The organism is Nocardiopsis valliformis DSM 45023 (assembly GCF_000340985.1).
Lineage (GTDB): Bacteria > Actinomycetota > Actinomycetes > Streptosporangiales > Streptosporangiaceae > Nocardiopsis > Nocardiopsis exhalans.
The window spans coordinates 171533-228857 of record NZ_ANAZ01000014.1; the positions used below are offsets into that span (position 1 = coordinate 171533).

54 protein-coding genes and 1 riboswitch (2 of these 55 cut by a window edge) are annotated in these 57325 nt (G+C 69.8%); of the genes, 26 read left to right on the top strand and 28 right to left on the bottom strand.

The genetic code is table 11. The features are described 5' to 3' along the window. Nucleotides 1-112 carry the final stretch of a 30S ribosomal protein S4 gene (gene rpsD / locus D457_RS0115990; RefSeq protein WP_017581680.1) on the top strand. The gene continues 500 nt to the left of window position 1, outside the view, so the window shows 112 of its 612 coding nt (coding positions 501-612); the start codon falls outside the window, past its left edge; its stop codon occupies nt 110-112. A gap of 219 nt (nt 113-331) precedes the next feature. On the opposite strand, the gene D457_RS0115995 is transcribed toward rpsD, so the two are convergent. Beyond that, on the bottom strand, nt 332-589 hold the full coding sequence (locus D457_RS0115995; protein ID WP_017581681.1) for a sulfurtransferase TusA family protein: 258 nt from the start codon (nt 587-589) through the stop codon (nt 332-334). Nucleotides 590-993: 404 nt separating this feature from the next. Between D457_RS0115995 and ctaC the strand changes: the two genes are divergently transcribed. The 4 genes from ctaC (at nt 994) to D457_RS0116015 (ending at nt 5689) form a co-directional block, all read left to right on the top strand. Then, a complete protein-coding gene (gene ctaC, locus D457_RS0116000) occupies nt 994-1956 on the top strand; it encodes an aa3-type cytochrome oxidase subunit II (protein ID WP_449406551.1) in 963 nt (320 codons plus the stop codon). Next, nucleotides 1957-3630 carry an aa3-type cytochrome oxidase subunit I gene (ctaD, locus tag D457_RS0116005; protein WP_017581683.1) on the top strand — a complete coding sequence of 558 codons (1674 nt, stop codon included), beginning with the start codon at nt 1957-1959 and terminating at the stop codon, nt 3628-3630. A 12-nt stretch (nt 3631-3642) separates the two neighbouring features. Further along, complete coding sequence (locus D457_RS0116010) at nt 3643-4068, top strand: cytochrome c oxidase subunit 4 (protein WP_017581684.1); 426 nt, start codon at nt 3643-3645, stop codon at nt 4066-4068. 259 nt (nt 4069-4327) lie between these two features. Further along, a complete protein-coding gene (locus D457_RS0116015; RefSeq protein ID WP_017581685.1) occupies nt 4328-5689 on the top strand; it encodes a L,D-transpeptidase in 1362 nt (453 codons plus the stop codon). Here the strand turns inward: D457_RS0116015 and D457_RS0116020 are convergent. The 5 genes from D457_RS0116020 to D457_RS0116040 all read right to left on the bottom strand — a co-directional run bounded on the left by D457_RS0116020 (nt 5686) and on the right by D457_RS0116040 (nt 11379). Beyond that, a complete protein-coding gene (locus tag D457_RS0116020) occupies nt 5686-6819 on the bottom strand; it encodes a glycosyltransferase family 4 protein (protein ID WP_017581686.1) in 1134 nt (377 codons plus the stop codon). The genes D457_RS0116015 and D457_RS0116020 overlap by 4 nt on opposite strands. Before the next feature lie 91 nt (nt 6820-6910). Beyond that, the gene (locus D457_RS0116025; RefSeq protein ID WP_017581687.1) at nt 6911-7948 is read right to left on the bottom strand and encodes a C40 family peptidase; all 1038 of its coding nucleotides are present in this window, start codon (nt 7946-7948) and stop codon (nt 6911-6913) included. 360 nt (nt 7949-8308) lie between these two features. Next, the gene (locus D457_RS0116030) at nt 8309-9313 is read right to left on the bottom strand and encodes a C40 family peptidase (protein WP_083926776.1); all 1005 of its coding nucleotides are present in this window, start codon (nt 9311-9313) and stop codon (nt 8309-8311) included. A 393-nt stretch (nt 9314-9706) separates the two neighbouring features. Further along, nucleotides 9707-11101: an NYN domain-containing protein gene (locus D457_RS0116035; RefSeq protein WP_017581689.1), complete on the bottom strand. Its 1395-nt coding sequence runs from the start codon at nt 11099-11101 to the stop codon at nt 9707-9709. Further along, nucleotides 11098-11379, bottom strand: coding sequence for a hypothetical protein (locus D457_RS0116040; protein ID WP_017581690.1), 282 nt, complete (start codon nt 11377-11379; stop codon nt 11098-11100). The genes D457_RS0116035 and D457_RS0116040 overlap by 4 nt, the downstream gene beginning before the upstream one ends. A gap of 133 nt (nt 11380-11512) precedes the next feature. Here D457_RS0116040 and D457_RS0116045 point away from each other — a divergent pair, with 133 nt between their 5' ends. The 3 genes from D457_RS0116045 to D457_RS0116055 are packed head-to-tail and all read left to right on the top strand — an operon-like array spanning nt 11513 to nt 14308. Beyond that, nucleotides 11513-13237, top strand: coding sequence for a DEDD exonuclease domain-containing protein (locus D457_RS0116045; protein ID WP_026116697.1), 1725 nt, complete (start codon nt 11513-11515; stop codon nt 13235-13237). Continuing rightward, entirely contained in the window at nt 13215-13979 is a 765-nt protein-coding gene (locus D457_RS0116050; RefSeq protein WP_017581692.1) for a rhomboid family intramembrane serine protease, read from the top strand. Before D457_RS0116045 ends, D457_RS0116050 begins: the two co-directional genes overlap by 23 nt. A gap of 53 nt (nt 13980-14032) precedes the next feature. Next, complete coding sequence (locus D457_RS0116055; protein ID WP_017581693.1) at nt 14033-14308, top strand: Lrp/AsnC family transcriptional regulator; 276 nt, start codon at nt 14033-14035, stop codon at nt 14306-14308. Between the two features lie 67 nt (nt 14309-14375). On the opposite strand, the gene trpD is transcribed toward D457_RS0116055, so the two are convergent. The 3 genes from trpD to D457_RS0116070 all read right to left on the bottom strand — a co-directional run bounded on the left by trpD (nt 14376) and on the right by D457_RS0116070 (nt 16185). Continuing rightward, nucleotides 14376-15497: an anthranilate phosphoribosyltransferase gene (gene trpD, locus D457_RS0116060; RefSeq protein WP_017581694.1), complete on the bottom strand. Its 1122-nt coding sequence runs from the start codon at nt 15495-15497 to the stop codon at nt 14376-14378. A gap of 71 nt (nt 15498-15568) precedes the next feature. Continuing rightward, on the bottom strand, nt 15569-15706 hold the full coding sequence (locus D457_RS36475) for a hypothetical protein (RefSeq protein WP_169542742.1): 138 nt from the start codon (nt 15704-15706) through the stop codon (nt 15569-15571). A 41-nt stretch (nt 15707-15747) separates the two neighbouring features. Further along, nucleotides 15748-16185, bottom strand: a complete 438-nt coding sequence (locus D457_RS0116070) for a hypothetical protein (RefSeq protein ID WP_017581696.1) — start codon at nt 16183-16185, stop codon at nt 15748-15750. A 534-nt stretch (nt 16186-16719) separates the two neighbouring features. On the opposite strand from D457_RS0116070, the gene ctaE reads away from it, so the two are divergent. From ctaE to qcrB, 4 genes are read left to right on the top strand one after another with little or no spacing between them, the layout of a single operon-like run. Continuing rightward, nucleotides 16720-17295 (top strand): aa3-type cytochrome oxidase subunit III, encoded by a 576-nt coding sequence (gene ctaE / locus D457_RS0116075; RefSeq protein WP_376769921.1) that lies wholly within the window; start codon nt 16720-16722, stop codon nt 17293-17295. Between the two features lie 17 nt (nt 17296-17312). Beyond that, on the top strand, nt 17313-18254 hold the full coding sequence (gene qcrC, locus D457_RS0116080; protein ID WP_449406552.1) for a cytochrome bc1 complex diheme cytochrome c subunit: 942 nt from the start codon (nt 17313-17315) through the stop codon (nt 18252-18254). Then, a complete protein-coding gene (gene qcrA, locus D457_RS0116085) occupies nt 18247-19383 on the top strand; it encodes a cytochrome bc1 complex Rieske iron-sulfur subunit (protein WP_017581699.1) in 1137 nt (378 codons plus the stop codon). The genes qcrC and qcrA overlap by 8 nt, the downstream gene beginning before the upstream one ends. A gap of 3 nt (nt 19384-19386) precedes the next feature. After that, nucleotides 19387-21042 (top strand): cytochrome bc1 complex cytochrome b subunit, encoded by a 1656-nt coding sequence (qcrB, locus tag D457_RS0116090; RefSeq protein WP_017581700.1) that lies wholly within the window; start codon nt 19387-19389, stop codon nt 21040-21042. 423 nt (nt 21043-21465) lie between these two features. Here qcrB and D457_RS0116100 read toward each other — a convergent pair whose 3' ends face one another. Next, a complete protein-coding gene (locus tag D457_RS0116100) occupies nt 21466-23274 on the bottom strand; it encodes an AMP-dependent synthetase/ligase (RefSeq protein ID WP_017581701.1) in 1809 nt (602 codons plus the stop codon). Between the two features lie 626 nt (nt 23275-23900). On the opposite strand from D457_RS0116100, the gene D457_RS0116105 reads away from it, so the two are divergent. Then, complete coding sequence (locus tag D457_RS0116105; protein ID WP_017581702.1) at nt 23901-24386, top strand: hypothetical protein; 486 nt, start codon at nt 23901-23903, stop codon at nt 24384-24386. A gap of 166 nt (nt 24387-24552) precedes the next feature. Next, nucleotides 24553-25500: an ROK family glucokinase gene (locus tag D457_RS0116110; protein WP_017581703.1), complete on the top strand. Its 948-nt coding sequence runs from the start codon at nt 24553-24555 to the stop codon at nt 25498-25500. A gap of 118 nt (nt 25501-25618) precedes the next feature. On the opposite strand, the gene D457_RS0116115 is transcribed toward D457_RS0116110, so the two are convergent. Continuing rightward, nucleotides 25619-26497 (bottom strand): lysophospholipid acyltransferase family protein, encoded by an 879-nt coding sequence (locus D457_RS0116115; RefSeq protein WP_017581704.1) that lies wholly within the window; start codon nt 26495-26497, stop codon nt 25619-25621. A 429-nt stretch (nt 26498-26926) separates the two neighbouring features. On the opposite strand from D457_RS0116115, the gene D457_RS0116120 reads away from it, so the two are divergent. The 3 genes from D457_RS0116120 to macS are packed head-to-tail and all read left to right on the top strand — an operon-like array spanning nt 26927 to nt 29814. Then, complete coding sequence (locus tag D457_RS0116120; RefSeq protein ID WP_017581705.1) at nt 26927-27724, top strand: alpha/beta hydrolase; 798 nt, start codon at nt 26927-26929, stop codon at nt 27722-27724. Beyond that, nucleotides 27721-28647 (top strand): hypothetical protein, encoded by a 927-nt coding sequence (locus D457_RS0116125; protein WP_017581706.1) that lies wholly within the window; start codon nt 27721-27723, stop codon nt 28645-28647. The genes D457_RS0116120 and D457_RS0116125 overlap by 4 nt, the downstream gene beginning before the upstream one ends. Before the next feature lie 3 nt (nt 28648-28650). Further along, nucleotides 28651-29814 (top strand): MacS family sensor histidine kinase, encoded by a 1164-nt coding sequence (gene macS, locus D457_RS0116130; RefSeq protein ID WP_083926778.1) that lies wholly within the window; start codon nt 28651-28653, stop codon nt 29812-29814. A gap of 73 nt (nt 29815-29887) precedes the next feature. Here the strand turns inward: macS and D457_RS0116135 are convergent, their stop codons facing one another. Both D457_RS0116135 and D457_RS0116140 read right to left on the bottom strand, forming a co-directional pair. Beyond that, nucleotides 29888-30436, bottom strand: coding sequence for a helix-hairpin-helix domain-containing protein (locus D457_RS0116135; RefSeq protein WP_017581708.1), 549 nt, complete (start codon nt 30434-30436; stop codon nt 29888-29890). 70 nt (nt 30437-30506) lie between these two features. After that, nucleotides 30507-31145, bottom strand: a complete 639-nt coding sequence (locus tag D457_RS0116140) for a molybdopterin-dependent oxidoreductase (protein ID WP_017581709.1) — start codon at nt 31143-31145, stop codon at nt 30507-30509. A gap of 391 nt (nt 31146-31536) precedes the next feature. On the opposite strand from D457_RS0116140, the gene aroF reads away from it, so the two are divergent. Further along, a complete protein-coding gene (gene aroF / locus D457_RS0116145; RefSeq protein WP_017581710.1) occupies nt 31537-32583 on the top strand; it encodes a 3-deoxy-7-phosphoheptulonate synthase in 1047 nt (348 codons plus the stop codon). A gap of 93 nt (nt 32584-32676) precedes the next feature. Here the strand turns inward: aroF and thiI are convergent, their stop codons facing one another. From thiI to D457_RS0116180, 7 genes are all read right to left on the bottom strand, one after another. Further along, the gene (gene thiI, locus D457_RS0116150; protein ID WP_017581711.1) at nt 32677-33975 is read right to left on the bottom strand and encodes a tRNA uracil 4-sulfurtransferase ThiI; all 1299 of its coding nucleotides are present in this window, start codon (nt 33973-33975) and stop codon (nt 32677-32679) included. Nucleotides 33976-34151: 176 nt separating this feature from the next. Continuing rightward, a complete protein-coding gene (locus tag D457_RS0116155; protein ID WP_017581712.1) occupies nt 34152-35177 on the bottom strand; it encodes a 6-phosphofructokinase in 1026 nt (341 codons plus the stop codon). A gap of 218 nt (nt 35178-35395) precedes the next feature. Continuing rightward, nucleotides 35396-36049, bottom strand: a complete 654-nt coding sequence (locus tag D457_RS0116160) for a response regulator (RefSeq protein ID WP_017581713.1) — start codon at nt 36047-36049, stop codon at nt 35396-35398. Between the two features lie 89 nt (nt 36050-36138). Beyond that, nucleotides 36139-38157 (bottom strand): Stk1 family PASTA domain-containing Ser/Thr kinase, encoded by a 2019-nt coding sequence (gene pknB / locus D457_RS0116165; protein ID WP_026116699.1) that lies wholly within the window; start codon nt 38155-38157, stop codon nt 36139-36141. Nucleotides 38158-38512: 355 nt separating this feature from the next. Continuing rightward, complete coding sequence (locus D457_RS0116170) at nt 38513-39334, bottom strand: thiazole synthase (RefSeq protein WP_017581715.1); 822 nt, start codon at nt 39332-39334, stop codon at nt 38513-38515. A gap of 5 nt (nt 39335-39339) precedes the next feature. Continuing rightward, nucleotides 39340-39552 (bottom strand): sulfur carrier protein ThiS, encoded by a 213-nt coding sequence (gene thiS, locus D457_RS0116175; protein ID WP_017581716.1) that lies wholly within the window; start codon nt 39550-39552, stop codon nt 39340-39342. Between the two features lie 17 nt (nt 39553-39569). Next, nucleotides 39570-40799 carry an FAD-dependent oxidoreductase gene (locus D457_RS0116180; protein ID WP_083926779.1) on the bottom strand — a complete coding sequence of 410 codons (1230 nt, stop codon included), beginning with the start codon at nt 40797-40799 and terminating at the stop codon, nt 39570-39572. Next, a riboswitch (TPP riboswitch) is annotated at nt 40798-40908 on the bottom strand. It overlaps the preceding gene by 2 nt. A 120-nt stretch (nt 40909-41028) precedes the next feature. On the opposite strand from D457_RS0116180, the gene D457_RS0116185 reads away from it, so the two are divergent. Together D457_RS0116185 and thiE are read left to right on the top strand one after the other, a co-directional pair. Then, nucleotides 41029-41388: an Rv2175c family DNA-binding protein gene (locus D457_RS0116185; RefSeq protein ID WP_026116701.1), complete on the top strand. Its 360-nt coding sequence runs from the start codon at nt 41029-41031 to the stop codon at nt 41386-41388. A gap of 81 nt (nt 41389-41469) precedes the next feature. Next, nucleotides 41470-42141, top strand: coding sequence for a thiamine phosphate synthase (gene thiE, locus D457_RS0116190; RefSeq protein WP_017581719.1), 672 nt, complete (start codon nt 41470-41472; stop codon nt 42139-42141). Nucleotides 42142-42280: 139 nt separating this feature from the next. Here the strand turns inward: thiE and D457_RS0116195 are convergent, their stop codons facing one another. The 6 genes from D457_RS0116195 to D457_RS0116220 all read right to left on the bottom strand — a co-directional run bounded on the left by D457_RS0116195 (nt 42281) and on the right by D457_RS0116220 (nt 48541). Then, entirely contained in the window at nt 42281-43450 is a 1170-nt protein-coding gene (locus D457_RS0116195) for a thiolase family protein (protein ID WP_017581720.1), read from the bottom strand. Between the two features lie 110 nt (nt 43451-43560). Further along, nucleotides 43561-43752 (bottom strand): ABC transporter permease, encoded by a 192-nt coding sequence (locus D457_RS0116200; RefSeq protein ID WP_017581721.1) that lies wholly within the window; start codon nt 43750-43752, stop codon nt 43561-43563. Between the two features lie 57 nt (nt 43753-43809). Beyond that, nucleotides 43810-44814, bottom strand: a complete 1005-nt coding sequence (locus D457_RS0116205; RefSeq protein WP_026116702.1) for a zinc-binding dehydrogenase — start codon at nt 44812-44814, stop codon at nt 43810-43812. A 172-nt stretch (nt 44815-44986) separates the two neighbouring features. Beyond that, nucleotides 44987-45880 (bottom strand): SDR family oxidoreductase, encoded by an 894-nt coding sequence (locus tag D457_RS0116210; protein WP_017581723.1) that lies wholly within the window; start codon nt 45878-45880, stop codon nt 44987-44989. A 68-nt stretch (nt 45881-45948) separates the two neighbouring features. Beyond that, nucleotides 45949-47289 (bottom strand): DUF418 domain-containing protein, encoded by a 1341-nt coding sequence (locus tag D457_RS0116215; RefSeq protein ID WP_017581724.1) that lies wholly within the window; start codon nt 47287-47289, stop codon nt 45949-45951. 166 nt (nt 47290-47455) lie between these two features. Further along, entirely contained in the window at nt 47456-48541 is a 1086-nt protein-coding gene (locus D457_RS0116220; RefSeq protein WP_026116703.1) for a polyprenyl synthetase family protein, read from the bottom strand. 255 nt (nt 48542-48796) lie between these two features. Between D457_RS0116220 and metF the strand changes: the two genes are divergently transcribed. Continuing rightward, nucleotides 48797-49726 carry a methylenetetrahydrofolate reductase [NAD(P)H] gene (metF, locus tag D457_RS0116225; RefSeq protein WP_026116704.1) on the top strand — a complete coding sequence of 310 codons (930 nt, stop codon included), beginning with the start codon at nt 48797-48799 and terminating at the stop codon, nt 49724-49726. On the opposite strand, the gene D457_RS34815 is transcribed toward metF, so the two are convergent. Both D457_RS34815 and bldD read right to left on the bottom strand, forming a co-directional pair. Beyond that, nucleotides 49644-50252 (bottom strand): GNAT family N-acetyltransferase, encoded by a 609-nt coding sequence (locus D457_RS34815; RefSeq protein ID WP_083926780.1) that lies wholly within the window; start codon nt 50250-50252, stop codon nt 49644-49646. The genes metF and D457_RS34815 overlap by 83 nt on opposite strands. A 298-nt stretch (nt 50253-50550) precedes the next feature. Further along, nucleotides 50551-51045 (bottom strand): transcriptional regulator BldD, encoded by a 495-nt coding sequence (gene bldD, locus D457_RS0116235; RefSeq protein ID WP_013154123.1) that lies wholly within the window; start codon nt 51043-51045, stop codon nt 50551-50553. A 502-nt stretch (nt 51046-51547) separates the two neighbouring features. On the opposite strand from bldD, the gene pyrR reads away from it, so the two are divergent. The 5 genes from pyrR to carB all read left to right on the top strand — a co-directional run. Beyond that, nucleotides 51548-52339 (top strand): bifunctional pyr operon transcriptional regulator/uracil phosphoribosyltransferase PyrR, encoded by a 792-nt coding sequence (pyrR, locus tag D457_RS32690; RefSeq protein ID WP_017581728.1) that lies wholly within the window; start codon nt 51548-51550, stop codon nt 52337-52339. Continuing rightward, nucleotides 52339-53247 (top strand): aspartate carbamoyltransferase catalytic subunit, encoded by a 909-nt coding sequence (locus D457_RS0116245; protein ID WP_017581729.1) that lies wholly within the window; start codon nt 52339-52341, stop codon nt 53245-53247. Before pyrR ends, D457_RS0116245 begins: the two co-directional genes overlap by 1 nt. A 75-nt stretch (nt 53248-53322) precedes the next feature. Beyond that, on the top strand, nt 53323-54624 hold the full coding sequence (locus tag D457_RS0116250) for a dihydroorotase (protein ID WP_017581730.1): 1302 nt from the start codon (nt 53323-53325) through the stop codon (nt 54622-54624). 56 nt (nt 54625-54680) lie between these two features. Further along, the gene (gene carA / locus D457_RS0116255; RefSeq protein WP_017581731.1) at nt 54681-55823 is read left to right on the top strand and encodes a glutamine-hydrolyzing carbamoyl-phosphate synthase small subunit; all 1143 of its coding nucleotides are present in this window, start codon (nt 54681-54683) and stop codon (nt 55821-55823) included. 15 nt (nt 55824-55838) lie between these two features. Then, nucleotides 55839-57325: the 5' portion of a carbamoyl-phosphate synthase large subunit gene (gene carB, locus D457_RS0116260; protein ID WP_017581732.1), read on the top strand. It continues 1822 nt past the right edge of the window; only the first 1487 of its 3309 coding nucleotides appear in the window; its start codon is at nt 55839-55841; its stop codon lies beyond the right edge, outside the window.

A 57325-nucleotide genomic window follows, 5' to 3' on the forward strand; every position in this document is an offset into this window, starting at 1 on the left:
CCTCGCCGTCAGCCACAAGGACCTGCGCGTCGCGGTCATCGACCGCCCCAAGCGCGAGCAGATCCCGGTGCCCTTCGACGAGCAGCTCGTCGTCGAGTTCTACGCTCGCTAAGCACCTCCCGCGCAGCGGCTCCACCCCAGGTGGTGCCGTGCCCGCGGGCCAGGCCGCGCGGACCCCGTGTCCGCGCGGCCTTCGCTTTGCCCGGCGCCTCCCCGAGGCGGCGGGCGGGGAAACGCGTGCTTCGCGCCACTCCCAGAAAACCGGCTGGCGCGAATCGTTATCGCAACGGAACCGAAAATCCGGATCGTGCCCCGAAAGGCTCGCCGGGGGTCAGTACATCCTCCGAATGTGAAACTCGCTACCTCGTGCCAAGGGTCGCTCGGCGACGAACTCGTGCATCTTCATCCGGCACCAGGACGGTAGGTCCGCGCTCGCCGCGGGATCGTCCGCGGTGACCGCGATGACCGCTCCGATGGGCACTTCGTGCAATCGGGCGGCCAGCATGATGATCGGAATCGGGCACTTGCGGCCCACCGCCTCCACGGTGACCAGAGGCTGTTGCGAAGTCGGTCGCTCGGGCACGTCCACCCCCGTTGGTTGTCGTCCTGTGTCCCAATCTTGACCCGGTGCGCGCCAAAAGGCGCACCCGGTTAAGGGTGTCGTAAACCCAGCGATACGCTCGCCTTAGTCTCGTGCCGCGACCGTGCACACCACCACCTCGGGTGGGGATGTGCACGGGCGTGAACGAAGGCCCGGGGGAGCGCCGGGCCGCGCCTCGTAGCCAGCCGGGAGGACATCCCTCGCGGGCGACCTGGCCCGGCTCTGTGAGACCACCGCGCGTTCCGTCAGAGGGCGCGCCTGGCAACACGCTGACCAGGCAAGCCCATGAACGGCACGCTGGGCGGTTCGCGATAATGTTTCCCCCTGACAAGCTTTGGATACTTAGGCCGCCCGTGGAGGATCCACGGGCTTCACCGCTGGGAAGGCAATCCGTGAGTCCGACCCGCCAAAAAAATCGGCGCTCAACTCTGCGCCGATGGGCACCACGCGGCGCCGCGCTCGCCGTGCTGGGGCTGGCCGCGACCGGCTGCGCGTCGAACGATCTCACTCGTTTGGGCATGCCGGAGCCGATCACCGAGCAGGCCGAGCGTGTTCTCTCGCTCTGGCAGGGCTCGTGGGTGGCGGCTTTCGCGGTCGGCATTCTCGTGTGGGGACTGTTCATCTGGACAATCCTCTTCCACCGCAAGCGCTCTGAGCAGTTGCCGCCGCAGGTGCGGTACAACATGCCCATCGAAGCGCTGTACACCGTTCTGCCGATCGTCGTCATCTCGGTGCTCTTCTTCTTCACCGCGCGAGACCAGGCTTACCTGCTCGACACAGAAGAGCCCGCGGACGTCCATGTAGAGGTCGTGGCCTTCCAATGGGCCTGGCAGTTCAACTACATGGACGACACCAAGGAGAACGGCGGGGAGGTGCTCTTCTCCGAGGTCGGTATCCCCAACCCGGACGGCACCGCTGACCCCGAGACCCAGACGACCCTCGTTCTTCCCGAGGGCGCCATCGTTCACTTCGACCTCTACTCGCCCGACGTGATCCACTCGTTCTGGATCCCGGCGTTCGGCTTCAAGATGGACGTCGTCCCGGGCCGTGACAACGCCTTCCAGGCGAACGTCAAGGAGGGCACCGCGGGCGACTACGTCGGCCGTTGCGCCGAGCTGTGCGGTGTGGACCACACTCGCATGCTCTTCAACGTCGAGGTCCTGCCGCAGGACGAGTACGACGCCTGGGCCGCTGAGCAGCAGTCCAATGCCGAGGAAGCCGCCGAGACCTCTGAGGCTGAGGCCGCCGCGGCTGCCGAGGCCGCTGAGGCTGAGGCCGCGGAGGACGCCGGCGCCGACACCGACGCTGAGGACGAGGACGCAGAGGCGACCGAGTCCGAGGAGAATGACGAGTAGATGACCACGACGGCAACCGAACCCCGCACTGACGGTCAGACACCGTCAAGCAAAGGGTCGATCATCGTCAGTTGGATGACGTCGACCGACCACAAGGTCATCGGGTACATGTACCTGATCACCTCCTTCGCCTTCTTTCTCTTCGGCGGCGTGCTGGCGCTCCTGATGCGGCTGGAGCTGTTCTCGCCGGGCATGCAGTTCATGTCCAACGAGCAGTTCAACCAGCTGTTCACGATGCACGGCACGATCATGCTGCTGATGTTCGCGACCCCGCTGTTCGTCGGGTTCTCGAACATCCTCATGCCGTTGCAGATCGGCGCCCCCGATGTGGCCTTCCCCAGGATCAACCTGTTCGGCTACTATCTGTTCCTGTTCGGCAGCCTGATCGCCATCAGCGGGTTCCTGACCCCGGGTGGCGCGGCCAGCTTCGGCTGGTTCGCCTACACGCCGCTGTCCGACGCGGTCCGCTCGCCGGGCTTGGGCGGTGATCTGTGGATCCTGGGCCTGATCGTCTCCGGTCTGGGCACGATCCTCGGTGCGGTCAACTTCATCACCACCGGTCTGTGCATGCGCGCGCCCGGTATGACGATGTTCCGCATGCCGATCTTCACCTGGAACACCCTGCTCACCAGTGTCCTGGTGCTCATCGCGTTCCCGGTTCTGACCGCGGCCCTGATCGCCCTGGGCGCGGACCGCATGGTCGGTACCCAGGTCTTCAACGCCGAGCACGGCGGTGCCATCCTCTGGCAGCACCTGTTCTGGTTCTTCGGTCACCCCGAGGTGTACATCATCGCGCTGCCGTTCTTCGGTATCGCGACGGAGATCCTGCCGGTGTTCAGCCGCAAGCCGATCTTCGGTTACAAGAGTCTGGTGGCGGCCACCATCGCCATCGCCGGTCTGTCCGTGACCGTGTGGGCCCACCACATGTTCCCGACCGGCGCGGTACTCCTGCCGTTCTTCTCGTTTATGACGTTCCTCATCGCGGTCCCCACCGGTGTGAAGTTCTTCAACTGGATCGGGACGATGTGGCGTGGACAGCTCACGTTTGAGACGCCGATGCTGTTCACGATCGGCTTCCTGGTCACCTTCCTCTTCGGTGGTCTGACCGGTGTGCTGCTGGCTTCGCCGCCCATCGACTTCCACGTCACCGACTCCTACTTCGTGGTGGCGCACTTCCACTACGTGGTGTTCGGCACCGTGGTGTTCGCGATGTTCGCGGGCTTCTACTTCTGGTGGCCCAAGTTCACCGGCAAGATGCTCAACGAGAAGCTGGGCAAGGCCCACTTCTGGCTGCTCTTCCTGGGCTTCCACGGCACTTTCCTGGTCCAGCACTGGCTGGGTGCCATGGGCTTCCCGCGTCGTTACGCGGACTACCTGCCCGGGGACGGCTTCACGGAGCTCAACCAGATCTCCTCGATCTCGTCGTTCGTGCTCGCGGCCTCGACGCTCATCTTCTTCTGGAACATGTACATCACCGCGAAGAACGCGCCGATGGTCAACGTCGACGACCCGTGGGGCTACGGCTGCTCGCTGGAGTGGGCGACCTCCTGCCCGCCGCCGCGACACAACTTCACGTCGCTGCCCCGGATCCGGTCCGAGCGTCCGGCCTTCGACCTCAACCACCCGCACGCCGCGGCACCCGGTGCCGTCGCGGCCGGTGCCGAGAAGAAGTAGGGGGTAGCGCACATGAAGATGCAGGCCTACCTGTTCATGGGCATCTCGACCTTCTTCGGTCTGGCTGCCGCACTGTACATTTACTGGTCGTACCAGGACACCGGTGCGATCGAGTGGACGGGCACCACCGCCCTGGTCGTCTCGATCGGCTTCGGCTGGATGATCGGTTACTGGCTCTGGCAGTCGGCTCGCCACAGTGAGCACCACCACGGCCTTCCGGCCGAGGAGCGGCTCGACGGCGAGATCGCCGAGAACGCCGGTGAGTACGGCTTCTTCAGCCCGCACAGCTGGTGGCCGCTGTTCGTCGCGATGGCCGTCGCCTTCACGGCGGTCGGCGTGGCGATCGGCTGGTGGATGGTGTTCATCGGTTTCCTCGCGATCATGCTCACCTCGCTGGGCTGGGTCTTCGAGTACTACCGCAAGGAGTTCCAGCACTGACGTGCGCACCCCGCGAGCTGATCACTCCTCGAGAGTGAATCGCTACGCAGGGTAGGATGTGAGCGTCACCGCCCCGGTGGCCGGAGGTTGTCCCCAGGACGACCCCGGGCACCGGGGTATTCTTTTTCGGTGGCCCCCACGTGACTGCTGCTCTCTGCGCAGTTCACGCCGCATCCAGGCCCTGACGGCGTCACGCCGGCGCGCACCCGCTCCGCGCACGCCCGGGCCCCGTCGAGAACGGACGCTGGAGGTCCTTGGTGTGAAGCGACGAACCACCCAACCCCGACTGGCCGTGACAGCCGCCGCCCTGGTCCTCCTCGCGGCGGGGTGCACCTCCGGCGGGGACGAGCCCGGCGGCACCTCTGCCCCGGGGGGATCGGGGCAGGAGCAGGAACAGGAGCAGGGGCCGCAGGTGGAGATCACCCCCGCACCCGGCGCCACCGGGGTCGCGCCCAACACCCCGGTCCGGGTCGAGTCCGCGGACGGGACCATCACCGACGTGCGGATCGAACAGGCCGCCGCCGACGGCACCGCTGACGGCACCGCGGAGGGCGAGACTGGGGCCGAAGCCGAGGGCCGGGGTTCCGAGAGCTCAGCTGACGAGGAGGACCCCTTCGCGGTCACCGGCACGCTCAGCGAGGCCGGGGACGCCTGGATCAGCGACTGGAACCTGCTGCCCGGGGCCGCCGTCACGGTCACCGTCACCGCGGCCGACGCCGACGGTGAGGAGACCGAGACCGTCTCGGAGTTCACCACTCTGGAGGCCGTACCCGGGCAGCGCCTCGAACTCGCCTCCAACTTCCCCAGCAGCGGCGACGTGGTCGGGGTCGGCATGCCCGTGATCATCAACTTCGACCTGCCCGTCACCCACAAGGCGCAGGTGGAGAACTCCATCGAGGTCACGGCTGAGGAGGAGACCGAAGGGGCCTGGAACTGGGTCACCGACGAGATGGCGGTCTTCCGGCCCAAGGAGTACTGGGACCCCTACCAGGAGATCACCGTGGACCTGCGGCTGGCCGGGGTCGAGGCCGCCGACGGCGTCTACGGGGTGGCTAACCACCGCATCGAGTTCGAGGTCGGCCGCGAGCTCATCTCCACGATGCACGTGCCCGACCACGAGATGAACGTGACCGTCGACGGTGAGGCCGTCCGCTCCATCCCGGTTAGCAACGGGGCCGCGGAAGAGCGCTTCGACACCACCACCTCCGGCACCCACCTGACCATGGAGAAGTACGAGTCGTTGGTGATGGACTCCGCGACCGTGGGTATCCCGGAGGGGGAGCCGGGCTACTACCGGCTGGACGTGGACTGGGCGGTCCGCACCTCCAACAGCGGCGAGTTCACCCACGCCGCCCCCTGGAACTCCGGCAACATCGGCAGCGCCAACACCTCCAACGGCTGCACCAACATGTCCGTGGAGGACGCCCGCTGGTTCCACGACCAGTCGCTCATGGGGGACATCCTGGAAACCACCGGGACCGATCGCGAGCTGGAGTGGGACAACGGCTGGGGCTACTACCAGCGCTCCTGGGACGAGTGGCTGTCCCACAGCGTGACCGGGGAACCGCAGAGGACCGACGGAACCGGCACCCCCGGCTCGGTCCACGGCGAGGGCCTCTAAACGCCGCTGAGAAGGCCGTCCAGCCGCTCCAGGGTGCAGTCCCAGGACCACTCATCCGAAACCCATTTCCGGCCGCGTGCGCCCATCAGGGCGGCGCGGTCGGGGTCCTTCAGCAGCCGGATGAGCGCGCGGGCGGTCGGCCCGGGCACCGAGCCGTCGACCACGTGCCCGGTCTCGCCCTCCAGGACCGCGTCGGGGGCGCCGCCCGAGGCCCCGGCGACCACCGGCAGCCCGGTGGCGGAGGCCTCCAGGTAGACCATGCCCAGCCCTTCCACGTCCAGACCGCCCCGCCGGGTGCGGCAGGGCATGGCGAAGACGTCCCCGGCGTCGTAGTGGGCGGGGAGCTCTGCGGCCGGAACCGGCCCGGTGAAGCGCACCGAGTCCAGGCCCAGCGCGGCCGAGCGGAGTTTCGCCGCGTAGGGGCCGTCGCCGACGAACAGCAGGACGGCGTCGGGCACGTCGGCCAGCACCCGGGGCCAGGCCCGGACGAGGGTGTCCTGGCCCTTGCGGGGCACCATGCGGGACACGCACACGACCACGGGCCGCGAGCCCAGGCCCAGGCGTTCGCGGACCTCCTCGCCGCCGCAGCCGGGCCGGAAGCGTTCGGTGTCCACTCCGGGGGCCAAGCGGCGCATCCGGGCGGCGGCCGCGGGGGAGAGCGAGCGGGTCAGCCGCCGCCGGGTGTACTCGCCCAGGTAGGTGACGGTGTCGACGGTGTCACCGATGCGCCGCAGTGCCGAACTCGCGCCCGGCACCACGGTCCAGCCTGTCTCGTGCCCGTGGGTGAGCGCCACCTGGCGGCGCACCCGGGGCCGCAGTCCGGCGGCGACCAGCCCCAGGGGCGCGGCCGCCCCGTAGAGCACCGAGTCACAGTCCTCCAGCTCGGCGATGACCCGGGCCCGGCGGGCCACCCGTGGCGTGGGCAGCAGCACCTGGGCCGCGTCGCGCACGATCGGGAACGGTTGGAGCAGGTCGAAGTCCGGTTCGGCGCGGTGGTCCGCGGCGGCGGGGGAGGAGCAGTAGACCAGGACCGACCCCTGGGGGCGGCGCCGGGCCAGCTCGTGCACGAAGGACTCGATGCCGCCCGCGCGCGGAGGGAAGTCGTTGGTGATGATCAGGGTTCGCGACACCCCAGCGAGTCTAGGGGCTGGGCAGGCGGAAGGGCCTCGGGAAACCGGGTGGTTTCGCGAGGCCCTGATCGCTCGGTGCCGCTAGGGGAGCCTAGGGGCGCACGGCGGTGACGAAGTTGGAACGGTAGTAGTCGCTCAGCTGGACCGTGCCGATGGGCCGGGCTGAGGTCGAGGCGTGGACCATTACGCCGTTGCCCGCGTACAGGCCCACGTGGCTCGGGCTGGCGCCGTAGAAGAACAGCAGGTCACCGGGCTGCTTGTTCTCCCAGCTGACCCGCTGGCCCGCGTTGACCTGGTCGAAGGTGGTACGCGGCAGGGCCACGCCGGCCTGGGCCCAGGCGGCCTGGGTCAGACCGGAGCAGTCGTAGCCGTTCGGGCCGGTGCCGCCCCAGATGTAGGGCTTGCCGACCTGGGCGTAGGCGAAGTCCAGCACGGTCTGGGCGTTGCCGGTGGCCGGGCCGGTGTAGCTGGCTCCTCCGCCGCCTCCGCCGCCACCACCGCTGCTCGCGCTCTCTTCGGTGCTGACGTTCTCGGTGGCGGCCGCCTGCTCCTCGGCGGTCAGCTCCGAGAGCAGCTCCTCCTGCTCCTCGATGGCCTCTTCGGCCGCCTCGGTGGCCTCCTCCGCCTCCTCCAGGGCGTCGGCGGCGGCCTCCTCGGTGGCCTCGGCCTCGGTGCGCAGGCTCTCCAGGTGCTCGAGCTCCTCCACGTACTGGGCGAGGTTCTCCTGGTGCTGCTCCGAGAGGTAGGTGAGGTCGGCCTGGTGCTCCAGGGCCGCCTCGGGGCCGGTGGCGCCGATCAGCTGGGCGGGGGAGGTCAGGTCCACGCCGGTGTAGGTGGTGTTGGCCAGGGCGCGCACACCGCCGCTGAGGGATTCGACCTTGTTCTCGGCGGTCTCGATGTCGCCGAGGATGCCCTCGAGCTTCTCCTCGGCTGCCTCGTAGGTCTCCTTGGCCTCGTTGTAGGTCGCGTTGAGTTCGATGAACTCCTCTTCGAGGCGTTCGATCTCCTCCTGGACGTCACTCGCGGTGGGCTCGGCGTGGGCCACGGCGGCGGGGAGGAGGAAGACTCCGAGAGCGAGGGAGGAGATGACCGCGGTTCGGCGCCGGCGGTCGCCACGGGATGCAGACACTGAAACACCTTTCTCCCCTTGTCCCAGGCCATGCGGGATCAAGGGACTGCACCGGGTGGGGTCCTGGGGGCCAGAGCGGGTGGCCGAAACGGTGTGGGGGTGTGCCCGACCCGGGCGCGGTTGTCACCACCGGGGGGTGGTGAAAAGGGAGCAACCACGCTCGGCGATGAACACTAGTGCATTCCTTGGGGCGCACTCAACTGTTTCGTGATGTTCCCTTGAATGAACAGACCTGTCCGAAAAGCTCTCCGCTGACCCTAAAGGCGGTCCGGTCCGGGCACACGCAGGAGCCGGGCGCACGCGCGAGGCCGCCGCCCCGGAGGGGACGGCGGCCTCGGAAACCGCTGCGGTACCGGTCGCCTAGGGGCGCACGGCGAACTGGAACTGACCGCCCCAGTAGGCGGCCAGACCGACCACCTCGAGGTTGCGTCCGCTGCTCGGCGCGTGCACCATCTGGCCGTTCCCGGCGTAGAGCCCGTTGTGGCCCAGGTCGCCGAAGAAGAACAGGATGTCGCCCGGCTGGACGGCGCTCATGTCGTAGATGCGGGTGCCCACGTCGGCCTGGCCGTAGGTGGTGCGCGGCAGGTCGACGCCGGCGGCGCGCCACGACGCCTGGACCAGTCCGGAGCAGTCGTAGCCGTTGGGGCCGGTGCCGCCCCACACGTAGGGCAGGCCCACCTTGGAGTAGGCGAAGTCCAGGGCGGCGGAGGCGCCGCCGCTGCCGACCGGCGCGTCGGGGGTCTGGCCGCTGCTGTCGTCGCCGCCCTCGGCGGAGGCGTCGGAGTCGGGGAACTGGGACAGGATCTCCTGCTGCTCCTCGATGGCCTCCTCGACCTCCTCCTTGGCCTCCTCGGCCTCGTCCTTGGCCTCCTCGGCCTCCTCGAGGGCCTTCTCGGCCTCGTCCTTGAGCGCGAACAGGCGCTCGGCGGATTCGCCGAAGTCGTCGAGCTGGGACTGCTGGTTCTCCGACAGGTAGTTCAGGTCGGCGTTCTGCTCCAGCAGGGCCTCGGGGCCGTCGGAGGTCAGGACGTTGGCGGTGGAGTTGAGCTCACCGCCCTGGTAGGTGGCGTTAGCGAACTGCTGGACCTTCTCGCGCAGCTCGTCGTAGCGCTCCTGCTCGTCGCCGACCTGGCCGTCGAGCTCGTCGAAGGCGGCCTTGGCCGCCTCGTAGTCCTCTTCGGCCTGGTTGAAGTTCTCAACCGCGGTGGCGGCCTCCTGGTTGAGCTCCTCAATGCGGTCCTCGACCTCGTCCTGGGTCGGCTCCGCGTGTGCGATACCGGGGGCGATGAAGGTACCGGCGGCAACCACGCCTAGGCCGGTCGTAGCGATTCGGCGAGCCGTACGCCGACCACCGGGATTCTTCATGGCGGTCCACGCTCCTTGAAATTGAGAAGTCCGCAAAGGGGTGCTTGGGAGACGAAAAAGCTGGGGGGAACCCGTGTGTGGGCACGGGTCTGACGAGAGTGTGCGGGTCTGCCGTCGGGGTGGGTAGGCACAAGGGTGGCCTTCTATCCAACGGAGCACTCACGTTCCGGGAAGAACCTAGCGGACCCGCCTGCCCAGCTCAACCACGACATGAAACGAAAAACGTCCGTCTCGCTGGTCACCGGGGTCCTGGAGACGGGTTTTTCGGCGGTCGCTACCGGCTGTGAACTGGGGGTTGGGCGCGGTCGTGGCGGTTCGCGGGGGCGGGTCCGGCGCGCTGGTTCGCGTGGTGGGTCTCTCAGTCGAAAACGGCGCACCGGCCCCGGCCCGTGCTCAGCTGTACGACTCCAGACGGCGCAGGAAGATGGGGGAGGGGACCGCGCGGGCGCCCACCCGCCGGACCGCTGAGACGATCTCCTTGTCCGAGGTGACCACCGCGATCGGCCGCCCGGGCGGTTCGGCCCGCACCAGCCGCACGATCAGCGTGTCCGCGGTCTCCCCGGGGGCGCTGAACAGCAGCCGCACCCTGCGGCTGGGCACCACCGGGGGCGCCTCCACGTCGGCGCCGTCGAACACACAGGTGATCTCCGCTTTGGTCCGGCTGGCCAGCCCTTCCAACGAGTTGAGCAGCCGGTTGCGCTGGTCGGCCAGCGGTAGGGTCCCATACCCGGTTTTGGTGACGTTGTAGCCGTCCACCAGCAGGTGCACCCGGGGCACCGTCAGCAGGTGCTCCAGCAGCCCGGGGGCGTCGTCGGGCAGTCCGCCCAGCGACACCCGGCGCTGCTCCTCCTGGGCCGCGGCGACCAGGTCGGCCGGGCTGTCCAGGGAGGCGGGCAGCGCCAGCTCACGGCGCAGGCCGTGCGAGGCGTCCACCAGCACGTCCAGGAGCACGCGCAGCCGGGCCTCGTCGGCGTTGCGTCCGGTCCGGACCGCCCGGCGGGCGTTCTCCACCTGGGCCTCGGCGTCAGCCAGTCTGGATCGCAGCCGGCGGTTCTCCACCTCCAGGGCGCTGACCTGGCTCTCGGTCTCGCTGCGGTGGTCGGCGGTCTCGCTCAACGCCTGCCGGGCCTCGGCGGTCGCCTTCTTGGCCCGCTGACGCTCGGTGTGCACCTTGCGGCGCAGCTCGGCGATCTCCGCTCGCTGTTCCCCGATCTGCCCGCGCAGCCGCTCCAGCTCAGCCTGGTGGCCGCGTTGGCTCTCCTCCAGCCGCCGACGGACGTCGTCGAGGGCCTCGGCGGCCTCGTCCGCCTCCTTGGCGCTGGTCTGCCGCTCCAGCTCCTCGTGGACGCCCTCGATGATCTCCGGCCAGCCCTTGGGCCGCAGCAGATAGGCGCTCGCCGCCACCGCCACGGGGTCGGCAGCGGGAGGGACCACCCCGGCGCGCATGCCCTCGGCCAGCTCGGGCCAGACCTGCTCCACCCTGGCGGCGACCATCCCTCGGAAGCCGTGGTCGTTCTCCAGCTGGGCGGCGATCTGCGGACCGGCCAGCCGCGCCCTGCGGCGGGGTTCGAACTTCGCGACTCTGCGCAGTAGCGGGGGAAGGTCGGACGGGCGCATCCCGCCCAGCACGTCGGAGCCGTACTCGACGACCCGGGCGCGCACCGGCTCTGGCAGGGGGCGGCGCAGGCGCTCCCCGCCCTCCTCAGGGGGTACCGGACCGGCGGTGCCGTTTCCACCGGTCGGATCGGTGCCGTCGGCCTCGCCGCCCGTGTCCGGGCGGGCGCTCATGCCCGACCCGTCGCGCTCTCCGCCGAAGAGCCGGAGACCGACCGGTCGGCGTCGGGACGGGAAACGATCTCTACGCTGTCGGTGGCGCCGCACCAGCGGCACTTCACCCGCTCGACCGTCTCGGAGAGCACCGTGCGCTCCTCGACCGCACCGGCCCCGGAGAGCTCCTGGTGCACGAAGTCCTGGGAGCGCACCGTCCGGGTCACGTCGAACCGGGTGAGGTTCCCGCACCCGGTGCATCGCCAACGCTCACTGTCACCCGGCATCGCGATCCCCACGGTGTTCCTCCTTGTATCGTGCTTCGTCACGGGCGGCGGGCTCTGCCGCTCCGTCACCCACATCTTTCCATGTCGGACGGGCCGGACCGTAGCCCGGCGGTGTTTGGTCGTGGGGCCCGACTACCCTGACCGCGTGGTTCGACAGTCCGCGGCGCCCGTCGGCGTCCAAACCAGCATCGGGGACTTGGGCACACCGCTGACCGGGGTGTCCTTCGTCGTCGTCGACCTGGAGACCACCGGCACCAGCGCCTCAAAGTCCCAGATCACCGAGATCGGCGCGGTTCGGGTACGCGAAGGCCGGGTCGTGGACGAGTTCACCACCCTGGTCAACCCCGGCGTGCTCATCCCGGCCGCCATCACCCTGCTGACCGGCATCACGCAGTCGATGGTGGCCACCGCCCCGCCGATCACCGAGGCCCTGCCCGGGCTGCTGGATTTCCTGGCCGCCGAACCCGACACCGTGCTGGTGGCGCACAACGCGCCCTTCGACACCGGCTTCCTCAAGGCTGCCTGCGAACGGGAGGGCACGCAGTGGCCCGACTACCCGGTCGTGGACACCCTGCGCCTGGCCCGGGCGGTCCTGGTCCGGCCCGAGGTGCACAACCACCGGCTAGGCACCCTGGCCACGTTCTTCGGGACGCCCACCACACCCAACCACCGCGCGCTCGACGACGCCCGCGCCACCGTGGACGTGCTCAACGGGCTCCTGGCACGGCTGGCGCCCATGGGGGTGACCAGCCTGGAGGAGCTGCGGGCGGTTAGCAAACCCCCCACCCGCGCCCAGCGGGCCAAGCGGCACCTGGCCGAGGACCTGCCCGAGCGCCCCGGCGTGTACGTGTTCACCGACGCCCAAGGGCAGAGCCTGTACGTGGGCAAGAGCAACAACCTGCGCCGCCGGGTCGCCACCTACTTCACCGCCGCGGAGTCCCGCCGCCGCATCAGGGAGATGGCCGGGCTGGTGGCTGGGGTCACCCCCATCGTGTGCACCACCGACCTGGAGGCCTCGGTCCGCGAGCTGCGCATCATCGCCGAACGCAAACCGCCGTTCAACCGCCGCTCGCGCCACCCCGAACGCGCCGCCTGGGTCAAGCTCACCACCGACGCCTACCCGCGCCTGTCCGTGGTGCGTGTGATCAAGGATGACGGCGCGCCCTACCTGGGCCCCTACAACTCGCCCAGGGCGGCGGAGGAGGCCAAGGAGGCGCTTCTGCACGCCCTCCCGCTGCGCCAGTGCACGCACACCTTCAGCCCCGGGAAACCGGTGGCCCCCTGTGTCCTGGCTCAGCTGGGCCGTTGCGGCGCCCCCTGCGACGGCACGGAGTCGCTCACCGATTACACGGGGCACGCCGACGCCGCCCGCGCCGCCATGACCGGCGACCCGGCCGTGGTCGTGGACGCCCTCACCGGCCGGATCCGCGAGTTCGCCGCCGACCTGCGCTACGAGGAGGCGGCGGCCCTGCGCGACCGGCTCACCGCCTTCCTGCGCGGTGCCCGACGCGCGCAGCGGCTCACCGCGATCGCCGTCGTCCCGCACCTGGTCGCCTCCCGCCCCGGCGCCACCGGTTGGGAGACGATCGTGGTCCGCCACGGCCGCCTGGCGGCCAGCGCCGTCCTCGAACCGGGCACCGAACCCGCCGCCTTCCTGAGCTCCCTCACCGCCACCGCCGAGCGCGTTCCCGCCGGGTTCGGTCCGGTCCCCAACGCCACGGCGGGGGAGACCGAACTAGTCCTGGACTGGCTCGTGTCCCCCGGGACCCGCCTGGTCGAGATCGACGGCGAGTGGACATGCCCGCTGCGGAGCGCCGAAGCGCATACCGAGATGACACACTGGGCCCATGGCCGCGCTTCCGCTCAATGACGACTACCCCGTCCGTCGCGCACCCGTCATCGCCTTCGGGCTGATCGCGGTCAACGTACTCGTCTACCTGGTCTCGCCCCAGGCGGCCACCGCCGTCTGGTACCCGGTGGACATGGTCGGGCGCTTCTGCGCGATCGACGACTACTTCATGCGCTGGGGCGCGATCCCCGACGAGATGCTGGGCCGCACCGACCTGGCCGGACCGCTGATGCCCGAGTGCGGCGGAATCGAGAGCAAGTCCGTCTGGTTCTCCGTGCTCAGCTCGATGTTCCTACACGCCGGACCCATGCACCTGCTCGGCAACATGGTCTACCTGTTCGTGTTCGGTCCGGTCGTGGAGGACCGCATCGGCAAGCTCCGCTTCCTGGGCCTGTACCTGGGCACCGGGGTCGTGGCCGCCTACGGCTTCGCGCTGGTGGACGCGGACGGCACCGTCCCCATGGTCGGCGCCTCGGGCGCGATCTCGGGCGTGCTCGGCGCGTACCTGGTCGTGCAGTTCCGCAGCAGGGTCACCACGCTGGTGTTCGGGGTCATCCCGATGCGTCTGCCCGGGTGGGCCGTGGTGGGCAGCTACTTCGCGCTTCAGTATCTTCTCTACGTCACATCCTCGACCGCCCCGGGCGCCGGATCCAACGTGGCCTACGCGGCACACGTCTACGGGTTCGTCGCCGGAGTGATCGCGGGACTGGTGGTCTACCGGCTGCGATGGCGCTCCGGGACGCGGCTCTCCGACGTCTACTAGCGCTCCCCGGCCCGGCGGGCACCGTTTCCGCACCGAACCGCCCAGGAGGCACAGTGATCACCGCGATCGTCATGATCAAGGCCGACGTCCACCGCATCCCCGAGGTCGCCGAGGCCATCGCCGAGATCGACGGGGTCAGCGAGGTCTACTCCGTCACCGGCGGGGTCGACCTCATCGCCATGGTGCGGGTGCGCCGCCACGAGGACCTCGCCGACGTGATCCCGGGCCGGGTCAACAAGGTCCCCGGTGTGACCTCCTCCGACACTCACATCTCCTTCCAGACCTACTCCAAGCACGACCTGGAGTCGGCCTTCGCCATCGGCTGGTAACCAGGAGACACGAGAGGGGCACGGTGACCGGTCACCGTGCCCCTCTCGTGTGCGTTCCAGGACTACCTCAGAGCGTCTTGGCCAAGCCCTGGCTGGTCTCCACCCACGAGGCCAGCAGGCGCTCGGCGGCGCCGCTGTCCACCGCCGCGGCGGCCCGCTCGTAGCCGGCGCGCACCGCCCCGGTCAGGTCCTCGCCCACCCCGTCCACCGCGGCCAGCGCTGCGCCGGCGTTCAGCAGCACCGCGTCGCGCACTGGCCCGGGCCGCCCCGCGACCAGGTCCCGCACCGCCTGGGCGTTGAACTCCACGTCACCGCCGCGCAGCGCGTCCGGGGTCGAACGCTCGATCCCCAGATCGGCCGGGTCCAGCCGCTCGCGCCGCGCCTGACCGTCGGAAACCACCCAGACCGTGGAGGTGGTGGCCGTGGTCAGCTCGTCCAGGCCGTCGTCGCCGCGGAAGACCAGGGCGGCGGAGCCGCGGCGGGCGAACACCCCGGCGATCACCTCGCACATGCGCTCGTCGAACACCCCGATCGCCGAGGCGGTCGGCTGGGCGGGGTTGGTCAGCGGACCGAGGAAGTTGAACACGGTCGGCACCGCCAGCTCACGGCGGGGCTTGGCGGCGAAGCGCAGCGAGGGGTGGAACAGCGGGGCGAAGCAGAAGGTGATGCCCGCCTCCCGCGCCACCCGTACGGTCAGTTCCGGCGGCAGGTCCAGGACCACGCCGAGCCGCTCCAGCACGTCGGCGGTACCGCAGGAGGAGGACGCCGCACGGTTGCCGTGCTTGACCACGCGCGCGCCCGCGGCGGAGGCGACGATTGCCGCCATGGTGGACACGTTCACGGTGTGGGCCCGGTCGCCGCCGGTGCCGACGATGTCCAGGGTCGGACCGTCGACGCTGATCCGCACCGCGTTGTCGAGCATGCCCTGGGCCAGGCCGGACACCTCGGAGACGCTCTCGCCCTTGGCCCGCAGGGCGATCGCGAAGCCCGCGATCTGGGCGTCGGTCGCCGAACCCGACATGATCTCGTTCATCGCCCACCCGGTGTCGGCGGTGCTGAGGGTGGTCCCGCCCAGCAGGGCGGTGATCAGGTTGGACCAGGTCCGCTCCGCGACGGCGGAGGTTTCCCGGTTGTCGGTATCGACCGCGTTGTTCTCGGCCGGGGCGGCCGAGGAGGCGGGGACGTTCATGTGGAACTCCTGACTGAAGGGCGTGGGGAAGGGCGCCGGGGGCGGGCACCCCTGTCGGGTGCCCGCCTCTCTCAGCGGCCCTGGGCGAAGAGGAGGGCGAAGTCGGCGCGGCCGCGCCATCGCCCGATGTCAGCGCCGTGGTTGAGAGCTCCGCCCACCACGAGTCGACGGCGCATGTCCCTCTCGCCGTTGTCCCCTTCAGCCGTCAATCGGCCGTGTTCGTCACGCCTCCGGTCACCACCCACTGGGTTCACCCGCTGAGCGCGGCGGCGCGCTGGCGCATGAGTTCGGCCAGCGACTCGGCGAGCGCGACGGGGTCGATTGGGTGGCTCACCACCTGCTCGGCCTGCGACCAGGTCGCCAGCCAGCCGTCGTCGCGCCGGCCCACCAGTAGGAGCACCGGCGGGCAGCGGAAGATCTCGTCCTTGACCTGGCGGCACAGGCCCATCCCGCCGGTGGGCGCGGCCTCACCGTCGAAGACGGCCACGTCGATCCGTTCGGCCGGGTCCTTGGACTCCAGCTTGCGCAGGACGCCGGGCGCGGTCGCGCACTCGACGAACTCGACCTTGGGAACATCGGCGGCGGGGCGCCGGCCGATGGCCAGCCGCACCTGCTCACGGGTGTCCGCCTTGTCGCTGTAGACCAGTACGCGCATCCTGGCATCCGTGTCCGTACCGCTGATCACCATCGCGCAACCGTCCCATCGCGTCTGTCCGCGGCCGCTGCCGTGGGGGGTGCGGCCGTGGCGTTCGTTGGCTGTATGCCTATGACTGTATTGCCTCGGGGTCACCCGGCCCAGATGGGAGCCGGGGGACCGGTGAAGGGGCTGAGACCTTCGACACCACAGGATGCCAGGGCCGTGCGGCGCTTCGCTAACCCGCCCCGGGCACGGCGTTGTCCAACGGTAACCGTTTCGATACCTCGGCGTTGGCTGGGAGAGGTTGAAGCGACTTCTGGCGGGGTACGGAACGCCTCAGCCGCCCCGGTTCGAGCTTTTCGGCGCGTCTGAGCGCGTCAGACGCGGACCCAGGGCACGCGAGCGGTTACAGTAACGCCCGAGTCACGATGAGAGAGCCGAGCCGGGCCCCGACGGCGGCCGATACCGGGACCGATCCGTCTCCTTACGGGGGGTCGAGTACGGACCTTCGCGAGAAGCCGTAATAATGCTCCCGTGGCGACAGCAACCGCGAACCCAAAAACAGCAACCGCATCAGCGCATGGTGTGGCAAAGCGTCCTGACCTGGTGAGTGTTGGCACCATCGTGTGGCTGGCCAACGAACTCATGTTCTTCGCTGCGCTGTTCGCGATGTACTTCACCATCCGATCGGTGACCAACGGGAACCCCGAGCTCGGCGAGTGGGCGGACGTCCACCTCAACGTGCCGTGGGCGACCACGATCACCGTTGTCCTGGTGGCTTCCAGCTTCACCGCGCAGTTCGGCGTCTGGGCCGCTGAGCGCGGCGACGTCAAGAAGCTGCGCATGTGGTTCTACATCACGTTCTTCATGGGCCTGTTCTTCATCCTTGGACAGGCGTATGAGTACTACGAGCTCATCTTCCACGAGGGCCTGACTCTGCAGTCGAGCGCCTACGGGTCGATGTTCTACCTGACCACGGGCTTCCACGGACTCCACGTCATCGGTGGTTTGATCGCGTTCCTCATCATGCTGGGACGCACGTACGCCGCGAAGCGCTTCACTCACCAGCAGGCGACCAGTGCGATCGTCGTGTCCTACTACTGGCACTTCGTCGACGTCGTCTGGGTCGCTTTGTTCATCACCATCTACTTCATCCAGTAACCCGAAACGGGGAAACCGTGAAATGGATTACCGCGCGGCGACGGCATCCCCTGGCGGGGTATGTCGTCGTCATCCTCGCGCTAGCCCTGTTCGGGGTGGGGTACGCCGCACTGGCCCCCACCGCCGACCAGGCGCAGGCGCAGACCCTTGCCGCTGAGGCGCCGTCCGCGGACGACGTGGACATCGCCCAGGGCAAGACCATCTTCGACCAGACGTGTGCTTCGTGCCACGGGCTGGACGGCGCTGGGTCCGAGACCGGTCCCGACCTGCGTGAGGTCGGATCGGCCGCAATCAACTTCCAGGTCAGCACCGGGCGTATGCCCTCCATGGACCCGGACAGCCAGATGCCGCGCAAGCCGATGGTCATGTCCGAGCAGGACCTGGCCGACCTGATCGCGTACTACGACGCGGAGATCAGGGACAACGGTGCCGGCGCCGACGTGCCTTACGAGGTGCCCGGTTCCGCTCCGCAGCGTGCCGACTTCGTCGACGAGGACCTCGACGCGGAGGAGGTCGACGCCCTCTACGAGGAGGCCGTTGCCGCCTACGAGTCCGAGTACGACGCCTACATCGAAGGTGCCGACGACGTCGACATGGGCATGAAGCTCTACCTGACCAACTGTGCGCACTGCCACAGCTGGTCCGGTGGTGGCGGCGCCCTCACCGACGGCCGCTGGGCCCCCGAGATCCATGAGTCGACTCCGCGAGAGATCTACGAGGCCATGGTCAGCGGACCCGGCGCCATGCCGATGTTCAGCGACGGCGCTATCACCGCCGCCGAGAAGCAGGAACTGATCTCCTACGTCAAGACGCTCCAGGCCGAACCCAACGCCGGCGGCATCTTCGACCTGCAGCGGGTCGGTCAGGTCGCCGAGGGTTTCATCAACTGGACCGTCGGTCTCTCCCTGATCATCGCCTGCGCGATCTGGATCACCGCGAAGCAGCGTGCCCATGACTGAGAACAGCAACAACGACAACAAGGCGGGTGACGACGCCACCGAGCGCGTCGTCGGCACCCCGACGGACACCGCGGACGTGGTGACCGAAACCGCCGCCGAGGCGGAGAGTGAGCACAACGGGCCGTACCTGGCTTCGGAGACTCACCACCACCCGGAGGAGCAGCAGCGCCGGGGCGAGAAGATGGCCGCGGCATGGTTCATCGTCGCCATGCTGGCGGGGATCGGGTTCATCGCCTCGTACTTCGTCTTCCCGCCCAACGCGGCGGGGGAGCCCGCGATCGCCGATCCGCAGATCAGCCAGTACTCGAACATGCTGCTGGGTGGCACGCTCACCCTCGCGATGTTCGGTATCGGTGCCGGTATGACGGTGTGGGCGCGCAACATCATGCCGCACTACGAGGTGGCCTCGTCCTACGACGACCTTCCCTCCAGCCCGGAGGAGAAGAGCTCGTTCAGCGAGTTCTTCATGAAGAGCGCGGACGAGAGCGGCTTCACCAAGCGTCCGCTGATGCGCCGCACGCTCATCGCGGCCATGCTGCCGCTGGGCATCGCGCCGATCGTCCTGCTGCGTGACACCGGCCCCGTGCCGGGCGACCTGATGAAGAGCACCCCGTGGGTGGACGGCATGCGCATGCATGTCGAGGGGACCCACCGGGAGATCAGGCTCGAGGACCTGGAGAACGACCCGTACGGGATGATCTCCGCCCTGCCCGCGGTGAACGACGACCGCTACCCGCACGGCATCAGCCTGAACGACCAGGCCAAGTCCGTCATCCTGCTCATCAAGATGCCGGAGGACGACTGGAAGCCCGGGATGGACCAGCCCGTCCGTGAGGGCAGCGACGAGACCCACATGAACTGGACCCACCAGGGCATCGTGGCGTACTCGAAGATCTGCACGCACGTGGGTTGCCCGGCCGCGCTCTACGAGCGCACCACGCACCGCATCCTGTGCCCGTGCCACCAGTCCACGTTCGACGCGGCCGACGCTGCGAAGGTGGTCTTCGGTCCCGCGCACCGGCCCCTGCCCCAGCTGCCGATCGGTGTGGACGATGAGGGTTACCTCGTCGCCAGGGGTGACTTCAACGAGCCGGCCGGGCCGACGTTCTGGGAATACAGGAAGGACTAGTCGATGAGTAAGACCACGCAAGCCCCCAAGGCGCTGCGCGGCGTCGGAAACTTCATCGACGACCGCTTCCACCTGGCCAAGGGCGGTGAGAAGAACCTTCGCAAGGTCTTCCCGAACCACTGGTCGTTCATGCTGGGCGAGATCGCGCTGTACTCGTTCATCATCCTGCTCGTCACCGGTGTCTTCCTCACGCTGTGGTTCAAGCCGAGCATGGCGGAGATCGTCTACGACGGCTCCTACGAGCGCCTCCAGGGCGTTCCTATGAGTGAGGCCTACGCCTCCACCCTGTTCATCGACTTCGATGTCCGTGGTGGCTTCCTCATGCGCCAGATCCACCACTGGGCCGCGCTGATCTTCGTGGCCGCGCTCGTGGTGCACATGCTCCGGGTGTTCTTCACCGGTGCGTTCCGCAAGCCGCGTGAGATCAACTGGCTCATCGGTGTCGCCATCTTCACCCTGGCCATGGTCGAGGGCCTCTTCGGCTACTCGCTGCCGGACGACCTGCCCTCGGGCATGGGTGTCCGCATCCTCCAGGGCGTCATGCTGGCGCTTCCGCTGGTGGGCTCGTACATATCGATGTTCCTCTTCGGCGGGGAGTTCCCCGGCGAGGACATCATCACGCGGCTCTATATGCTGCACATCCTGCTGATCCCGGCCCTGTTGCTGGCACTGATCGTGGCCCACTTCATGATCCTGTGGCACCAGAAGCACACGCAGTATCCAGGACCGGGACGAACAGACAAGACCGTGGTCGGGACACCCATGTTCCCGGCGTTCGCGGTCAAGGCCGGCGGGTTCTTCTTCTTCACGTTCGCCGTGATCGCCGGTCTGAGCGCGTTCGTGCAGATCAACCCGATCCACCTGTTCGGCCCGTTCACGCCGACGTCCATCACCTCCGGCCTCCAGCCGGACTGGTACATGGGCTTCATGGAGGGTTCGCTGCGAATCTTCCCGAACACCCTGGACTTCACGCTGCCGATCGGCGACGGGTACCCGATCATCACGGCGGTCCTGGTCCCGGGCCTGGTCGTTCCCGGCCTGATCTTCGGTGCTCTGGCCGCCTGGCCGTTCATCGAGCAGTGGATCACCGGTGACAAGCGCGCCCACAACGTCGCCGACCGTCCGCGCAACGCCCCGGTCCGCACCGGTCTGGGCGTTGCCGGCATCGTCTTCTACGGCGTGCTCTGGATGGCTGGGGCGAACGACGTCCTGTCGGAGACCTTCTCGATCGACCTGTACCTGACCACGTACATCTTCCGTACGCTGGCCATCTTCGGTCCGATCATCGGCTTCATCATCACCAAGCGCATCTGCCTGGGCCTTCAGCGCCGTGACCGGGAGACCCTGGAGCACGGTTACGAGAGCGGCACCATCCAGCAGCTGCCCAGCGGTGAGTTCATCGAGGTCCACAAGGAGAGCTCCGACGAGACCACGCACGTGCTGGCGAGCAAGCCGGTCATCACCTCGACCGCTCTGGAAGAGGACGAGACCGACGAGAAGGGCGTGGAGAACCCCGAGACCCGCAAGGGCATGGGCAAGCTCCGCAGGGCCCTGGCTCACTGGTACACGAAGGACAACGTGTCCTTCGAGGGGGTGGAGGCCCACACCGGCCACCACCTGCACCACTCCGCTGACCACGGGGACGACAAGGCTCACTAGAGCCCGCCTGTCGTGACGACGGACCCGGCCGCACAGCGCGGCCGGGTCCGTCGTGTGTCTGGCGGTGGTGCCCGTCCGAGGGCTGCGCTGCTCGGGCACAACACTCAGAGCCACGCTGCGGGGTCCGTGTCCCGACACGTGCACCTGCGGGCGTCCCGTCCGGCCCCGCCTCCTGAGAGCGCCCTCAGAGGCAGTGCCCCGGTCCACATGTCCGGGGTGTGCGTGCTGGCCGCAGGTCCGGAGAGCGCTCTCACAAGGGGCCCGGGAGCGCGGAGAGCGGACGGTGGGCACGGGCCGGGTACGGAGAAGGGGGCCGACCGCCCGTAGGCGATCGGCCCCCTCAGCTTTCAGGAGCGACAGAACCTGCTTGCTGAAACCCGATCTGCTGAAACCTGATTCGCTGAAACCCTGGCCGCTGAAACCCTAGCCGCCGTAGATGTCGTCGATCTCCTTGCTCCACTGCTTGCTGACGACATGGCGCTTGACCTTCAGGGAGGCGGTCATCTGACCGCCCTCCTCGGTGAAGTCGCTCGGCAGGATCTTGAACTTCTTGATGCCCTCGGCCTTGGAGACGGCCTTGTTGGCCTCGTCCACGGCGCCCTGGATGGTGGCCTGGAGGTCGGGGTCCTCGGTCAGGTCCGCGATCTCGCCGGTCTTGTTGTTCGACTCCTTCCAGAGGTCGAACGACTCGGGGTCGATCGTGACCAGGGCCGCGATGAACTTGCGGTTGTCACCGACGACCATGCACTGGCTGACCAGGGCGTGGGCACGGATGCGGTCCTCGAGGACGGCCGGGGCGACGTTCTTGCCGCCCGCGGTCACGATGATCTCCTTCTTGCGACCGGTGATGCTGAGGAAGCCGTCGTCGTCCAGCGAGCCGAGGTCACCGGTGCGGTAGAAGCCGTCCTCGAAGGCCTCCTTGGTGGCCTTCTCGTTCTGCCAGTAGCCGACCAGGATGTGGTCGCCCTTGAGCAGGATCTCGCCGTCGTCGGCGATGCGCACGGTGGTGCCGGGCAGCGGCTGGCCGACGGTGCCGATCTTGTTGAAGCCGGGGCTGTTGACCGTGCTCGGGGCGGTGGTCTCGGTCAGACCGTAGCCCTCGATGATGGTCAGGCCCACGCCGCGGAAGAAGTGGCCGAGGCGGTCGCCCAGGGCCGAGCCGCCCGAGACCGCGTACTTGGCCTCACCGCCGAGGCGGGCCATGATCTTCCCGTAGACCAGCTTCTTGAACAGGCCGTGCTTGAGCTTCAGGGTGAACGGGACGTTCCCCGTGCTCAGCGCCTTGCTGTAGGCGATGGCGGTATCGGCGGCGGCGTTGAAGATCTTGCCCTTGCCCTCGCCCTCGGCCTTCTGCTGGGCCTTGGTGAAGACCTTCTCGAACACGCGGGGGACCGCGAGCAGGAAGGTGGGCTTGAAGACGGAGAACTGGTCGATCAGGTCCGGGCCGGTGCTGGGGTAGTGGCCCAGGACGGCCTTGCCCTCGATGACCATGACCTGGACGAAACGCGCGAAGACGTGCGCCAGAGGCAGGAAGAGCAGGGTGGAGGGGGTGCCCTCGTGGCCCAGGATGACGGGCTTGGCCGGGCCCTCCAGCGCGGAGTGCGCGATGAAGAGGAAGTTGCGGTGGGTGAGCTCGCAACCCTTGGGGCGGCCGGTGGTGCCGGAGGTGTAGATGAGAGTGGCGAGGTCGTCGGCCTTGACCGCGGTGCGGCGCTTGTCGAGGTCCTCGTCGGAGACGCCGCTCCCGGTGGCGCTCAGGGCCTCCAGGTCACCGCCGTCGAACTTCCAGATGTTGGCCAGCTCGGGGGCCTCGGCCCGGACGGACTCGACGCGCTCGGCGTGGGCCGCGGTCTCGACGAAAGCGGCCTTGGCCCCGGAGTCGGAGAGGATCCACTGGACCTGCTCGGCGGAGGAGGTCTCGTAGATCGGTACGGTCACGGCGCCGATGGACCAGATCGCGTAGTCGACCGCGGTCCACTCGTAGCGGGTACGCGACATGAGCGCGACACGGTCGCCCTGCCCGATGCCCGCGTTGATGAGGGCCTTGGCGTATCCGACGATGTCGCCGTGCAGCTGTGCGACGGTCACGTCGCGCCACTGGCCGGACCCTGGCTCCTCCTGACGACGGGCGGCGACGGCGTTCGGCTCGCTGGCCGCGCGCGCAAAGAGCGTGTCGGTCAGCCGCGCGTCGTCGGAGATCTCAGCCTTCGCGGGAGAGCTGTATTCGCGCACGTGATGCTCCTGGACGTGTACGGGTTCTTGATGTTGGGGACGTGACGACCGTAACAACAGGAGCCTACTCGTGAGTAGAACAGGTTGCCGTTCGGTATCCAACGGTGATCCGAGCTTGACGCGCGGGTGAAGGTCAACGCGCTGTTCAGCCGGGTGCGCACCGTCGGTCTCGTGCGGGCGGTCCGGGACGTCCCCCTGTGCTGTTGTACGCGTGATCATGCCCGCTGAGAGGTCGGTCGACTCTCGTAGGGCCTTCCGGGAGTGCGCAGGTCAAGCAGGTGATCCCGGTTACTTCTCGCGCGCAGTCGAGACTATCGCCTGCCGGGTGTTTTGTGCACATCTGGTTAAATTCACGTCGTTTCCGCCCCAAGTGGCCTCAACTCCTGTGGGGCGACGAGTATCCTTTTCCGCTCCGCGGACGCGCCGGTGCCCGGGGCCGTCCCTGACCGCATCTCCGCCTCGTGTCCGCGTCGCATCCGGCCGGTCCTCGACCCGCCTCCGGTTCGCCCCGACCGGACCCCACTTCTTCCCTGGTTCGTCCCTGAACCTGCCCTGAGACGCCCTCTCTTGCCCGGTTCGGGCGGTTAACGTGAGGCCAGAGGACCACTGACAGGAGGCTCACGAACATGACCGACGACAACAGCACCGGGCGCTCGGAACGGCCGAACAACGGGCGTTCGGACCAGCCCGACCTGATCGACGACGCGCTGCGCCTGGTCGACAGCCTCCAGCGCAAGCTGCTGGTCGCCGGGGTCAAGCGCGGTGTCAGCGCGGTCACCAGCCCCCCGCCCAAGAAGGGCGACGTGTGGGAGGAGGCCATCCGGGCCGAGACCCAGCAGGAGCGCCCCCCGCTGGAGGAGTTCGTCGAGATCGTGCGCAAGAGCGCGCCCGAGGTCGCCGGACACCTCGGCCGGGCTGGACTGTCCCTCGCCAGCGCCGTGGGAAAGACCTGGGGCGTGATGGAGCGCTCCTTCGAGCAGGGCCGGGAGGAGGCCGCCCGGGCACGGGAGGAGCGGGAACAGCGCGAGTGGGCCGACCGTGAGCGTGACGAGCGGGCCCGCCGCGACTCCCCGGCCGACTCCGGAGAGGACGCCCGGGGCGGTGCGGAGTAGCAGGTCACACCGGGGGAGTAGGGCGAACCGGCGGGTATGCGCCGGTGGGGTGTTCGCGGCCGCCTGAGCCTGGTTTAATCGAATGGTTTACACCATTTGAAAACCCTCTGCCATGAACCTTGAGACTTATGTCAGAGTTCGGGCGTAAGTAGAAGGAGCTGCCCCCATGCTGACCATTGGCGTAGACATCGGCGGAACCAAGGTCGCCGCCGGTGTCGTCGACCACGACGGGCAGATCCTGGACAAGGTCAAGTACCCGACCCCGACCAACGACCCCCGTCAGCTGGCCGAGGTCGTCGGTCGGGCGGTGGCGGAGCTGCGCTCCCGCAAGCCCGACGGTGAGATCGGCGCGGTGGGCGTGGGCGTGGCCGGGTTCGTCGACGAGGACCGGGCCACCGTCCAGGTCGCGGTCAACCTCGGCCTGCGCGACGAGCCGCTCAAGGAGCGCGTGCAGCAGCACGTGGACCTGCCCGTGGTCATCGAGAACGACGCCAACGCGGCGGCCTGGGCCGAGGCCCGTTTCGGTGCGGGGCAGGGCAGCGACCACATCGTCTGCGTCACCCTGGGCACCGGGATCGGCGGCGGCCTCGTGCTCGGCGGGGCCCTGCACCGGGGCCGCTACGGGGTGGCGGCCGAGGTCGGCCACTACCGGATGGTCCCGCACGGCCGCCGTTGCGCCTGCGGCAACCACGGCTGTTGGGAGCAGTACGCCAGCGGTCGCGCCCTGGTGGCCGAGGGGCAGGACCTGGCCCGCACCGACCCCCAGCGGGGAGAGCGGCTGCTCAAGCTCGCCGACGGCGTCGTGGAGCAGATCAGCGGCCGGATCATCACCCAGGCCGCGATGGAGGGCGACCCGGCGGCGCTGGAGTGCTTCCGGATCGTGGGGGACTGGGCCGGTCTGGGCTTGGCCGACTTGGCCGCGATCCTGGACCCGGAGTGCTTCGTCCTGGGCGGCGGGGTCTCCGACGCGGGCGACATCATCCTCGACCCGGTGCGCGCCTCCTTCGCCCGGCACGTCTCCGGTCGCCCGGGCCGCCGCCTGGCCGAGGTGCGGGTGGCCGAGCTCGGCGGCGAGGCGGGTATCGCCGGCGCGGGTGACCTCGCCCGGTACTGACCGACCGCACCCGGTGTGGCCCCGCACCCGGTGCGGCATGGCACCTGATATGACACAACGCTGAAGGGGCGGTCACCGGATTCCGGTGACCGCCCCTTCGCTGCCCAGGACTCAGGCGCTACTCGGCGCCGCCCGCGGTGTCGTCCCCGGGGGAGTCCTTCTCCGCCTTCTGCTCTGCCTTCTTCTGCGCCTTCGCCGCGCGCTTGGCCTCCTTCTGGGCCTCCTTGCGCGCCTTGCGGTCAGCCTTCTTGTCCGCGCGCTTGCTCCGGCGCTCATCCTTGGCGCTGGCCTGCTGCTCGCGCTTGGCCTCCTTCTCCTCGGCCTCGATCTCAGCCTTGACCGCCTGCGCGTAACGGTCCACGTACTCCTGGCCGGAGAGCTCCATGAGGGAGTACATGATCTCGTCGGTGATGGCGCGAAGGACTCGCTGGTCCTTCTCCATGCCGTAGTAACGGGAGAAGTCGAGCGGCTTGCCGAAGACCACCTTGGGGCGCACGCCCAGTTTGGGAACGGTGCGGCCGGGGGGCATGATCTTCTCGAGATTGATCATCGCCATGGGCACCACCGGGGCCTTGGCCTCCAGCGCCAGCCGGGCCACGCCGGTCCGTCCCCGGTACAGCTTGCCGTCGGGGGAGCGGGTGCCCTCAGGGTAGATTCCCAGCAGCTCGCCGCGCTTGAGCACGCGCAGCCCGGTACGCAGGGCCGCCTCGCTCGCCTTGCCGCCGGAACGGTCGATCGGGATCTGCCCCACGCCGGTGAAGAAGGCCTTGCTGAGGAACCCCTTCACGCCGGTGCCGGTGAAGTACTCGGCCTTGGCGAGGAAGATGATCTTGCGCGGCAGCGGCAGCGGCCCGAAGAAGTGGTCGGAGAACGACAGGTGGTTGCTGACCATGATGGCCGGACCACGCCGCGGCACGTTCTCCACGCCCTCCGCGCGAGGTTGCCACAACACGGCCAGAATCGGCCCCAGGATCGCCTTGACCACCCAGTAGAACATTGCTTCAGATCACCCCTGCACACGCGGGGAGCACTGAGGCAGGGTCTGCCGCGTCTCACTGTCCCGCTCGGCCGTCATTGTCCGGAACGCTCCCACCGCGGATGCGGGGAGGCTGACAAGCGTCATCTTCCCACCACGTGCGGGTAACCGCCAAAAGCAGCCAGAACGGACCGGGTTGTCCGTCGCCGGGGAAGAGGGAGCCGCGCCGCGGGGGCACTGTCGAGGATACTCACCACAGGTGACGCCCCCGTCTCCCGACCCGGGCCGCGGGGTCGCCGGATGCGCGGGAACACGCCGGGCCCCCACGGAGTTCGGGCAGGGGAACGCTAACGTTCTTGCGATGACAAACGCTCACCCGAGCGACTAGCCTCACGGCTGGGGCCGCGATCCCATCGGAGCCCTCCGCCGTACGATCCCGGGAGCAGACCTGTGAGACCGACCAACGCCATCCCCTTGATCCCGGGTGCGGACCCCTTCAGCCACTCGGGTTCAGGCGTCGGTGTCCTGCTCTGCCACGGTTTCACCGGTTCGCCGTACTCGATGCGCCCCTGGGCCGAGTACCTGGCCGAGGCCGGGCTGACCGTCGAACTGCCCCGACTGCCCGGGCACGGCACCACCTGGCAGGACATGGCGACCACCACCACCGACGACTGGTACGCGGAGGTGGAGCGGGCGCTGCTCGACCTCGCGGAGCGGTGTGACGAGGTATTCGTCATGGGGCTGTCCATGGGCGGTGCGCTCACCCTGCTCCTGGCCCAGGAGTACCCCGACATCGTCCAGGGCGTGGTTCTGGTCAACCCCTCCCTCGTGGTGGAGGACCACCGCCTCCCCGTCATCGCGCCGATCCGCCGCCTGGCCGCCCGGATCCTGCCCACCACGCCCGGTCTGGAGAGCGACATCGCCCTCGAACAGGCCGGGGAGGGCGGGTACGACCGGGTGCCCACCGCCGCGGCCGCGACACTCCCGAAGCTGTGGCGCACGGTTCAGGGCGGCATGTCTGGTTTGCGAGCGCCGGTTCTGGCCTACCGGAGCCCCCAGGACCACGTGGTGGGACCGGACAGTCTGCGTATGCTCGCTAAGAGAGCGGTCAACACCCGGCTGACGATCCACCTGCTTCACGACAGCTACCACGTGGCGACCCTCGACCATGACGCCGCCACCATCTTCGAAGGAAGCCTCGCGTTCGTGCGCGAGCGCAGCAGAAGCGGGGAAGGAGCCGACCGATGACACAACGTCGGGGCAACGGCCTGCTCGCCGACGCCTACGTTCCCCTGATCCTGCTCGCACCCTCACACGCCGACCTCATGCTGGAAGCGCTCCGGCGCAGTGGGATCGCCGCCTACGCGGTCCCTCTGGAAGAGGACGTCCTGGAGCCCACCGGCGGCCAGGCCGAGGACCCGCCCACCGACCACCTGTACGTCGACGCCGAGGAACGCGGCGCCGCCGAACAGGTGCTCGGCTCCGAACTGCCCGACCTCGGCGGCCGCGAACGCGAGACCGGACCCGACCTGCTGGCACCGCGCGGTGAGGGCAGGGCCGAGGCCGAGGGCGAGGAGGGCCAGGAGGCGTCGGCCGCGCACGAGGGCAGCGACCCCCCGGTCGGCGGCGACCTGCTGGACGGGCCGCCCGCCAACGTGGACCCCGACGCGCCCCCGGCTAGGAGCAGCGACGAGGAGGACGTCTGGAAGGACCTCGTCTCCCGCTTCTACGACGACTCCGAGGGCACCAGCGAGCAGCGCGGCCGGGTCGCCTGGCCCGACGCGGAGAACCTCAGCGCCCCCGACGAACAACAGACGCGGCTCGGCGACATCCTCGCCAACCTCCCCCGCGACCGGGACTCTGACGAGGACGACGAGCAGGCCCGCGAGGAGGACCGACGCCGGGCCGAGGCGGAGCTGGAGGGGCACTACGAACCCCCGCCCCCGCCGCCCCTGCTCCAGGGCGACCGGGTGGGCATCGCCGCCTGGTTCGGTCTCCTCGGCGGTCCCGCGCTGCTGTTCGGCGCCGCCTTTCTGGGCATCTCACTGCCCAACTGGATCATGTTCCTGGCCGTCGCTGCTTTCCTGACCAGCTTCGTCGTGCTCATCCTGCGTATGACCGACTCCCGCCCGCCCGGCGACAACGGGCCGGACAACGGGGCGGTGGTCTGAGCCCTGGGCTTCGACGTCCCCCTCTGGCGCGCCTTCGCCCTCTACCGCGCCGTCGCCCTGGTCTACGCCCTGGTACTGGTCGTCCAGTACCACGAGTACCTGGCCAGGTCCTGGCTGGCCTGGGCGGTGCTGGTCGTCATGTCCGGCTGGACCGTGCTGACGACCTATGCCTACGCCCGCCCGGCCTGGCGCACCTGGCGGTTGCTCACCGCCGACCTCGTGGTTGCCTTCGGCTGCCTGTTCGCCACCGGTCTGGCCGCGACCCCCTTCTACCTCACCCAGGCGCCGCCGCTGAGCTCCTACTGGTTCGCCGGGGCCGCGCTGTCGGCGAGCGTCATCTGGGGCCGCCGGGGCGCCGCCACGGTCGCCCTCGCCTACGGGTTCGCCGACATCACCCTGCGCGTGCTCATGGACGCCGACGTCACCGCCGCCACCGTTCGGGGCGTGGTGCTGCTCCTGCTGGCCTGCCTGGCCGTGGGCTACATGGCCCGGGTCGCCGAGCAGGCTGAGGAGCGCTTCGCCCAGGCGGTGACCCTGGAGGCGCGCATCCGCGAACGCGAGCAGCTGGCCCGCTCCATCCACGACTCGGTGCTCCAGGTGCTCGCCCTGGTCCGCCGCCGCGGGGACGAGATCGGCGGAGAGGCAGCCGAACTGGGCCGGATGGCCGGTGAACAAGAGGTGCGGTTGCGCTCCCTGATCACCGACGGCCTGAACTCGGCCGGGACGGGCTCCTCGGCGCCGGGCGGGGCGTCCGCGCCGGGCACTGCCATGGACCTCAGGGACGCGCTGCGCCGCCTGGAGTCGGTCCGGTTCTCGGTCTCGGCACCCGCCACCCCGGTGCTCCTGCCCGGGTACGCGGTGGCCGAGCTGGCCGCCGCGGTGGCGGCGGCCCTGGACAACGTGGACCGGCACTGCCCGCCGCAGACGCGGGCGTGGGTTCTGGTGGAGGACGAGGAGCAAGCCGTCACTGTGACCGTGCGCGACGACGGTCCCGGCATCCCGCCGGGCCGACTGGATCGGGCCCGCGCGGACGGGCGTCTGGGCGTCGCCCAGTCCGTCCTGGGCCGGGTCCGCGACCTAGGCGGCAGCACCGAGCTGTACTCGGAACCGGGAGAGGGAACCGAGATCGAGATGATCGTCCCTCGGGACCGCCCCCTTCAGCCGTGATCTTGCTACCAGAAGCGCTGAGCCACTGAAACCCAAGGCGCCGAACTCGCTCCTGGTAGCAAGATCACGGGGCTCAGGCGGGGGTGCTGAACTTCAGGCCCGCCTCGGCGAAGGCTTCGTCGAGTACCCGGACCGCCTTGGGGCCCACCCCGTGCAGCGCCAGCAACTCCGGGCGCGTCATCGAGGACACCTCGGCGAGGGTGGTGAACCCGGCCTGGACCAGCGCCTGTGTGGCCGGTCTGCCGATCCCCCTGGGCAGGTCGCCGACCTTTCCCGGAACCGCGTGCTCGGCGGCGACGGCCCGCTCTGCCAGTTCCCTGGGGGCGTGCACCAGCCAGGCGCGGCGCACCCAGCGGTTGAGCGGCTGTCCGTCGACGTTGGCGAGGGGGACCCGCACCTCGACGGGCGAGGCGCCGTGGGTGCGCAGCTCGGCTGTGCGGTGGGCGGCCAGCAGTTCGTTGGCCTCGGCCGTGGGCAGGACCAGGCTCACCAGTCCCGGGCCGTCCACCCAGGCGAACCGCACCCCCTGGACGAAGAACTCGCTCCCCAGCGGCCCGGAGTGTTTCTCGGTGGTCTCGGGGTGTGAGAGCGCTGCCTTACGCAGCTGGGCTCTGGTCGTCATGCCACCACCTTAGACACCCGCACCGACACTTTCACCGGGGTGGCGCTCCTCGGCCGGGGCGGTGCTCCGTTCACTGGAGCGGCGGCCCGGCGCCGGGTTCCTCCTGGTGGGAGAAGCGCTCCTCACCCCAGGGGTCGGCCCGGTTATGGTAGCCACGCTCCTCCCAGAACCCGCGCCGGTCGCCGACCATGTACTCCACCGACCGCAGCCACTTGACGCTCTTCCACCCGTACAGGTGCGGTACCACGAGGCGCAGTGGGAAGCCGTGTTCGGGGGCGAGCGGGAGGCCGTCGCGGTGGGTAGCGAGCAGGACGCCGTCGTCGAGGAAGTCGTCCAGGCGCATGTTGGCGCTGTAGCCGTACTCGCCCCAGGCCATCACATGGGTGACTTCGGGGGAGGGCGGTACCAGCCGTACGAGGTCGGCCGCGCGGACCCCTCCCCAGGGAACGTCGGGGACGCTGAAGCGCATCACGCAGTGGAAGTCCCGCACTACGTCCGTACGGGGGAGCCCGCCGAACTCCTCCCAGGTCCACCGGTAGGTCCCCAGGGACTCGGTGGCGCCGAACACGCGGAAGTCCCACCGCTCGGGCCTGAAGGTGGGGACCCGGCCGTAGTGCAGCGGCCTGTGCTCGTACCGGACCGCCTGCCCGGGAGGCAGCCGTAGCCGCTGTCTCCCGCCCGTGCCCGCGGCCTCCTCGCCTTCAGACAACCCGACCCCCGCTCGCTTTCTACGACTTCGGCCCTTCACATCCGTTCCCCCGGACCCTGGTGCGTTCCCTGCTCCTTGGGTGGGGACGCCGACGTCCTGACATCCTGTCAGGCGCCGAAGAGAGCTAGGTCACTCCCCCCGCCTGTGCGAGGAGTCGCTGACTGTGCGCTATAGTCGCAGCCATGCAGCGAAACTTTTGGCGCTTTTATGGCTACCGGCCCCACTCCCCGGTCGCCTGTAAAGCGCTGCGCTGACACAGACGACTTCCCAGGAGCCCCGGGCCGGTAACGGTCCGGGGCTCCTTTGTTTTCGCCCCGGGTCGGACCACCCCCCGGCACCGGCGCGACATCCGCGCGGCTCAGCCATCCAACCCACGAAACAGGGAAACCACATGGTCATCGTTATGGCGCCGGGCGCCACCGCCGACAACATCGACGCGCTCGTCGAGCTGGTCACCTCCGCCGGAGGCGAGGCCTACGTGACGCGCGGTGTGAGCCGCACGATCATCGGCCTGGTCGGCGACGTCGAGCGCTTCCAGGACCTCGGCCTGGCCGCCAAGCCCGGTGTCAGCGACGTCCTGCGCATCTCGGCCCCGTACAAGCTGGTCAGCCGGGAGAACCACGACAGCCGCACCGTGGTCAGCGTGCGCGGCGTCCCGATCGGCGGCGACAACATGACCGTCATCGCCGGTCCCTGCGCGGTCGAGACCCCCGAGCAGACCCTCGAGGCCGCCCGGATGGCCAAGGCCGCCGGCGCCGCCCTCCTGCGCGGTGGCGCGTACAAGCCCCGCACCTCCCCGTACGCCTTCCAGGGACTGGGCGAGGAAGGCCTGAAGATCCTCGCCGACGTGCGTGAGAAGACCGGCCTTCCCATCGTCACCGAGGTCGTGGACGCCGCTGACGTCGATCTGGTCGCCTCCTACGCGGACATGCTCCAGGTGGGCACCCGCAACATGCAGAACTTCGCCCTGCTCCAGGCGGTCGGCGACGCGGGCAAGCCCGTCCTGCTCAAGCGCGGCATGAGCGCGACCATCGAGGAGTGGTTGATGGCCGCCGAGTACATCGCCCAGCGCGGCAACCTCGACATCGTCCTGTGCGAGCGCGGCATCCGCACCTTCGAGAAGGCCACCCGCAACACCCTGGACATCAGCGCCGTCCCGGTGGCGCAGAACCTGACCCACCTGCCGGTGATCGTGGACCCGTCGCACTCCGGTGGCAAGCGCGACCTGGTGCTGCCGCTCTCCCGCGCGGCCATCGCGATCGGCGCCGACGGCGTGATTGTCGACGTGCACCCGAGCCCGGAGACCGCCCTGTGCGACGGTCCCCAGGCGCTGCTGGAGGAGGACCTGGCCGAGTTGCGCGACCTGTCCGCCACTCTGGCCACCTTGAGCGGCCGCACCCTCACCCCGGCGCCCGAGCGTGAGTTCGCCGCCCTGTGACGTGCCGGTCTGACGGCTGAGACAAAGGTGCCCCGGACGCTCGCGAGCGTCCGGGGCACCTTGCGTAGGCGCGGCCTCTGTTACCGAGCTGCGTTACTGAGCCGGGGCCGGGGCGGCGGCCTTGGCGGCGCTGGGAGCGACCCGGGAGGGCGAGGCCTCGCCCAGGAAGCTGGGCTTGTGCAGCTGGGCCGTGGTGACCAGCTGCTCGGCCAGCTCCTCGGCGTCCAGGCGCTTCTCGATCTGGCGCAGGTCCGGGATCTTGGCCGCGGTCTCCACCTGGCGCGGGGTCAGCATCGTGCAGCAGTCCTCGTCGGGCAGCTCCGAGATGGCCAGCGTCCCGATCCTGCGGGCCTGGTCCATGATCTCGGTCTTGTCCATGCCGATGAGCGGCCGCAGGATCGGCAGATCCACGGCGTCGTCCAGGGCGGTGATGTTGGTCATCGTCTGACTGGACACCTGGCCCAGGGCATCGCCGGTGATCAGGCACTCGGCCTTGAGGTCGTCGGCCAGGGCCTCGGCGGTCTTGAGCATTAGACGGCGCTGGGCGACGATCTGGAGCCGCTCGATACCGGAGCTCTTCAGCTGCTGCTGGGCCTTGCCGAAGGGCACCACGAACAGTCGCGAACCCACCTGGTAGCGGTCCAGCTGGCGGACCAGGCTGTAGGCCTTGTAGATGGACTCGGGGCCGGTGAAGGGCATCCCGGAGAAGTGCAGGAAGTCGACCTTCAGGCCGCGCCGGATCATCCGGTGGGCGGCGACGGGGGAGTCGATACCGCCGGACATCAGCACCAGGCCGCGACCGCTCATTCCGGCGGGCAGACCGCCCTGACCGGGGATGCCGTCGGTGAAGACGAACGCCTCGTCCTTGTCGACCTCGACGTACAGGGTGTTGTCGGGGCGCTTGAGGTTCACCTTGTAGCCGTGCGCCTCGATGATCTTGGACCCGAGGAACCCGGCCAGCTTGCCGGAGTCCATCTCGAAGCGCTTGTCGCGGCGGCGGGCGCGCACCGCGAAGGTGCCCTCGCGGCCGGCCATCGAGCGCACGCCGATGTCCACGATGGCGTCCAGGTCCTTGGCCACCCGGCGTACCAGGTGCACCCAGACCACGCCCATGACGTTGGCCATGCGGTCGGCGATCTCGGCGACCTCGAGGTCGGAGGCGCCGGGCTTGCGCACGATGATCACACCGGCTCCGCGCTGGGAGAGGCGGATCTCGCCCAGGTCGCGCACGGAGTTCCGGATGTTGTTGTGCAGGCGGCGCTCGAACAGCTTGCGGTTGGAGCCCTTGAGAACGATCTCGCCGAGCTTCATGAGTACGCAGAGCTCGCCGAGCCCGGCGTCGGCTCCGACCTCGGTTACGGGGAGCGGCGCGGACTCCAGCGACGCGGACATGGTGCTACCTCCGGAGGGTGATGCCTGGGTTTCGCGAAAGGACGATGCCTTCCAGTATCGAACAATCCCCGGACCGCTCGGTCCATTCCCGGTCCCGCCCGTCCCGAGGTGAGACCCCGGACACGGCCGCGGCCCCTCCCCGGGCGGGAAGGGGCCGCGACAGAGGGCGGGAGTGGCTAGCCGAAGAAGACCTCGGCCTCCTCGTAGCGCTCCGCGGGAACGGTCTTGAGGGTGTCGGTGGCCTCGGCCAGGTCCACCCGCACGACGTCGGTGCCCTGCAGGCCGACCATCTTGCCGAAGGACTTGTCGTGCACGGCCTCGATGGCGTTCACGCCCAGGCGGGTGGCGAGCACCCGGTCGAAGGCGGTGGGGGTGCCGCCGCGCTGGACGTGGCCCAGCACGACCGAGCGGGACTCCTTGCCGGTGCGCTTCTCGATCTCCTCGGCCAGGGTCTGGCCGATACCGCCCAGGCGCACGTGGCCGAAGGAGTCCTTCTCGCCGGTGGCCAGTTCCAGCTGCCCCGCCTTGGGGTGGGCGCCCTCGGCGACCACGAGGATGGGGGCGTACTGGGTCTCGAAGCGGCTCTCGACGTGCTTGACGACCTCGTCCATGTCGAACGGGCGCTCGGGGATGAGGATGACGTTGGCGCCCGCGGCCATGCCCGAGTGCAGGGCGATCCACCCGGCGTGGCGGCCCATGACCTCCACGACGAGGGCGCGGTGGTGCGACTCCGCCGTGGTGTGCAGGCGGTCGATCGCCTCCATGGCGATGTTGACCGCGGTGTCGAACCCGAACGTGTAGTCCGTGGCGTTGAGGTCGTTGTCGATGGTCTTGGGCACGCCCACGACGTTGACGCCGCGGTCGTGCAGCTGGCGGGCCACACCCAGGGTGTCCTCGCCGCCGATGGCGATCAGGGCGTCCACGCCCAGCCCGGCCATGTTGTCCTTGACCCGCTCGACACCGCCCTCGATCTTCATCAGGTTGGTGCGGGAGGAGCCCAGGATCGTGCCGCCGCGCGGGAGGATGCCGCGCACGGCGCTGATGTCCAGGGGCATGGTGTCGCCCTCCAGGGGGCCGCGCCAGCCGTCCCGGAAGCCGATGAACTCGTACCCGTAGTCCTTGATGCCCTTCCGGACCACGGCGCGGATGACCGCGTTCAGACCAGGGCAGTCTCCACCGCCGGTCAGCACCCCGACTCGCATACGACTTCTCCTCGACGTTGTGGGTGTTCACGGCGCAAGGCGCCATATGGTCTAGACCATAGTGGGCCCGGGCTCCCCGGGCCAACCCCTGCGCAAAGAAGCTTTCCGAAACTCCGGACTTTCTGACACCCGGCTTTCCGTAACACCCGTAGAGGCGAAACCAAGGCCACCACACCGCGGCTGTGTCCGGCAGTGCCGAAGGGGAGATCCCGCCGGGGTCATTCGTCCAAGCCCCGGTCGATGGCGTAGCGGACCAGTTCCACCCGGTTGTGCAGATGCAGTTTGGTGAGGGTGTTCTGGACGTGGTTCTGGACCGTGCGGTGGGAGATAGTGAGGCGGCGCGCGATCTGCTTGTACGCCAGCCCTTTGGCGACCAGCCGCAGCACCTCGGTCTCGCGCGGGGTCAGCACCGGCGCGTCATCGGAAGGCTTCTCCTGGGCCGACAGCCGCCGGTACTCGCCGAGCACCAGACCGGCCAGCCCGGGCGTGTAGACCGCTTCCCCGGTGTGGACCCGCCGGACGGCGTCCAGGAGCTCCTCGCGCCCGGCGGACTTCACGAGGTAGCCGGTGGCACCGGCCTTGACCGCGGCCAACACGTCGTCGCTCTCTCCGCTGGCCGACAGCACCAGGACCCGAGGGGGTTCGGCCAGCGCCACCAGGGCCGCGGTCAGTTCCACGCCGTTGGTGTCGGGCAGGTGCAGGTCCACCACGGCCAGGGTGGGCCGCACCGCGGGGGCGATCCGCAGCGCCTTGGCGCCGTCGCCCGCCGTCCCCACCACCGTGAGGCCTGCCTCGGTCAGGTCACGCGCCACCGCTTCACGCCACATCGGGTGGTCGTCCACCACCAGTACCCGGATCTCGTCGCCGCTCATGCCGCTGACGATAGCGCGCGACCCCCCTTCCGCACAGGGGAAGAGGGGCCGCGGTTGCTCAGGTCCGCTTTGCGCGGCTGACCGCCGGATCAGTTGTTGCCGCGGCCGTTGCCGTTCCCGCGTCTGTCATCGTCATCGTCGTCGTCGAGGTCGCCCAGGCCGATGCCGCCAGGGGTGGCGGTGATCTTGATCTTGGTGCCCTCTGGGGCGGTGCCGGTGTGCGACTGGTGGCCGATCCTGCGGCCGCCGAAGATCCGTTCGACCTCGACCTCGAATCCGGCGTCCTCCAGGGCGTCGCGGGCGTCGCGGATGGAATCACCGATCACGTCGGGGATCTCGACCTCGGGCGGACCGCTGGACACGGTCAGGGTGACGGTGGCGCCGGGACCGACGTTGGTACCGGTGTCCGGGCTCTGGCTGATCACCGTGCCCTCGTCGATGCTCTCGCTCTCCTCCTCGACCACCTCGACCGTCAGGCCCAGGTCGTTGAGGGTCTCCTCTGCGTCCTCCCGGGTCTCCCCGGCCAGGCTGGGCACCGGGATGCCGCTGCTGACGGTGAGCGTCACCGTGCCCTCGCGGTCGGCCTCCGCACCCGCTTCGGGGCTGGTGGCGAGCACCTCACCCGGGGCGTTGTCCGGGGAGTCCTGCTTCTCCTGGACGATGTTGCCCTCGTCGAAACCGAGGTCCTCCAGGGCCTTGACCGCGTTGGCGAAGTCGTCGCCCACCAGGTTGGGCATGGACACCTCCTGCGGCCCCTTGGACAGGAACACCGTCACCTCGTCGCCGGGAGATAGGCGTTCGCCGACCTCGGGGTCGGTCTTGCCGACCTGACCGGCGTCGGCCTCGTCGCTGTAGACAGTCTCGTCGGACAGCTCGAAGACCAGCCTGGCGCCGCGGATCTGCTCACTGGCGGCCTCGGGGCTCGCCCCCACCACGTCCGGGACGGACTCGAACTGGCCGAGGAGGAACCACCAGCCCGCCACACCCACGACCAGGGCCATGGCGGCCGCGCCGACCACCAGCATGCGGTTGCGCGAGAACCACGACCTGCCCTCCTCGGGGTAGTCGTCGTACCCGTCGTCGTACTCGACCGGCGGCAGGTCGGCGCCGTTCATGTCCACGACCATGGTGGCGTTCTCGGTACCCGGACCGGCGCCGCCCGCGATCAGCTGGGGCGCGGTCATGGTGGCCGCGGAGTTCGCCTGCGGTGCCACGGGGGCCAGCGGGGCGCCCGCGGCCGCGCCCGTGACGGTGTCCGGCAGGGTCCGCAGGACGTCCAGGACCTTGGCCAGGTACTGCCCCGCGTTGCTCGGCCGGTACTTCGGGTCGCGCTCGGTGGCCTTGGTGACCAGCGCGTCCACATCGGCGGGCAGGTTGGGCAGGAAGTGCGAGGGCCGCGGAACGTCCTCGTTCACGTGCTGGTAGGCGATCGCGATCGGCGTCTCACCGGTGTGCGGCTGCCCGCCGGTGAGCAGCTCGTAGAGCATGATGCCCGCGGCGTAGACGTCGCTGCGCGCGTCGGCCACGCCCTTCTCGATCTGCTCGGGCGCCAGATAGGCGGCGGTGCCCATGAGCGTGCCGGTGCGGGTCAGTCCCTGGTTGGACTGCTCCACCGCGCGGGCTAGACCGAAGTCGGCCACCTTGACCCGGCCGTCCTTGCTGATCAGGACGTTCTCGGGCTTGACGTCGCGGTGCACCATGCCGGCCTGGTGGGCGGCGCCCAGCGCGGCCAGCACCGAGGCCATGAAGTTCAGGGCCTGCTTCGGGGCCAGTCGTCCGCGGTCCTTGAGCAGGTCACGCAGGGTCTGGCCGGGCACGTACTCCATCGCCAGGAAGACGTGTCCCTGGTCCTCACCCTGGTCGAAGACCTGCACGACGTTGGGATGGGAGAGCTTGGCGACCGAGTGGGCCTCGTTGATGAAGCGCTGAACGAAGGTGGGGTCCTGGGCCAGGGAGGGGTGCATGACCTTCAGAGCCAGACGTCGGTCCAGTCTGAGGTCGTGGGCGACGTACACCGTCGCCATGCCGCCACCGGCGATCCTTGACTCGACGAAGTAGCGACGGTCCAGCGTCGCGCCTACTAGCGGGTCGGAAGTCGTCATGTCCACGGCGGAGTAGTGTCCTTGCTGCGGGGAGCGCGGGCGGTCGCGGCCGGTGGCGCGTACCCGACACCTGGTGTCGAACCGCCACGATAGCGGAATACGGTGTCAGGTCCTGCCCCGCTGTTCACGGTCGCGGCGCCCCTGTGTCCACCGTCATGGAAACCGACGAGGTCATCGGCGTGGGACGTTCGCGCCTGGGCGGTCTGTCGGTGCGGTGCCGCGGGCGGCACATACACCCCTCCCACGGTAGGGGACGGAGCCAAACCCGGCCGTGACGCCGCGCTGGACTTCTCTTTGCCCGCGCGTCCTCCCGGGCTCTGATATCCCCGACTTCCTACCGCGGGATCGGCTGCGTGTTCGCTCAGACGACGTCGGGGCTGGAGGCCTGGGCATGCCTGCGGACCGGGATGCGGCCGGCCAGTCGGGCTCCGCGCCCGGCCCGGACGGCGTCGCGCATCGCGGCGGCCATGCGCACCGGCTCCTGGGCGCGGGTCACGGCCGTGGCCAACAACACCGCGTCGCAGCCCAGCTCCATCGCCAGGGCGGCGTCACTCGCGGTGCCGATGCCCGCGTCCACGATCACCGGGACGTTGGCCTGCTCGACGATGAGCTCCAGGTTGTGCGGGTTGCGGATCCCCAGCCCCGAGCCGATCGGTGCGGCCAGTGGCATGACGGCGGCGCAGCCCAGCTGCTCCAGGCGGCGCGCCAGCACGGGGTCGTCGTTGGTGTAGGGCAGGACGGTGAAACCGTCGTCGACGAGCGCCTCGGCGGCGTCCAGTAGCTCCACGGGGTCGGGCAAGAGGGTGTGCTCGTCGGCGACCACCTCCAGCTTCACCCAGTCGGTGCCCAGGGCCTCACGCCCCAGCCGGGCGGTGCGCACGGCGTCGGTGGCGGTGAAACAACCGGCGGTGTTGGGCAGCGGCCGGATCTCGTTGCGCTCCAGGACGTCCCACACCGAACCCTGAGTGCCCGGGGTGATCCTGCGCATCGCCACGGTGGTGAGTTCGGTCTCCGAGGCCAGCAGGGCCTCCTCCAGGACCTCCAGGGAGGGTGCCCCGCCGGTGCCGGTGATCAGCCGCGAGCCGAAGGAGACCCCAGCGATGACCAGCGGGTCCTCGAGGGGTACCGCGCTTCCGGAAGCCGGTGTGTCGCCAGTGGTGCGTGTGATGGTCGTTTCGGACATGGCTGTCAGCCTCCCTGAACTGCGGTGAGTACGTCCACGCGGTCGCCTGCGGCCAGCGTGGTGTCCGCCCACACGGCGCGGGGCACCACCTCGTCGTTGACGGCCACCGCGATCCCGCCGCGGATCTCGCCGTTCCCGGCCGAGGTCAGGTCGCGCACGACTGCCTCCACCGTGGCCGCCGCGGTCTCTTGGGCCTGGCCGTTGATGATCAGTTCCACTGCTTCTCCCACGTCTCCTACTCCCACGTCCATCTGTCGGCGGCGAACCGGCGCGCGTACGGGGGAAGCGCGCCGGTGACCAGGGCCTCGGCCATGACCTCGCCGGTCACCGGGGCGAGCAGCACCCCGTGCCGGAAGTGCCCGGCGGCCAGGTGCAGGCCGGGAACCCGGGTGGGCCCCAGCAGGGGTTCGTTGTCGGGCGAGCCCGGCCGCAGCCCCACACAGGTCTCGGTGATCTCCAGCTCGCTCACCCCCGGGACGAGTTCGCGCGCGTCCCGAAGGACCTGCCAGAGCCCGCCCACGGTCAGGGAGGTGTCGTGGCCCAGCTCTTCCTGGGTCGCGCCCACGATCACCTCGCCGTCGCCCCGGGGCACCAGGTACACCGGGAAGCCGCGGACCAGGCCGCGTACGGTGCGGTTGACCAGCGAGGGTTCCCCGGCCGGGACCCGAGCGCGCAGCAGCTGTCCCTTGACCGGGCGCAGCGGTGGCACCACCGGCTCGGGTACCTTGACGCGGTCGCCCCAGCAGCCCGCGGCCAGGACGACCTGATCGGCGGGGAGAATAAAAGGTACTGCGCCGTAGGCGTCCGTTGAGGGTGGTGGCGGGTCGGCCAGGCGCACGCCCAGCCGGGCGCCGTCGGGGCCGGGGGAGGTGACCTCCTCGGCGTGTCCGGCGATCTCGCGCACCCCCGCCTGCTCACCGGCCTGGGCCAGCGCCAGCAGCAGCCTGCGCGGGTCCACGGAGTGGTCCTCGGGGGCCAGTACCCCGCCGCGCACACCCGGGGCGAGTGTGGGCTCCAGGCGTCGGCACTCGCGGCTGGTGAGTCGTTCGGTGGCGATGCCCAGGCGCTGTTGGAGGGCGTGCAGGTCGGTCAGGACCGCCAGGTCGTCGCGGTCGAAGGCGACCAGCAGTGTCCCGGTGCGCCGGTGGCCGACGTCGACACCGCTGGCTTCCTGGAGTTCGGTGACGAAGTCGTCGTACAGGCGTGCGGAGCGCACGCCGAACTCCATCAGCTCCTCCTCCCCGAACACCGCTTCGGTGGCGGGGGTGAGCATGCCAGCCGCGACGGTCGAGGAGGCGCGGGCGTCGGAGGGCTCGGTGACCGGGTCGGGTTCGACCAGGGTGACGGCCAGGCTGCGCTGTGCGGCCCGCCAGGCGGTGACCCGCCCGATGACTCCGCCGCCGATCACCACGACGGTATTGGTAGGACGAATCTGTTCGTGAGAAGGAACTTCGAAGGTGCGCATGGCGCCGTATTCCACTCCCTTCGCCGGCATGACCCGGATCAGGTTCGTGCGGTCGGAAGCGGTGAGCCTCCCTCTCAGCCGGGTCCACCCGGCTCCCGCGGGACGTGTCTGTTCAGCCTCCATCCTAGGGGAGGACGTCCAGCGGGGAGTGGTGGGGATCTCCGAGACGGACGCCTCCCACGCCGCCCGATGGTCTCCGGGAAGCGGCAGGGTGTGGCAGATTGGTGAGGTGACACAAAGCGATCGTGAACTCGACGAACTCGTCGGCGAATGGCTGACCCTGCGCGAGGCGGCCAGGCCGCTGGGCGTGAGCCCCAACCGGATCAAGACCTACATCCGTGAGAACCGCCTGATGGGCGTGGTCCGCGCCGGTGAGCTCTCCATCCCCGCTGCCTTCCTGGACGGCGATGACCTGGTCAAGGGCCTGCCGGGCACCATTGTGCTGCTCACCGACGCCGGTTTCTCCACCGAGGAGGCCCTGCGCTGGCTGTTCACCCCGGACGACACCCTGCCGGGCACGCCGATCCAGGCCATGCGCGAGAACCGGGGCACCGAGGTGCGCCGCCGGGCCCAGAGTATGGCTTTCTAGTCGTACGGAGCACGGCGTTCCAGCGACTTGCCGTGGAGACTGCCCTAGGCCGCTGGTGCTCCAGGGCCTAGGGTGGATGGTGTGAGGACCAGCCACGGAACCAGCCTGCGCAAGCGCCTGGACACATCCCTTCTGTACCTGTGCACCGACGCCCGGACCGAGCGCGGTGATCTCGCGGAGTTCGCGGACGCCGCCCTGGCTGGGGGAGTGGACATCATCCAGCTCCGGGACAAGGGCCTGGAGGCCCGCCAGGAGCTGGCCGCGCTCGAGACCATGCGGGAGGCGTGCGAGCGCTACGGGGCCATGCTCGCGGTCAACGACCGCGCCGACATCGCCCGCGCGGTGCGCGCCGACGTCCTGCACCTGGGCCAGCGCGACCTGCCGGTGCCGATGGCCCGCGACATCGTCGGCGCCGATCCGGTTATCGGCCGGTCCAACAACGACCCCGAGGCGGCCGCGCGTTCCGCGGAGGAGCCCGGGAGCGACTACTTCTGCGTGGGCCCGACCTGGGCGACCCCGACCAAGCCGGGGCGTCCGGCGGCCGGGCTCGAACTGGTGGAGCGCGCCGCTGCGCTGGACACCGACCGGCCGTGGTTCGCGATCGGCGGTATTGACCTCACCAACATCGACCGGGTACTGAGCGCCGGGGCCACCCGGGTGGTCGTGGTGCGCGCGATCACCGAGGCCGAGGACCCCCGGGCGGCGGCCAACGCGCTCAAGGCCCGGCTGACCGCCCGCGTCGACAACACCTGACCGACACTGCCACGGCCCCGGAACCCGAGAAGGGGTTCCGGGGCCGTGCTGTGTGTGCCGTGGCCCCTGCGGGAGGCCGCCCTCGGGGCGACGGCACGTTCTGGGCGGCCCGGGCATCGTGCCCGGGCGGTGGGACCGGTCAGAGGCGTTCGACGACCATGGCGTTGGCCAGTCCGCCCGCCTCACACATCACCTGGAGCCCGAAGCGGCCGCCGTGCTCGTGCAGGCCGTGGGTGAGGGTGGTAGCCAGGCGGGCACCGCTGGCACCGAGCGGGTGGCCGATCGCAATGGCGCCGCCGTTGACGTTGACCCGGCCCAGATCGGCGCCCAGCTCGTCGGCCCAGGCCAGCACCACGGGGGAGAAGGCCTCGTTGACCTCGAACAGGTCGATGTCGGCCAGGGTCAGCCCCGCGCGGGCGAGCAGTTTCTCGGTGGCCGGGATGATGGCGGTGAGCATGTACAGCGGGTCGTCGGCGGCCACCGCGAAGGAGTGGAAGCGGGCCAGCGGGGTCAGCCCCAGCTCCTCGGCGCGGCTGCGGCTCATCACGAGCACGGCCGCGCTTCCGTCGCTGAGAGGGCTGGCGTTGGCCGCGGTCACCTTCCAGTCGATCTGCGGGAAGCGGCGCCCGGTGGCCTCGTCGTAGTAGGCGGGGTGCAGTCGGGCCAGGGTGCCCAGATCCCCGCCCTCGCGGATCCCCTCGTCCCGGGTGAGCCCGGCCAGCGGGGTGAGCTGGGTGTCGAAGGCGCCTCGTTTGGTGGCCTCGGCGGCCCTGGCGTGGCTGGTCAGGGCGAACTCGTCCAGCCGGGTGCGGGGCAGGTCCCACTTGGCGGCGATGAGTTCGGCGGAGATCCCCTGGCCGACCCACCCTTCGGGGTAGCGGGCGCGGAAGCCCTCGCCGAGGGGGTCGTCAGAGCCGGTCAGGTTGGCCCCCATCGGCACCCGGCCCATGGACTCCACCCCGGCGGCCACGACCACGTCGTAGGCGCCCGACATCACGCCCTGCGCGGCGAAGTGCAGTGACTGCTGGCTGCTGCCGCACTGGCGGTCCACGCTGACGCCCGGCACGGATTCGGGGTACCCGGCGGCGAGCAGGGCGCGGCGGGTGATGTTGAAGGCCTGCTCGCCGACCTGGGTGACGACCCCGCCGATGACGTCGTCGATCACAGCCGGGTCGATCCCAGTGCGGTCCACGAGCGCGCGCAGGCTGTGCGCGAGCAGGTCCACGGAGTTGACGTCGTGCAGGGCCCCGTTCGGTTTGCCCCGCCCGACGGGTGTGCGGACCGCGTCGACGATGACGGCTTCGATCATGACTGCCCTCCCCGGTTGGCTGGTGCGTGCTGACTATACATATCCATAGTCAGATTGGCCAGAGCGGGATTCGGGTCAGCGCCGTCCGGCCCGGTGGAACAGCCACGGAGTCAGCGCCAGGGCGGCCAGGGTGAGCCCCCCGGCCAGAGCGCCAGCACGGTGGCCTGGTCGCCGACGGGCGCCCCGGAGGTGAGTTCGCGCAGGGCCTCGATGGCCAGGGTGACCGGCTGGTGCTCGGCGAGCCCCCGCAGGAAGGACGGCAGCCCTTCCACCGGGACGAAGGCCGAGGACGGGTAGGGCACGAACAGCGCGACGAAGGCGAACTCCTCCTGGGCGGGGTCGCGGCCCGGGCCGCCCGGTCAGGGAACGAGTAGGACCTTGCCCAGCACCCGGCGTCCCTCCAGGGCGGCGTGCGCCTCGGCGGCACGCTCCAGCGGTAGGGTCAGCCCCACGTGCGGCCGGACGTGTCCGGCCCGGGCCTCCTCCAGGATCAGCCGGACCAGGTCCCTGTGCCCCGCCCCGTCCGGCGGGTCCAGGTCGAACAGGCCCAGGGCGGTGATCCCGCGGCGCTCGGCCTCCGCCTCGTCGACCTCGGCGAACTCACCGCTGGCGGTCCCGTAGCTGACGAATCGGCCGCCGTCGGCGGTGAGGGCGAAGGCGGCGGTGCCCAGGGCCCCTCCCGCACCGTCGACCACCACGTCCGCCCCCTTTCCGGTGATCTCGGTGACCCGCTTCGTCCAGCCGGGTTCGGAGTAGTCCACCGTCTCCTCGGCGCCGAGTTCCCGGGCCAGGGCCAGTTTCTCCGGGCCCCTGGCCGCACCGATCACCCGGGCCCCCGCGAGCCGGGCCAACTGGACCACCAGGCTGCCCGCGCCCCCGGTGGCGGCCAGCACCAGGACCCAGGAGTCAGGGGTGAACCGGGCGGCTCGTTCCAGGGTCAGGGCGGTCGCCCCGTCGATCATCAACGCGAGGGCGTCAGCGGTGTTCATGCCCTCGGGCACCCTGACCAGGGCGTCCTCGTGGACCACCGCCCGCTCGGCGTAGCCGTCAACCGGCAGCCTGGCCCGGTCGTCCGCCGTGTCCGGTTCCCCCGTCTCCCCGACGACCTGCGCGCCCAGCCACGCCGGGTCCGTCCCCGGTCCCACCTCCACGACCCTGCCCGACACACCCCCGCCGGGCACGTACGGCGGGGTGACCGGGAAGTGGTCCTCGGCCAACCCGGATCGGATGAGGGTGTCCAGGTAGATGATGTTGACGCCGCTCACCTCCACCAGTACCTGGCCGGGGCCCGGTACCGGGGCGGGCACCTCCCGGACGACCAGTACCTCCGGGCCGCCGAACTCGTCCACTCGTACCGCGCGCATGTCCACCACACTCCTTCTCGGGAGTCGTTCCCCCGGAACCCAGAGTGCTTCCTCAACTAATGTTGAGGTCAAGTGGCGCCGGGGAGGGAACACGGCCGGGGAGCGCGGGGCCGGAGAAGACGGAACCGCCGCGCACGGGGCACGGCGGTGGCGAGAAGAAGCAGGGCCGCGGTCAGACCGCGACGTGGGAGAGCGCGCTCGGATGGCGGCGCAGGAAGCCCTCTATCGACTGTGCGGGATGCCCGGTCAGGTCGGGGACGGTGGTGGCGACCACGTCCATCTCCCCGGTCGCGATCGCCGAGTACGAGGAGGCCCAACCCTCGATCTCCCACTCGGCGGCCCCGGTCTTCCGGCGCGACTCCAGCGCCTCCTCCCAAGTCTCGGGCACGTACCGGATGCTCCGGCCGGTCAGTCGGCCCAGCTTCGCCACGGTGGCGCCCACCGACAGGGCCTCGGGCCCGGTCACGTCGTAGGTCGTCTCCTCGGAGGCGGCCACCACCACGGGGTCGGTCAGCACGGCCGTGGCTACGTCCGCCACGTCGTCCCGCGAGACCCACGCGACCCTGCCGTCCCCGGCCGGTCCGCGCACCACGCCCTCGTCGTCCACCCAGTGGGGCAGCAGGTCCAGGTACAGGCTGGGTCTCAGGAACGTGTACGAGACACCCGTCGACCGGATGTGCGCCTCCGTGAAGAAGTGCGTGCGGGCGAAGGTGAACGTGGACGCCGGGCCCGCACCGAGGAACGACAGGTACACGATCCTGGACACCCCGGCGCGGACCGCCCCGTCCACCGCGCTCAGGTGGGTCTCCACTCGGTCCTCGGACTCGGTCGCCGAGACCAGGAAGAGCGTGTCCACGCCGCGGCAGGCCCGCTCGAAGGCGGCGGTGTCCTCGTAGGTCGCCATCGCCGCGCTGCTCTCCGGGTACTCCGGCGCCCGGTTGATGTCGCGCACGATGAGGCGCTGCGCCAACCCGAGCCTGGCGATCCGCGCGGCCACACGCCCGCCCAGCGCACCAGTGGCCCCGGTCACCCCTATGGTGTGGTTTGTCATGTGTTCGTCGCCCATGAAAACCCATCCTGGGGTATGACCGGCCGTCGAGCGCTCATCGGCGCGCCCCTTTTTGCGGCTTCCGGTCAGGGGGTGGTGCGCTCTTGGTGCGCACTCTCCGGAACGCCCCGCTCCGCCGCTCCGCCCGTTCCGGGCGACCCCGGTGACGCGGGCGCTCCTGCCGCTCCGACCGCGCCGGACGGCTTCCGGTAGGCCAGCTTGCGCAGCAGGACCTCCGCCGGTCCGCGCCGACCCGAGCGTTCCAGGGCGTAGGCAACCGCCACCGTGACCAGCCACACGGCGATCGCGTACAGGAACATCGTCCACGAGGACATGTGCTCGGCCAGCCCCAGTCCCCAGGCGGCCAGGATCGGCGCGCACAGCACCGACTGGGCCAGGTAGGCGCTGAGTGAGCGCTTGCCGGTGGCGCTCAGGGCGGTCACCACCGGGCCCCGGGGCCGCCCGCGCTCCTGGAGCCGGTGCGCGACCAGGGCGATCAGGGCCACGTAGCCCACGCCGCAGAACAAGCCGGTCAGCATGTGCGGCATGGTCAGCATCTGCCCCTGCGCGGCGGTCAGGTCCCAGACCCCGGTCTGGGCCAGGGCCATGGGCAGTCCGCCCAGCCAGCCTACCGAGATGCCGACCACGGCCGTCCGGCGCAGCGCCTTCAGGTGCTGTCCGGGCTGCTCCAGGAAGCCGCGGCGCGCCGCCCAGAAACCGAGCAGGATCGCCGTGGGGACCGCCAGTCCCAGCAGCCCCTGGCCGACGGTGACCAGCGGCCAGGTCGTCACCCGCTGCAGCGCGGCGGACAGGAAGGACGGGTCGCCGATGTTGGCCGCGGCCTGGCTCAGGTCGAAGCCCGCCGGGGCGCCCGAGCCGGTGCCGGAGTCACTGACGAACGGCAGGGCCAGGAGGCTGAGCGCGGCCAGCAGCGCCATCAGTGCGGTCAGTACACCGCTCCATACGAGCAGGGTCACGTCCTTGCGACGGAAGAACAGCCACCCCAGCACCAGACCGGTCAGGCCGTAGGCCCCGAGGATGTCGCCCATCCACAGCAGCAGGGCGTGGAAGAAACCGAAGACCAGCAGCCACAGGTTGCGTCGGCGCAGCAGGGCGTTGACGCTGCGCACGCTCGCCCCGGCGGCTTCCTGGCGCCGGGCCAGCTGCACCATGCCGTAGCCGAACAGGAAGGCGAACATCGGGTAGCTGCGCATGTCCACGGCGACGACCGTGAAGAACTGCGCGGCGCTGTCGAGGGCGCCCTCGGGCTCCGGATGCATGGTGGTTCCGGTGCTCGGCGCCGCCCACAGGTACCAGACCGTGTTGGCCAGGGCGATGAACAACAGCATGAAGCCGCGGGCGAGGTCGGGTGCGAGCGCCCGCTCGGCCGAGTCGGTCGGCCCGAGCACGGCGGTGGTTCTGGACATGGCAGCACTCCGGTTTCGAGATCTATCGTGACTTCAGATTCAAGCCGGAACCGGACAGGCGGCGCAACCGGAAAAAGCATGGGAAAACCCCCGAAGCCCTCAGGGGTGACCCCTAGGGGCTTCGGGGGTTCGGGTGTCGGGTTCTAGCGGCCCGAATGCCGAGGGATCAGTGGGAGCGCCGGGTCGCGGCCACGACCAGGTCGCCGAGCGGGCCGCGGGCGGACTCGTCCAGCTCCGGGCTGTCCAGGGCGGCCACCGCCCGCTCCGCGTACTCGGAGACCATCGACTCACAGGCGGCCAGTGCGCCGGAGGACTCGATCAGCCCGCACATCCACTCCACCGACTCCACCGAGAGGTCCGGCGTGCCCAGCAAGCTCAGGAAGCGTTCAGCGTCGGCCGCGCCGGAGCGGGACAGCGTCTCGGCCACGATCAGGGTGCGCTTGCCCTCGCGCAGGTCGTCACCGGCGGGCTTGCCCGTGGTGGAGGGGTCGCCGAACACGCCGAGCACGTCGTCGCGCAGCTGGAAGGCGATCCCCAGCGGGATGCCGTAGTCGGTGTAGACCCCGGCCAGCTCCTCGCCGCGCCCGGCCAGGGCGGCACCCAGGTGCAGCGGCCGCTCCACCGTGTACTTCGCCGCCTTGTAGCGCATCACCCGCAGCGCGGCCTCGCGGGTGGCGGTGCCCCGGACCTGTTCCAGGGTGTCCAGGTACTGGCCGGCCATCACCTCGGTGCGCATCGCGTCGAAGGGGGGCCGACCGCCCTGGAGGGTCTGCGGCGAGAAACCGCTCGCCTGGTACATCTCGTCGGACCAGGCCAGGCACAGGTCGCCGATGAGGATCGCGGCGCCCTGGCCGAACTCCTCGCTGTCCCCGCCCCAGCCCTGGTCGGCGTGGAGCTTGGCCATGCGCTTGTGCGTGGCAGGGGCCCCGCGCCGGGTGTCGCTGTTGTCGATCACGTCGTCGTGGACCAGTGCGCAGGCCTGGAGGAACTCCAGGGAGGCGGCGGCCCGGACCATGCGCTCGTCGCCGGCGGCACCGCCCGCCCCGCGCCACCCCCAGTACGCGAAGGTGGGGCGCAGGCGCTTGCCTCCGGAGACCATCGCCTCCAGGGAGTCCATCGCCGGGGCCAGTTCCTCCCCGATCTCCAGCAGCAGCCCGCGGTGTGAGGCGCAGAAGGAGGAGAGTTCGCGGTCCACGTCGGAGCGGATGACGGACACGGCTGAGAGAGCTGAGGAAGATGAGGAAGCGGCCATACCCTGCACATTATCGGCTGCCTGAGCAGGTGCGCCCCGGGTTCGGGGAAACGGCCCGTGACCCTGGGTGCGCGGATCCCGAGACTACCTTTGTCCGTTGCGTGGAATGATTATTCTTTATGTCTGATTTTTCGTCTCGCATGATGAGAAATGAGAGGCAGTCTTGTCTTTGGTCTCACAAGGTGGGACGCAGTGTCCGGGGGTCAGGGGGGCTCGCTTAAAGTTGGAGGCATGCTCGCTGCACCGACCCGCCCCGTGGCGCCCCGAACCCCGGCCTCCAGGCCGCGTCATATCCGTGACCTCCTCGACTCGGGCGAGCCGATGTTCTCCTTCGAGTTCTTCCCGCCCCGCAACGCCAGGTCCCAGGAGCGGCTGTGGCGTGCGATCCGCGAGATCGAGGCCCTCGGCCCGTCCTTCGTCTCCGTGACCTACGGTGCCGGCGGCGGTACCCGCGACCTCACGGTGGAGACCACCGAGCGCATCGCTACTGACACCACCCTGATGCCGGTCGCGCACATGACCCTGGTGGACCACTCCGTCGCCGAGCTGCGCCACCTCATCGGCCGTCTGGCCGACGCGGGCGTGTCCAACATGCTGGCCGTGCGCGGGGACCCGCCCGGCGACCCCGACGGGGAGTGGGTCAGGCACCCCGAAGGGCTCACCTACGCCGAGGACCTGGTCCGGTTGCTCAAGGAGAGCGGGGACTTCTCGGTGGGCGTGGCCGCCTTCCCCTACAAGCACCCGCGCTCGGCCGACGTGGAGACCGACACCGACCACTTCGTGCGCAAGTGCGAGGCGGGCGCCGACTACGCCATCACCCAGATGTTCTTCGACCCCGAGGACTACCTGCGCCTGCGCGACCGCGTGGCCGCGCGCGGCTGCGAGGTGCCGATCATCCCCGAGGTCTTCCCGGTGGTGAAGATGGCCTCGATCCCGCGGTCGGAGAAGCTCTCCGGAGCGCCGTTCCCGCGCGATCTGGCCGCGCGCTTCGAGCGCCTCGCCGAGGACGAGAAGGCGGTGCGCGCCTTCGGGATCGAGCACGCCCAGCGCATGTGCGAGCGGCTGTTGTCCGAGGGTGCCCCGGGCATCCACTTCATCACGTTCAACCAGTCCACGGCCACCAGGGAGATCTACCGCGAGGTGGCGGGGCACCGGGTCCGACGAGCGGCAGCCGAGCGGCCATGATCGAGAAGGGTTGGTCCGGGGTGCCGGGGAACGAGAAGGACTCCAGCACCTCGACGAACCCGCACGAGCGGTAGAGATGGCGCGCCGCTGAGGGGCCCGAGCGCGTGGACAGTACCGCGGTGCGCTCCGGCCGTCCCGAGCACAGGGCGTGCAGGAGGGAACGGCCGACACCGCGGTTCTGCGCGTCCGGGTGTACGTGGACCTCGGCGATCTCCAACGGGTCGGCCAGGTAGCGGCGGATGTGCCGCGCGTGTCCATGCGCGTGCAGCCCCTCGATGACGACGTCGTGCCACCACTGGCCCTCGCGGCCGTGGAAGGCGTAGGCGAAGCCGACAGGGCGTCCGTCGTCGACCGCCACCACGGACCTGAATCCGGGGTAGTCGGCGTGGCTGCCCATCACGGCGGCCCGCCCGGGCAGTTGCTCGGGCGGCGGGCGCATGGCCGCCTCGTAGACCTCCAGTAGGGCGGGGACGGCGTGCGTGAACGCCGGAGGGGCGAGTTCACGGAGCTCAGTGCTGGCTGCCACGCCCCCAGAGTAGATCGTGCGGGGCCGCCACCGCTGGTCTTCGCGGGCGCCGGTTTCCGCGCGTTTCCTTGACGTTCCCCGACCGGGGAGTGTTAACTGGTGCGAGTCGAACACGAGTTCGACTCTTCGCGCCGGTCCGTCCGGCGGGGAGCGGTGCGGCCGGGCCGGGGAGGGGAAGCCCTTGCCCGGCCGCACTCTTTTCGGGCACGCGGACTTCTGGCACACAAAGGCCGGGCGTCCCCTGAGAGGGCGCCCGGCTTCGTTGTTCTGCTCCAGGGAACTCCTGGAAGGGGGCTCGCTAGAAGGCGTCGACGGCGCGACGGGCCTCCGGGTCGAGGACACCCCAGTTGATGAGCTCCTCGGTCAGGTCGCCGGGCGACTTGTCGTAGATGACCGCGAGTGAGCGCAGGTCCTCCTGGCGGATGGACAGCACTCGCCCGTTGTAGTCACCCCGCTGACTCTGGATGGTGGCGACGTAGCGGGAGAGAGGACCGGCCTTCTCCTGCGGAAGCTGCTGCATGCGCTCCAGGTCGATGACCAGCTTGGGTGTCGGACCCAGGGGTGTGGGCGCGGCGCCGCCGGGCAGCAGCTCCGACATCGGCACCCCGTAGAAGTCGGCCAGCTCGGCCAGCTTCTGCACGGTGACCGCGCGGTCGCCGCGCTCGTAGGAGCCCACCACGACGGCCTTCCAGCGTCCGTGGGACTTCTCCTCCACCCCGTGCAGGGAAAGGCCCTGCTGGGTGCGGATGGCACGCAGTCGCGCACCGAGGGACTTGGCGTATTCGGATGGCATCTTTTTGTCGCTCCCGGCCGTGACGGTGGCTGGCGTGAGTGGGGGAGACGTCCGCTCGTACTCGGCGGGCCGCCTGAGCGGTCCAGCGGATGGTCACGGGGTGCAACCCCACCCTGTAGTGGTTACAGACAGTGACGGTAGAGGGGTGCTGGTGTCCAGGTCAAGCTGTTGGTGTGAAACGCGACTAATCAGTGGCCAAACCGTGCGTAGGTGAGACGCCTCTCATTTCGGGAGCAGTGGGGGCGAGTGGGACACGTTCCGAGGTCGGAAAGCCCGCCCCTACAGGGAATTTCGTGTTTCCCCCGAATGGGGTGCGAATCCGGAGTGTCATGAAACGGATACCCTTTGTTGGGCAATCGATGGCATGGGATGTGACTAGCATCACATTCATGATCCCGCGGCGTGGAACGCGCCCGAGGCCCCCGCTGTCCGCGCTGGTAGCGTGGGCCCGATCGACATCCTTTAACGACCTGTTCTGTGAGGCAGGGAAGGAGTCAGTACTTTGCGTGCGCGAAAACCAACCAAAGGTGATACGGGTTCTGGCGTCCCCGCACCGGCTTCCGAGGTACCGGAGACCCCCGACGTACCCGAAGGCACCAGAGCCGTCCTCGACGGCAACGAGATCAACCGGGCACTGACCCGCATCGCCCACGAGGTGCTCGAACGCACCAAGGGCGGCGAACACGTCACCCTTCTGGGCATCCCCTCGCGCGGCGTCCCCCTGGCCGAGCGCCTGGCCCGCCGCATCGAACAGGTCGAGGACCTCAGCGTCCCCTTCGGCTCGCTCGACATCACGATGTACCGAGACGACCTGCACCTGGCCCCGGCCCGTGCCCTCGGCAAGACCGAGATCCCCGCCGGCGGCCTCGACGACCGCACTGTGGTCCTGGTCGACGACGTCCTCTTCTCCGGCCGCACCGTCCGCGCCGCTCTCGACGCCCTCGGCGACCTCGGCCGCCCCCGAGCAGTCCAGCTCGCTGTCCTCGTCGACCGCGGCCACCGCGAACTCCCCATCCGAGCCGACTACGTGGGCAAGAACCTGCCCACCTCCCTGCGCGAGGGCGTCACCGTCCTGCTGTCCGAGACCGACGGCCAGGACGCCGTCCTTCTCGGCCCGGCGAAAGCCCGCCCGTCGCCCGCCCTCCCGTCACCCGCCACCGCCCTCAAAGGACACGCTTCGCGTGCGGTGCCGCCCTCGTACCGGGACCCGCGGTCCAGTTCTGCTTCAAGCCCCGGTACCGGCACCACGGCCGACAGCGCCGACAACGCCGGCAGCAAGGAAGGGGACGCCTGATGCGCCACCTGCTCTCCACCGGTGACCTCAGCCGCGACGAGGCCACGCTCATCCTGGACACCGCCGCCGAGTTGGCCCAGGTCGGGGACCGCTCCGTCAAGAAGCTCCCCACCCTGCGCGGACGCACCGTGGTCAACCTCTTCTACGAGGACTCCACCCGCACCCGCACCTCCTTCGAGTTGGCCGCCAAGCGCCTGTCCGCCGATGTCATCAACTTCTCGGCCAAGGGCTCCAGCGTCTCCAAGGGCGAGAGCCTCAAGGACACCGCGCTCACCCTCCAGGCCATGGGCGCCGACGCCGTCGTCATTCGGCACAGCGCCTCCGGGGCCGCCCACCGCCTGGCCAACTGGGTGGACGGGTCCGTCCTCAACGCCGGGGACGGCACCCACGAACACCCCACCCAGGCCCTGCTGGACGCCTACACCATGCGCGACCGCCTCGGCCGCCTGGAAGGGCTGCGGGTGGCCGTGGTCGGCGACATCCTGCACAGCCGGGTCGCCCGCTCCAACGTGCTGCTGCTCACCACCCTGGGCGCGCACGTCACCCTGGTCGCGCCGCCAACCCTGCTGCCGGTCTCGGTGAACACCTGGCCCTGCGAGGTCTCCTATGACCTCGACGAGGTCCTGCCCAAATCCGACGTCGTCATGATGCTGCGCGTGCAGGCCGAGCGGATGCGCGACTCCTTCTTCCCCTCCGTGCGCGAGTACAGCCGCAACTACGGGCTCGACGGCGAGCGCCTGGGCCGGATGCCCGCCGAGGCCATCGTCATGCACCCCGGCCCGATGGTCCGCGGCATGGAGATCTCCGCCGAGGTCGCCGACTCCCCGCGCTGCACCGTCACCGAGCAGGTCGCCAACGGCGTCAGCCTGCGCATGGCCGTGCTCTACCTGCTGCTCGGCGGTTCCTAAGAGGGCCAGCGCCCCTGCGCGCCCCAACGAGCCCGCAGCACCGAACTCCACGAACTCGAGAAAGCCGACACACCCATGCCCGAATCCACCGGACCGCATCTGATCCGCGGCGCCCGACCGCTCGGCGGCGACCCCGTCGACCTGCTCTTCGCCGATGGCAAGATCGCCGCGATCGGCCCCGACCTGGAGGCCCCCGAGGGCGCGCAGGTCGTGGACGCCACTGGCCTGATCGCCCTGCCCGGACTCGTGGACCTGCACACCCACCTGCGCGAGCCCGGCCGCGAGGACGCCGAGACGGTCGCCTCGGGCTCCCGCTCCGCCGCCATGGGCGGCTACACCTCCGTGCACGCCATGGCCAACACCGACCCCGTCGCCGACACCGCCGGCGTGGTCGAGCAGGTCTGGCGGCTGGGCCGCGAGGCCGGCTACTGCGACGTGCGCCCCGTTGGCGCCGTCACCGTCGGCCTGGCCGGGCAGCAGCTCGCCGAGATCGGCGCCATGGCCGACTCCGCAGCCCGGGTCCGGGTCTTCTCCGACGACGGCATCTGCGTCTCCGACGCCCTGCTCATGCGCCGCGCCCTGGAGTACGTCAAGGCCTTCGACGGCGTCATCGCCCAGCACGCCCAGGAGCCCCGCCTGACCGAGGGCGCCCAGATGAACGAGGGTTGCGTCTCTGACCGCCTCGGCCTGCCCGGCTGGCCCGCGGTCGCCGAAGAAGCGATCATCGCCCGCGACTGCCTGCTCGCCCAGCACGTCGGCTCGCGCCTGCACGTGTGCCACGTCTCCACCAAGGGGTCGGTGGACATCATCCGCTGGGCCAAGGAGCGCGGCTGCGACGTCACCGCCGAGGTCACCCCGCACCACCTGCTCCTCACCGACGAACTGGTGGAGAGCTACGACCCGATTTACAAGGTCAACCCGCCCCTGCGCACCGCCGAGGACGTCCAGGCGCTGCGCGAGGGCCTGGCCGATGGCACGATCGACATCGTCGCCACCGACCACGCCCCCCACCCCAAGGAGGCCAAGGAGACCGAGTGGTCCACGGCCGCCATGGGAATGGTCGGACTGGAGACCGCGTTGGCGGTCGTGCAGCAGACCATGGTCGACACCGGCCTGCTTACCTGGGCACAGGTCGCTGACCGCATGTCCACCGCCCCCGCCCGCATCGGCCGGGTCGGCGGACACGGCCGTGAGCTGGCCGTCGGTGAGCCCGCCAACGTCGTCCTGTACGACCCCGCGGCGCCGGTCGGCGTCGACGGCGAGGCCATGGCCACCAAGAGCAGCAACACCCCGTTCCGGGGCCTGACCCTGCCGGGCCAGGTGCGCGCCACCTTCCTGCGTGGCGCGCCCACCGTCCTGGAGGGGAAGATCAATTGAGAACAGACAACGCAGTGAACGCCCAGGCCGGTCCTGGCGCGACAGAGGGGGAAAACGTGTCCGAGGAGATCGGCGGCCCGGCGATCCTGGTGCTTGAGGACGGACGTGTGTTCCACGGCCGCTCCTTCGGCGCCACCGGCGAGACCTTCGGCGAGGCCGTCTTCAACACCGGGATGACCGGCTACCAGGAGACCCTCACCGACCCCTCGTACCACCGGCAGATCGTCGCGATGACCGCCCCGCACATCGGCAACACCGGGGTCAACGACGACGACCCCGAGTCCGGTCGGATCTGGGTCGCGGGCTACGTCGTCCGCGAGCCCGCCCGAATCCCCTCCAACTGGCGTGCCCAGCGCACCCTCGACGAGGAGCTGCGCCGCCAGAACGTGGTCGGCATCGCTCTGAACGGCACCCGTGCCCTCACCCGCCACCTGCGCGACCGGGGCGCCATGCGCTCGGCGATCAGCAGCGTCGAGACCGACCCCAAGGCGCTGCTCGCCCGCATCCTGGAGCAGCCCCGCATGGCCGGTTCCGACCTGGCCGCCGAGGTCAGCACCGACACCGCCTACGAGATCCTGCCGCCCGAGGGCGTCCAGGCGCGCTTCCACGTCGCCGCCGTCGACCTCGGCATCAAGGCCATGACGCCCCAGCGCCTGGCCGAGCGCGGCTGCAAGGTCACCGTGCTTCCCTCCTCCGCTACCGCCGAGGACATCCTCGCCCTGGACCCGGACGGCGTTTTCTTCAGCAACGGCCCCGGCGACCCCGCCACCGCAGACCACTCGGTCAACGCCATGCGCGGCGTCCTGGACTCGGGCAAGCCGCTCTTCGGCATCTGCTTCGGCAACCAGATCCTGGGCCGCTCCCTGGGTCTGGGCACCTACAAGCTGCCCTTCGGCCACCGCGGCGTCAACCAGCCGGTCATCGACACCCGCACCAAGAAGGTGGCGATCACCAGCCAGAACCACGGTTTCGCCGTGGACGCCCCGCTCGACACCCCCTTCGACACCCCCTACGGCCGGGCCGAGGTCAGCCACATCGGCCTCAACGACCAGGTCGTCGAGGGCCTGCGGCTGCTGGACCGCCCCGTGTTCAGCGTCCAGTTCCACCCGGAGGCCGCCGCGGGTCCCCACGACGCCGCCGGGCTCTTCGACGAGTTCGTCGACCTGATGTCCGCCCAGCCCGCACCGGCTGCCAAGTAGTAAGAGGAACAGAGCATGCCGCGCCGTAGTGACCTTTCATCCGTCCTCGTCATCGGCTCCGGCCCGATCGTGATCGGGCAGGCGGCCGAGTTCGACTACTCGGGCACCCAGGCCTGCCGTGTCCTGCGGGCCGAGGGCCTGCGGGTCATCCTGGTCAACTCCAATCCGGCCACGATCATGACTGACCCGGAGATCGCCGACGCCACCTACGTCGAGCCGATCACCCCGGAGATGATCGAGAAGATCATCGCCAAGGAGCGCCCCGACGCGCTCCTGCCCACCCTGGGCGGACAGACCGCGCTCAACGCCGCCGTTGACCTGGACGAGGCCGGGATCCTGGCCAAGTACGACGTCGAGCTCATCGGCGCCAACATCGCGGCGATCCAGTCCGGTGAGGACCGCGAGGTCTTCAAGGGCATCGTCGAGCGCATCGGCGGCGAGTCCGCCCGCTCGCGCATCTGCCACACCCTCCAGGAGTGCCTGGACTCGGCCGAGGAGCTCAGCTACCCGGTCGTGGTGCGCCCCTCCTTCACCATGGGCGGCGCCGGGTCGGGCTTCGCTCACAACGAGGCCGAGCTGCGCCGGATGGCCAGCCAGGGCCTCGCGCTCTCCCCGACCACCGAGGTACTCCTGGAGGAGTCCATCCTCGGCTGGAAGGAGTACGAGCTGGAGCTGATGCGCGACACCAACGACAACGTGGTGATCGTGTGCTCCATCGAGAACCTCGACCCCATGGGGGTGCACACAGGTGACTCCATCACCGTGGCCCCGGCCATGACCCTCACGGACCGCGAGTACCAGAAGCTGCGCGATATCGGCATTGCGGTCATCCGCGAGGTCGGCGTGGACACCGGCGGCTGCAACATCCAGTTCGCTGTCCACCCCACCACCGGCCGGATCATCGTCATCGAGATGAACCCCCGCGTGTCCCGCTCCTCGGCGCTGGCTTCCAAGGCCACCGGCTTCCCGATCGCCAAGATCGCCGCCAAGCTCGCCGTCGGCTACACGCTGGACGAGATCCCCAACGACATCACCAAGGAGACCCCGGCCAGCTTCGAGCCTTCGCTCGACTACGTCGTGGTCAAGGTGCCTCGCTTCGCCTTCGAGAAGTTCCCCGGAGCCGACCCCACCCTCACCACCACCATGAAGTCGGTGGGCGAGGCCATGGCCATCGGCCGGTCCTTCCCCGAGGCGTTGCAGAAGGCCATGCGCTCACTGGAGAAGGCGGGCGTGGGTCTCACCTGGGCCGGACGTCCCGGCGACAAGGACGAGCTCCTGCGCCAGGCGGCCCAACCCACCGAGCACCGCCTGCGCCAGGTCCAGCAGGCCTTCCGCGCCGGTGCCACGGTCGAGGAACTGCACGAGTCCACCAAGATCGACCCCTGGTTCCTGGACCAGATGCTGCGTCTGGAGGAGATGGCCCGCGTCCTGGCCACCGCTCCCAAGCTCGACGCCGGCCTGCTCCGCGACGCCAAGGGCCTGGGCTTCTCCGACGTCCAGAT

Coding starts and splice junctions, on each gene's coding strand:
- D457_RS0116245 (WP_017581729.1), top strand. CDS start 52,339: ATGCGCCACCTGCTCTCCACCGGTGACCTCAGCCGCGACGAGGCCACG.
- ctaD (WP_017581683.1), top strand. CDS start 1,957: ATGACCACGACGGCAACCGAACCCCGCACTGACGGTCAGACACCGTCA.
- D457_RS0116070 (WP_017581696.1), bottom strand. CDS start 16,185: ATGGTGATCAGCGGTACGGACACGGATGCCAGGATGCGCGTACTGGTC.
- D457_RS0116160 (WP_017581713.1), bottom strand. CDS start 36,049: ATGAGCGGCGACGAGATCCGGGTACTGGTGGTGGACGACCACCCGATG.
- D457_RS0116155 (WP_017581712.1), bottom strand. CDS start 35,177: ATGCGAGTCGGGGTGCTGACCGGCGGTGGAGACTGCCCTGGTCTGAAC.
- D457_RS0116125 (WP_017581706.1), top strand. CDS start 27,721: ATGACACAACGTCGGGGCAACGGCCTGCTCGCCGACGCCTACGTTCCC.
- D457_RS0116135 (WP_017581708.1), bottom strand. CDS start 30,436: ATGACGACCAGAGCCCAGCTGCGTAAGGCAGCGCTCTCACACCCCGAG.
- D457_RS0116110 (WP_017581703.1), top strand. CDS start 24,553: ATGCTGACCATTGGCGTAGACATCGGCGGAACCAAGGTCGCCGCCGGT.
- D457_RS0116250 (WP_017581730.1), top strand. CDS start 53,323: ATGCCCGAATCCACCGGACCGCATCTGATCCGCGGCGCCCGACCGCTC.
- D457_RS0116180 (WP_083926779.1), bottom strand. CDS start 40,799: ATGCGCACCTTCGAAGTTCCTTCTCACGAACAGATTCGTCCTACCAAT.
- D457_RS0116215 (WP_017581724.1), bottom strand. CDS start 47,289: ATGTCCAGAACCACCGCCGTGCTCGGGCCGACCGACTCGGCCGAGCGG.
- qcrB (WP_017581700.1), top strand. CDS start 19,387: ATGAGTAAGACCACGCAAGCCCCCAAGGCGCTGCGCGGCGTCGGAAAC.
- D457_RS0116210 (WP_017581723.1), bottom strand. CDS start 45,880: ATGGGCGACGAACACATGACAAACCACACCATAGGGGTGACCGGGGCC.
- D457_RS0116010 (WP_017581684.1), top strand. CDS start 3,643: ATGAAGATGCAGGCCTACCTGTTCATGGGCATCTCGACCTTCTTCGGT.
- aroF (WP_017581710.1), top strand. CDS start 31,537: ATGGTCATCGTTATGGCGCCGGGCGCCACCGCCGACAACATCGACGCG.
- thiI (WP_017581711.1), bottom strand. CDS start 33,975: ATGTCCGCGTCGCTGGAGTCCGCGCCGCTCCCCGTAACCGAGGTCGGA.
- D457_RS0116205 (WP_026116702.1), bottom strand. CDS start 44,814: ATGCGCGCGGTACGAGTGGACGAGTTCGGCGGCCCGGAGGTACTGGTC.
- D457_RS0116050 (WP_017581692.1), top strand. CDS start 13,215: ATGGCCGCGCTTCCGCTCAATGACGACTACCCCGTCCGTCGCGCACCC.
- qcrA (WP_017581699.1), top strand. CDS start 18,247: ATGACTGAGAACAGCAACAACGACAACAAGGCGGGTGACGACGCCACC.
- D457_RS0116170 (WP_017581715.1), bottom strand. CDS start 39,334: ATGTCCGAAACGACCATCACACGCACCACTGGCGACACACCGGCTTCC.
- D457_RS0116035 (WP_017581689.1), bottom strand. CDS start 11,101: ATGAGCGCCCGCCCGGACACGGGCGGCGAGGCCGACGGCACCGATCCG.
- D457_RS0116220 (WP_026116703.1), bottom strand. CDS start 48,541: ATGGCCGCTTCCTCATCTTCCTCAGCTCTCTCAGCCGTGTCCGTCATC.
- bldD (WP_013154123.1), bottom strand. CDS start 51,045: ATGCCATCCGAATACGCCAAGTCCCTCGGTGCGCGACTGCGTGCCATC.
- D457_RS0116030 (WP_083926776.1), bottom strand. CDS start 9,313: ATGAAGAATCCCGGTGGTCGGCGTACGGCTCGCCGAATCGCTACGACC.
- D457_RS0116195 (WP_017581720.1), bottom strand. CDS start 43,450: ATGATCGAAGCCGTCATCGTCGACGCGGTCCGCACACCCGTCGGGCGG.
- D457_RS0116105 (WP_017581702.1), top strand. CDS start 23,901: ATGACCGACGACAACAGCACCGGGCGCTCGGAACGGCCGAACAACGGG.
- trpD (WP_017581694.1), bottom strand. CDS start 15,497: ATGAACGTCCCCGCCTCCTCGGCCGCCCCGGCCGAGAACAACGCGGTC.
- D457_RS0116115 (WP_017581704.1), bottom strand. CDS start 26,497: ATGTTCTACTGGGTGGTCAAGGCGATCCTGGGGCCGATTCTGGCCGTG.